Below are 57671 nucleotides of genomic sequence, written 5' to 3'. Positions count from 1 at the left end.
AACTAACATAATTGCCGGGCTTGCAACAGGGATGATCTCTACTTTTCTTTCCGTCTTGTTATTTGCTATTGCAATCTGGGCTTCTTATGCTTTTGCAGGATTTTACGGGGTGGCACTGGCAGCCTCAGCGATGATGGCCACTACGGCCATGCAGCTTGCTATTGATGCTTTTGGGCCTATTGCGGATAATGCAGGAGGAATTGCCGAGATGAGTGAACTTCCGCCCGAGGTGCGGGAACGTACTGATATCCTTGATTCTGTAGGAAATACCACGGCAGCTACGGGAAAAGGATTTGCAATTGCCTCGGCAGCACTTACCTCCCTGGCACTTTTTGCAGCCTATGTGACCTTTACCGGAATTGACGGAATCAATATTTTTAAAGCTCCAGTATTAGCCATGTTGTTTATCGGTGGAATGGTGCCCGTTGTATTCTCGGCTTTGGCGATGAAGTCCGTAGGGAAGGCTGCGATGAAAATGGTTCAGGAAGTTCGCCGACAGTTTAAAGAGATTCCTGGAATTATGGAAGGGACAGGAAAACCGGAGTATGATAAATGTGTAGCCATTTCGACTCAGGCTGCCTTAAAGGAAATGCTATTGCCTGGAGTGATTACTATTGGTTTCCCGATTGGCATTGTTCTTCTTCCAATGATCTTCGGATATGATAACCTTCTCATCGCTGAAATGCTGGGAGGATATATGGCCGGCGTTACGGTAAGCGGAGTACTTTGGGCGATTTTCCAGAACAACGCCGGAGGTGCCTGGGATAACGCGAAAAAATCATTTGAAGCTGGAGTGATGATTAACGGAGAAATGACTTATAAAGGCTCTGAAGCTCATAAAGCCGCTGTTACCGGTGATACAGTAGGAGACCCTTTTAAAGATACTTCCGGTCCTTCTATGAATATTCTCATTAAATTAACCTGTTTGATAGGATTGGTCATGGCACCCATTCTGGGAGGACACACCGAAGAAGATGTTCCAAACAATCCGGAAGAAACACCACAAGTGGGAGAAGTTACACAAAGCGAAGATATTTTTGAAGTTAGGATAAAATAATTTCAGGACAACCTAGCCTTTTTGCTTAAAAAAAAGCCCGTTTGAAGTCTATCTTTAAACGGGCTTTTTCGGCTAATTCAAACTTGTTTTTGGGCTTTTAATTATTCGGTCTATCCCCAAGTTTATGCTGACCTTAATCAGCTGTGCTTTCATCTTCTTTATTTATTATTTTCCTATCTGGTCCTTGCAGTAGCTGCCGAGCAAATCTTCAAGGCTTCCATAGGAGTAAAATAGAATAGTTAATCATGTTTTATTTAAAATTAAGGTCTAAGTATCTCGTTTTAAGTTAAATATGTGGTAAAGCTTTGTTGAAGTTCTATTAAAATTTTTAAAGATTTTGTTCTTGTGACTTTTAACATAGCTACAACTATGGTCCAGCGATAATTCCATTAATTTTAAGTTTATAAACATTTTTTTATGAGGTCTATTTGGAATGGTTCAATAAGTTTTGGTTTGGTGTCTATTCCGGTTAAACTCTATTCCGGTTCAGAGGATCGACGCTTAGAACTTGATATGCTCGATAGGCATGATCATGGGCGAATAAGGTATAAAAGAGTAAATGAAGAAACGGGAAAAGAAGTTCAATGGAAAGACATTGTAAAAGGCTTTAAGAAAGATGATGCCTATGTTATCTTAGAGAAAGAGGATTTTGAAAATGCGAATTTAAAAAAAAGTAAAACTATAGATATTGAGGAATTTGTGGGGGAGGATGAAGTGGCGGAAGTCCTTTACAAAAAACCTTATTTTCTGGAACCCCAGAAAGAAGGGGGTAAATCTTATAATTTATTGCGTGATGCACTTAAAAAAACAGAGAAACTGGGGGTAGCTACTTTTGTGATGAGACAGAAAGAACACCTGGCCTTAGTTGGCGTTTATAAAAAGGCGCTGGTTTTACACGTGATTAGATTTTCAGATGAGATCCGGGATACCGAAGATTTAAAATTGCCAAAAACCAAGGTAACTAAAAAGGAGGTGGATATGGCTATCTCCCTTATAGATCAGCATTCTACCAAATTTAAACTTGATAAGTTCAAGGATGTTTATAACGATCAGCTCATGAAAATCATCGATTCTAAAAGTACGGGTAAAAAGATTAAAACAGAAGATTTTAAAACAACACCCACTCCTGCAAAGGATCTTATGGCCCAATTAAAGGCCAGTCTTGAAAAGAAAAAGAAAAAAGCCTCTTAATATATGGGCCTAGAAGATTATAAGAACAAACGAAATTTTAAAGATACTCCGGAACCCGGTCCTGATTATAGTGATGAAAATCGAGGGAGGTTTGTTATCCAAAGACATCAGGCTTCCCGGCTGCATTATGATCTGAGGCTAGAAATGGAGGGGGTACTTAAAAGCTGGGCAGTTCCCAAGGGACCTTCAATGAATCCTGGAGATAAAAGGCTTGCGATTCAAACCGAGGATCATCCTGTTAAATACCTAGACTTTGAAGGTACTATTCCTAAAGGGAATTACGGGGCTGGGGTGATGAAAATTTGGGATAAGGGAACTTTTCGGGCTGCTGATGGCACAACAGATAATTTACTGGAACAACTGGATGAAGGTAATTTAAAAATCGAATTTAATGGACAAAAAATAAGAGGAGAGTTCGCGCTGGTTCATATCAATAGGGGGGATAAACAAAATCAATGGCTGCTTATCAAGAAGAAAGATAGGTTTTCTACCGATCTGGATTATGATGCTGAAATCTTCGCGGAAAAAGAATCACATGGAATTAAAAAGAACTCCGAAAGAAGAAAAAAACTTGATCCCGATGATTTTCTCAAACCTATGCTGGCCACAACAACTAAAAAGATTTTTAATAATCCCGATTGGATTTATGAGATCAAATGGGATGGATATAGAGTTCTAGCCAATATTACTGAGGGCACCGTAAACTTATATTCCCGTAATGGCATTTCGTTTAATAAAAAATTTTCAAAGCTAAGAAGAGAACTTGAGCAAATTCCTCACCAGACCATCCTGGATGGAGAAGTAGTCATCCTGGATGAGGATGGTGTACCCGATTTCCAGGCTTTACAAAACTTCGATAACAAAACGAAGGGGGAACTCAGGTATTATGTATTTGATATGTTATACCTCAATGGTCATTCCATGCTCGAATTGCCATTGCTCGAGCGAAAAAGCCTGCTTTCAGAAGTGCTTGAAGATTTGGATGCTGTTTTTTATTGCGACCATATCGAGGGAATGGGCACTGCATTTTATAAAAAGGCCATCGATGCAGGGCTGGAAGGAGTAATTGCCAAAAAAGCTCAGTCCACATATTCACCGGGTTATCGCAGTGAAAATTGGCTAAAGATAAAGGCAGTAAAAACCAGGGAAGCTATTATTTGTGGTTATACCGATTCGGAGCGTTCTGTTTTTGGCTCAATCATTCTTGGTACCTTTAAGAACGGAGCATTACGTTACATAGGAAATTGTGGCACGGGCTTCAGTGAGGAGGAACAGAAAAATCTTCTGAAAAAGTTTAAAAAACATCAAACAAAAGAAAGTCCCTTTCCCAAAAAGGTAAATCTCAAAGGCAGGAAACCTACCTGGATGCAGCCCAATCTAATTTGTGAAATTAAATTTTCAGAATATACCAAGAATGGTCTATTGCGACATCCTGTTTTTAAAGGACTAAGGCAGGATAAAGAACCGGAGGAAATCACTGAGGAAAAGCAAATTGAAGTACCCAGGAAGAAAGGGAAATCAGGTAGGTCAGGTGCTTCGTTGGATGTAGGTGGCATTTCGGTTGATTTCACTCATCTTGATAAAGTGTACTGGCCAGATTCCGGTTTAAAAAAGTACGATCTTATAGATTATTATATTCAGGTAGCCGATTATATGATGCCCTATTTAAAGGATCGACCTCAAAATCTTCATCGTCATCCCAATGGGATTACCAAAAAAGGGTTCTATCAAAAAGATACCCAGGGTCAGATGCCAGAATGGATAGAGCGTGTTAGCATATATTCGGAATCTGCCAATAAGGATATTGAATATATGCTTTGCCAAAACGAAGCTACCTTGCTCTATATGGCAAATCTGGGATGTATAGAGATAAATCCCTGGAACTCTCGCAAAGCTCATCTTGATCAGCCTGATTATACGGTTATTGATTTAGATCCTTCGGAGAAAAATACTTTTGAAGAGGTTGTCGAAGTTGCCCAAGCGGCGAAAGAGGTCATGGATTTTGCTAAAATTGACGGCTATTGTAAAACTTCTGGTTCGACAGGTTTACATATCTATATTCCCCTGGGAGCTAATTACAGCTATGATGAGGCCCGGGATTTCACAAAGTTACTCTGTTATTTTATCCAGGAGAAATTACCTGAGCTTACCAGTATGGAACGATCGGTGAAAAGTCGGAAAGGTAAGATTTACCTGGATTATCTTCAGAATAGGAGGGGACAAACGCTGGCCTCCCCCTATTGTGTAAGGCCAAAACCTGGAGCGCCGGTCTCGGCACCACTGGATTGGAAGGAAGTAAAAAAGGGTCTGAAGATTAAAGAGTTTAACATTCATACCATGCTCCATCGGATAAAGGAGAAAAAAGATCCTTTTAAAAAAGTATTAAGCAAGGGAATCTCCATAGAAAAAGCCATCAAACGTCTAGAGAACTCCTAAAATTTAATTAAAGTCTCTAAAGGCTATTTTTGAATTCCTATCTTGAAATTAAACCCATAGAATTAATGAAAAAACGAATAAGGAAACTTGCTGGGCGATATAAAATTTTAGACCAGATCCTTATTACGCTGTATCGCAGTTATGGTACTCATTCCCATTTGTATATCCTGGGGAGGGTTTTGGATAATGAGCCATTAAAAATTGCCAAAGATCCTTCCTTTTTTAAAACTATAAGAAACACCTGGAAACAATTTGATACCTTTGAGGTACCGGATGCTGAGGTAGAATTGGTTTTACCCGATAAAATTATCGCCACTACCAAATCGGGTCCTGAAGGCTATTTTTTGTTTGACGATGTTCTTGATCAAAATCTAGCTGAACATGCTGATAAGGAAGGTTGGGTAGATTTTGAGCTTTATTACCGCGGCCCGTTAGGAAAAAAAACCAGGGTGCTTGAGGAGCCTTTTACCGGAAGTTTTCTTATTCCCGATCCAGAAGCCGAATTTGGAGTGATTAGTGATATAGACGATACTATCCTTCATACCGGAGTTACTTCTTTTTTGAAGTGGCGGTTATTAAAAAATAGTTTGTTGACCAATGCTTACCAAAGAATCCCCTTAAAAGGCGCTCCGGATTTTTACAAGAAATTACACCTGGGAGTTTCAGGGAAGAATAACAATCCGATGTTTTATTTAAGTAACAGTCCCTGGAATCTTTATGAATACCTGAAACTCTTTTTAGATCATAACCAGTTTCCGAAGGGACCGATGTTGCTTCGAAATTTCAGAACCCCCTTTGATCGTAGTCTCAAACCAGAAAAACCCCATAAACAAAAAGAGATTGCAAATATCCTGAAAACCTACCCTAGTCTTAATTTTATTCTTATAGGAGATAGCGGGGAACATGATGCTTCAATTTATACTGAAATTGCTGCCCAGTACCCCAATAGGATATTGACGATTTACCTCAGGAGCGTAAAACATCGGAAACAAATGCAGAGGGTAAAGAGCATTATAGATAATTTTGAAACTACTCCGGTCTTAATGGTGGAATCCTCAGAACAGGCCGTTAGACACGCCCGGGAAAAAGGCTTTATTAAATAGAAATTCAGCAAAAAATACTTTATTAATCATCTATACTGGCGCCTACAGCTGTTCGTTGTGATTTCCCTGTTTTTCTTGGCATCGTTCCAAAGATATGATCCCACAATGGGGATGATACTCCAAAGGCTCTGTCGGGTTCGCGGTAATGGTGAATGCTATGATGATGCCATAAGGTTTTTAAAAAATTATTAGGAACCTTAAAGGCATGTACCGAATAATGCACAGCAAGATATCCGGCGTAACCAATTAAAAAACCTGCAAGAAAACCGAAGACATAATCACCCAGGACTGCCCGGTAAATAATAAAAAGGACCGTGGCAATAATAAGACTTAGAACCGGCGGCATAGCAAGGCGGGATTTATCTTTAGGATAGTCGTGATGTACTCCATGCATCGTATAGGAGATTTTTTGTTTCCGTGGGGTGGTTGCAGGAATATGGTAAAGATACCTGTGCATTAAATATTCCACCAGGGTAAAGAAAAATACCCCGGCTGCAAACAAAAGTATCATCATAGGAGCCTCAAAACCTTTTTCTACAATGCCGTAGTAGATTAAAACTGCTGCGATCACCCCGAAAATAATCAGAGGTAGAGAAATATGGGTGTGGGTTAATTTCTCTAAAATAGGATTCTTAAACAATTTGGGAGATCCCTTATGTTTTGGTCTTTTCAGTTTAGTGGATTCCATAATTTTTATTTTTTAAAATAAACCATGCAATTCTCCGTCAATACGGTTTATAATATTTCCTAAATCTTCCGGGTTATCTACAAAGTTAATATTATCTACATCGATAATAACCAGGTTCCCTTTATTATAATTGTGTACCCAGGCCTCGTAACGTTCATTAAGTCTGCTTAAATAATCAATTGAAATTGAATTCTCATAATCACGTCCGCGTTTGTGAATTTGATTAACCAGATTCGGAATGCTGCTTCGCAAATAAATCAGAAGATCCGGCCCTTGTACCACGCTTTCCATTAAATCAAACAAAGATCTGTAATTCTCGAAATCACGGTTAGTCATAAGCCCCATTGCATGCAGGTTGGGAGCAAAAATATGGGCATCTTCATAAATGGTTCGATCCTGGATGATTTTTTCTCCACTTTCTCTGATCTGAAGAATTTGCCTGAATCTGCTGTTTAAAAAGTAAATCTGCAGGTTAAAAGACCATCGTTCCATCTTATTGTAAAAATCCTCGAGGTAGGGGTTTTCCAGAACTTCCTCAAATTGAGCTTCCCAATTATAATGTTTCGCTAAAAGTTTTGTGAGGGTGGTTTTTCCGGCCCCAATGTTTCCTGCAATGGCTACATGCATAAATCAAAATTTTACTGGTGGGTTAGATTTGGTAATTGATGATGTAAAGATAAAAGATTTGAACAATACCCAATTTTTCCGTTTGTCAATTTATTTATAAAATTTAAATTCAAAGGTGTCTGACTTCCTTATTTGCCTGTAATTGATTAAATTAATAGATAATTTTTTCGAAATTTAAAAGATGAGGACTCTGGTGCTTTTTGTGATTTTTAACCTGATATTACTCGGAGCGGTACAAACTCAGGAGGAGAATGTAGTTATGCTAATGCGTGCCGAAAGTCACTTTGATTTTGATCAAACCTACTCTCGTCTTCAAGACCGATTAGCGGAGCGACCAGGAATAAAAATTTTTGCTGAAATTGATTATTCAGAAAATGGTCGGGAAAAAGGACTGCAATTAGCCCCGGCGCGTCTTCTTATTTTTGGAAATGCAAGAGCAGGTACTCCGTTAATGCAAAATAGACAGTTAACCGGTCTTGATCTGCCTTTGAAAATTCTAGTGGTTGAAGATGAAAATGGAAATGTATCACTGACCTATAGCGATGTGGGACAATTAAAAACTCGACATGGGCTTAAGTCAACCAAAACCTTAAGAAACATACAAAAGAGTCTGAAAGATATTGCCAGGGGAGCTTCCGGCCGGAATCCTAAAAAGACCGGTGAATATAAGCTCCGGTACATGGAGGGAATTGAAAGCTTTAAGAGTCAATATAGTTTCCAAGAAACACTGCGTCGTCTTAAAAATGAAGTGAAGGCTTTGGAGGGAGTGACCCTCTATGGGGAAATTGATCATACAAAAAACGCCGAAAAGCTGAATATGGGGTTAAGACCTGCCACCTTATTGATTTTTGGAAATCCTGAAGTAAGTACCCGGTTAATGCAGCAGAATTTGCTTTGGGGCCTGGTACTACCCATAAAAATGCTTGTGTGGAGAGATGAGACTGGTCTGGTGAAGATTTCGTATAACGCTCCGGATTTCTTATCCAGGCGCTACGGAATTCATTCAGAATTGGGAACCCAAATAGATCAGGTAAAACTGGCAAGTAAAGCCGCTGGGATCATCCTGGAGTAGCTCAGAAAAAAGATTTCCATTTATATATTTCAGAATCGAATAGACAACTTTCACATTTGGAGAACATCCAGAGACAGTCTATAAAATCAGTAATCATATGGAATAATAGGCCGATAAATATCAATCTGATGATCTTAGCTTTGACAAAAATTGAACCTGCAATATAACCTATAATAGGTATTGCTGAATGCAGAGGATGATATCCTATCCCGCAGCGCATAGGATCAAATAGGGGCTTTGCAAAGACGTGGTCGAGGTCGACAGCCATGGTAGATAGCAGAATCAGCCAGTTTTTTTTCCAGTTTTTCTTATCGTAAAACCAGGCAATAGCACCTATGGCTATAAAATGGAGAAAATAATGGGTGAGCGTTTGTACCAATAGAATTAAAGTTTCAACTTTCGAGAATTTTCTGACTGCTCGGTGTCCTCTTCATTGGGGACAAGAAGTTTATTTAATTTTCGATCCAAAACAACATATCTGGAAATGCCCACTAAAATAAAGAGCACACAGATAAAAAGCGCTGCATAACCAATCCAATGCAAATTAGGATATTCCTTAACCTGGAGTAGGGCAATGCCTCCGATTAATAAATAAAGGGAAGCTCTGATATAGGAAAGTAGCGTCCGCTCATTAGCCAGTTTGGTACGTTCCAGGGCGAGATGTTCCCTGACTAGTTTTTCATCTATTATTCGGGTTTTGAAAGGGTTACTAAGCTTTACTCTTCTCATAAAATCTCAATTTTAAGCATAAAAATCCGGGTAGCTAAATTATAATCAAAAGTTACCAAAAACAGCTGGTACTATGCCAATTAGAAACTTCATTTAACTATCCGGTCTTTCTTAAAGGCTTTTAATTGCTAAGTCTGTGGCAAGTACAGCCAGGAGCGCTAAAGCTCTGGGTTGCTTTGTGCCATGGGAAAGCTGCGTTATATTTATTGTTCTCCCAATAGAATTCACCCCGTTTCTCTGGATGATTTCCTATTTCATTCATGGTTTGTGCATCATAAAGCCTACCATTTATCATCGTATAAATAACGGTCTCAGAGTTACGGATATCCTCCAGGGGATTTTCATCTAAAACGATCAGATCGGCAAGCTTTCCTTTTTCCAGGGAACCTATTTCGCTTCCCATGCCTATATATTCAGCCCCGTTAATGGTGGCCGCCTGCAGGGCTTCCATATTGGTCATTCCGCCCATCTTGAGCAACCAAAGTTCCCAGTGAGCTCCAAGTCCCTGTAATTGTCCGTGGGCACCCAGGTTAACTTTAACCCCAATGTCGGTTAGCATTTTAGCAGTTTTTGAAACCAGTACGGGCCCGTTCTCATACTCTTCCTCCGGAAGTTTTGTGCGGTGACGGGAACGGGAATCGACAATATATCTTGGAGTAAAATTAAGTAACCGCTTGTTTTCCCACACGTTATCCTTTTGGTAAAAATAGTACTCTCCGTTGATTCCTCCGTAATTTACAATTAAAGTAGGAGTGTAGCCGGTGCTGCTGTTGCCCCAAAGTGTTTTGATGTCTTTATAAACAGGGGCCACAGGGATGTTATGCTCAATACCTGTATGCCCGTCAACGATCATATTCATATTGTGAAGAAAGGTACTTCCCCCTTCCGGCACCACATTCATGTTTAACTCCTTGGCAGCCTGCATAATTTGCTGGCGTTGTTCCCTGCGTGGCTGATTATAACTTTTTACTGAAGTCGCTCCAAAAGCCTTTGTTCTTCGCAAGGCAGACCGGGCATCCTCCAGGTTGTTGATGACCGCCTTAAAATCACCATCAGCACCATAAAGAATAACTCCGGTGGAATAAATCCTCGGACCTACCATCTGACCAGCTTTGACCATTTCAGCCATGCTGAAAATAGTTTCGCTCAAGGCTGAGGGATCGTGGACTGTAGTAACTCCAAATGCGAGATTGGCGTATAAGGGCCAGTGCTTTTGCGGGGTGAGTCCATACCGGAATGCACCTATATGAGCGTGCGCATCTACAATCCCAGGCATAACTGTTTTGTCGCTTAAATCATATACCTTTGCACTTTTTGGAATAACTACCTGAGAGGCTCTTCCAACGGCAATAATTTTATTGCCCTCAATTAAAATACTACCCTTTTCAATAACATTGTCACCCTCCATGGTGATGATACGTGCATTGGTCAATGCAATCTGCCCGGAAGGAACATCGGTTTTAAGCTTTAGTCCTATTTTTGTGCCTTTTTCCGTTATCGGGGCAATGGAATCAGGTGAATTCTTTAAAAAAGTAAATCTTTCTGAAACCTTGTTGGTGAAATATTGGTCTCCTAGGGTCCAGTGCAGATTTTTACTATCCTCAGACCAGTGAAGGTTAAGTCCGGCATCTTTTGCAATCTGGCTCACCGGTATTGCTTTAGTGTTGTTGTCCAGCTCTACCGGACGCCCGTTCATTGGAAGGGGGGCAACATAAGCCTTGTGCAAATGGGAAAAAACCACCCATTTATTGTCGGGACTTGGAACCAGGCGATTGGCGTACTTTGACTTGATATGCGTGCGCTCCTGGTAACCGTTAAGGTCAATACTCTTTAGGTTTTTCTCAATCCTTCCCATAAGCGCACCGCCGGTTTGAAAAAATACCCGTTTTCCATCAGCACTAAATTGAGGAAAATCTCCAGTGTCGTAAATCTTTTTCAAATTCTCTCCAGATACACCCACAGTGTATATTCCTGGCTCCTTGCTAAAGGTCTGTCCCTGGTCAGAGTTGCCTTTTTCTTTTACAAATACTATGGATTCTCCATTAGGAGAAAAAGATGGATTTCTATAAATTCCTTTCTCTGAAGTTAGCTTTTGTGGATTTCTTCCATTTAAACCAACTTTCATCAAAGCGCCCATTCCCTGGTCTGTCCAGGTTACATAGGCTATTTCTTTTCCATCAGGGGAAAAAGCAGGTTCAAATTCAAATGTTTCGCTTTTAGTGATTCGCTGTGGTTTGCCGTCGGGCAGCTCTTTTTTCCAAAGATGGCCAACGGCACTGAACACTAGCGTTTTTCCGTTAGGGGAAGTCACAGCATGACGAATAACCTTAGCTTCAAATTCTTTAGAAAAGACCTGGTGTTCACTGCGGTGGCTTTCCGCTATTTCAATGGTGTTTTCCACCTCAAAAGGAATGATCTGGCTCTCGAAAGTTTCAATATTTACGCGGTTGAGCTTACCCTGAGCCCAAAATATAATTTCCTTATTGTTGGGCATCCAGGAAAAACCGGGATAGACTCCAAAAATTGCCCAGGCCTCCTGCTGGTCCTTACTGAGCTTATCATAAACTGGCCATTCCTCCCCGGTTTCCAGGTCGTGAATGAATAATACGGATTTGGTCCTGACGCGTTTTACAAAAGCTAATTTTTTTCCGTCAGGTGATACCTGAGGTCTGGCTGCTCCTCCCGGACCTCCGGTAATGGTAGTATTTTCGCCGGTCTCAAAGTCATATCGTTTGATCACATATATTTGCTTGTTGGGATCTTTATTATACTGGAAAGCACCACCGGGATACATGTCTTCACTGTAATAAAGGTATCTGCCGTCGGAAGAAATGCTGGGTTCGTTCACATCCTGTTGGTCATTCTTTCGCTCGGTTAGCTGCAAGCCAGCGTTTCCACCGATATGGTATTGCCACATTTCACCGGCTCCCAGGGATCGTCCCGAGGTAAAATGTTTTCTTGCAATGATTGAATTCCCATCGGCACTCCATTCCCCATTATTCAAAAGCCTGAAATCCTCTTTTGTGAGTTGTTTAGGATTTTCTCCATTGCTACCCATGATCCAGATATTATCACCTCCGGCGGCATCGCTAGTGAACGATATTCTGGAACCATCCGGGCTAAATCTAGGTTGGACTTCATAGGCCATACCACTGCGAAGGATCTTCGCCTTTCCTCCAGAAACCGGCATTGAATAAATATCTCCCAATAGGTCAAACACTATGGTTTTCCCATCCGGGCTCACATCGAGATTCATCCAGGTGCCTTCATCAGTTTGAAGTTGCACTTTTTTGATATTCCAATCGTCTGAATAAGGGTCATTAACATCCCATTTGTCTTTTTCTTCCTGTGAAATCAGGTTCGAGGCGGCCATTAGTAGAAATATGGCCGGAAAGAATTTTTTAAGCATTTTATTTATTTTAGGGGCGCTAAAGATACAGCTTCTTTTTTTTGCTGAAAGAGGATTATGAATGAGCTTCTTAGAAAGGCAAATTACTTAAATCCACGTTTCCCCCTGAGATGATTATCCCTGTTTTCTTTCCCCTGAATTTTTCCTTTTCGCGAAGCAAGGCTGCGAAGGCCACCGCACTCGATGGTTCGACGATAATTTTCATCCGTTCCCATATCAGGCGCATTGCTGAAATAATTTCCTTTTCGTCCACTCTAATGATTTCTGAAACAAACTTTTGAATCAGCGGGAAATTTTTATCTCCTAGGTGGGTTTTCAAGCCATCGGCAATTGTGTTTATGGTCTGATTGGTCTCAATCTTTCCGCTTTTAAGAGATCGGAAAGCGTCATCGACTTCAAAGGGTTCTGTCCCTTTGGTTTTGCAGTTATTTCCGAAATAATTCACCGCAAGAGCAGTGCCGGCAAGTAATCCACCACCGCCCACGGGAGTAAGCATAATTTCAAGTTCGGGTTGTTCTTCCATGAATTCGATCGCTGCTGTACCCTGGCCGTATATTACATCGAGTTGATTGGAGGGATGCAAAAAATTAGCCCCGGTTTCATTCATAATTTTTTCTGCTGTTTGTTCACGGTCTTTCAGGGTAGGGGGGCACATTGTAATTTCTCCGCCATAACCTCTAACCGCAGCTTTTTTCACCTCAGGAGCTGAAGTGGGCATCACGATATAGGCGGGTATGCCCAGACTTTTTGCTGCCAAAGAAACCGCCTGGGCGAAATTTCCTGAAGAATGAGTGACAACCCCTTTTTTTCTGGCTTCTTCCCTTAGGTTTAATATAGCTGCCGTAGCACCGCGCATTTTAAAAGCGCCGCCGCGCTGAAAGTTTTCACATTTGAAAAAAACCTCCGTACCTGCTATTTCGTTTAGCAAATGGGAACTCAATACCGGGGTACGGTGAATAAAAGGCTTAATTTCTTTATGAAGTTTTTCAAATTCTCTTTTGCTGATCATTTTGTGAAATAAGCGATTTAACCCGAATAGGGGTTATTTTTTCATCCTTAAAGTTAAGGGTTCTAATCAAAAACAAAAACTCATCACCAGTGGGCATTATTTCTCTTCCTCAATTGGAATGGCCAAAAAGGGTACTTCAGCCTTCTTGAGTAATTCCAGGGAAACATTTTCCGAAAGAATATTAAAGAGAAAACCGTGTTTGTGGGTGCCAACGATCAATAGATCAGCATGGAGTTTTTTTACTTCTTCGATAATTGTTTGTACGGTGGGACCCTGAATGAGCAAGGCTTCCGATTCGATGTTTTGATCTAAAAAGAGCTTGCTTATAGCCTGGAGCTGTCGATGCTCTTCTCGGAATTCCTCAGCTTTAAGGTCCCTGATATACTGGGGTCCAACCTCGTAACCTGTAAAATCAGGACTAGGTTCAGCCACATGAACGACCCAAACCTTCGATCCAAATTTTTCAGCAATGCTTTCTGCATAACTCATTAAATCTCCTACGGTGTCATTGAAATCAACAGCAACCAAAATGTTTTTAAATGCTTCCATTATTTAATTGTTTAATAACCTTTTTCTTTTTCCACCACATTCTTCAGTGGTTCTTCTTCCATCATTCTTTCATAATTCTCTGCAATTTGGGGTACCACGTAATTGGGATGGGTGACGCTGGCGATATGGGGTGTGATAAATACTTTGGGGTGTTCCCAGAATGGATGATCCTCGGGCAGTGGCTCTTCCCAGAATACATCCAAAGCTGCACCTGAGAGGTGATCCTGATCCAGCATTTCTATAAGATCGAGTTCGACAAGATGCTCTCCCCTGGCAACATTAATCACATACGCTCCTTCAGGAAGTTTTTCAAATAAATCCTTATTTAAAATTTTTTCTGTTTCCTGAGTAAGCGGGAGAAGATTTACAAGTATTTCGGACTTTTTGAGAAAATCCTCCATTTCTTCTTCTCCAGAAAAACTTTCGATATTTTCAATGTCCTTTGGGGTTTTTGAAAATCCGTGGACCTTAAAACCATTTTTCACCAATGTCTTGGCCGTTGTCCGGCCAAGATGACCCAGGCCTAATATGCCCACGTTCATGTCTTTATTTCTCTTATAGGTTATTGGGTTCCAGGTTTTCTCTGCCTGCTGTTTCTGGTAGGATAAGAGGTCACGTTGGTAATTCAGAACAAGGCTTAAAACGAAATTACCCATATCCTCTTCCAACATGTTATCTACCACCTTTGTGATCTGAATATTCTCCGGAAGTTCCGGGTCGGAAGTAATATGATCAACTCCTGCGCCCATAGAAGCAATGACTTTTAGATTCGGATAATTTTTGAAAAGTCCACGCGGATGTTTCCATGAAAGTACAAAGGTTACTTCTTCTTTATCGTGTTCTTCCGGATAAACATAAATATTTAGGCCTGGATGTTGATTTTGAAGGGCTTTTACCCAATTTTCCGGGTCTTTCCCCGGGCTTACAATTAAAAATGACATTGATTCTCTTTTAAAAATGGTTAATATTTTAACTAACAAAGGCACTGTAACCAGTAATGGCACGGCCTACAATTAATGAATTAATTTCCTTGGTTCCTTCATAGCTGTAAATGGCCTCTGCATCGGCCACAAAACGGGCTACGTCATATTCTAATAGAATTCCGTTTCCTCCCATTACTTCCCTGGCCCTGCTGACTACATCCCGGGTTCTCATGCTGCAAAAGACTTTTGCTAATGAAGCGTGTTCATCTGAAAGTATTTCAGCATCTTGCATTTCCGAAAGTCGGAAAACCAGAGTTTGCATAGCGGTAAGGTTAGAAAGCATTTCTACCAGGTGATTTTGAATAAGCTGGTAGGAAGCAATTGGTCTTCCAAATTGTTCCCGTTTTCGGGTGTATTTCAGAGCGCTTTCGTAGGCACCCCGGGCACAGCCTACTGCCTGCCAGGCTACTCCTGCCCGTGTCATCCGAAGCACTTTGGCTGTATCTTTAAAACTGTTGGCATTTTGCAGCCTGTCGCTTTCTGGAATAATGCAATTTTCCAAGGTAATAAGGGCATTCTGCACAATTCGCAGAGCCATTTTATCTTTCATCTTTTCGGCCTTAAAACCAGGATTTTCTTTTCTTACAAGGAATCCTTTTACCTGGTTAGAGTCTTCATCTCGCGCCCAAATGATGATAATATCTGCAAAGGTTGCGTTACCAATCCATTTTTTTTGCCCGTTTAATATCCAGTTTTCACCATCAAATTTACAGGTGGTTTCTAATCCACCAGCCACTCCGGAACCTACATTGGGTTCGGTAAGACCAAATGCTCCGATTTTTTCCAGTTTTTGCATTTTGGGAAGCCATTCCTGCTTTTGTTCCTCACTTCCGCAAAGGTAGATGGATCCCATGGCAAGGCCGCTGTGAACCCCGAAAAACGTAGAGACAGATACATCTACCCGTGCTATTTCCTGAGCAATAATACCTTCCATGAGGAAGGGAAGGTCAGGACAACCGTAACCCTTATATGGGACACCGGTGATATTGAGCTTCTTGAATTTTTCAATGATCTCAAAAGGAAACTTGGCGCGGTTCCAATGATCGTTCACCAGTGGGCGGACCTCATCTTCCATAAAATTTCGGACCCTCATCTGCAACTCGCGTTGTTCCAGAGTTAGTTTAAGATCTAGGTTGTAGAAATCACCATCGATGGGTGGGAGATCACTCTGGCCTTTTTTCTGTTTGGTCTTTAACATTTTCATCAGGCCTTTAAGTTGGCGTTCATCTAGGGCCCCCAATGTTTTCATGGCATCTGAAAGGTCAATTTGTTGGTTGATTTTCGCAAGTTGATCCATGTCGACCGACCTCAGTAGCCTTATGGTGTTACGTACTTTTTTAAAAACGGACATCTAACATGGGATTGGTTGGAAATTAAAATTAGGAATAATTAATTCTGCCCGCTGTTAAAGCTTTCCGAAGAAAACCTAAAAAAGAAGGCCGCGGAAAACGCGGCCTATTGAAATTTATTTTTAGTAAAAAAATTTTAAAGTCCAAAAACTTCCTTGACCTTATCAACATAATCGAGTTTTTCCCATGTGAAAAGTTCAACTTCTTTGGTGATTCTACCATTATACGGGCTTTCAAATACCTTGGTTAGGATTTTCGGCTCTTTTCCCATATGCCCATAAGCCGCCGTTTCGCGGTAGATTGGGTTGCGTAACTTTAATCGTTCTTCGATTGCTGCCGGGCGCATATCGAAGATTTCAGCTACTTTTCTGGCGATTTCTCCATTTTTGAGGTCAACTTTGGATGTTCCGTAGGTATCAACAAAAATGGATGTTGGTTCTACAACCCCAATGGCATAAGAAACCTGGACAAGAATTTCATCAGCTACACCTGCAGCAACTAAATTTTTGGCAATATGCCTGGCAGCATAGGCAGCTGAGCGGTCTACCTTACTAGGGTCTTTGCCAGAGAAAGCCCCACCTCCGTGGGCTCCTTTGCCACCGTAAGTATCTACGATAATCTTTCGCCCCGTCAAGCCCGCATCTCCATGTGGACCACCAATAACAAATTTTCCGGTAGGATTAATATGATAGGTGATATCCTCATTGAACAATTGCTGTACATAATCAGGCAATTGTTCTTTTACTCGCGGAATAAGAATTTCTTTTATATCTTTTTCGATCTTTTTCTGCATCAGCTCATCCTCATCGAATTCATCGTGCTGGGTGGATACGACAATGGAAACTATTTTCTGTGGAATATTATCGTCATTATATTCAATGGTCACCTGGCTTTTGGAGTCGGGACGTAAGTAGGTTATTTCTTTTTCTTCCCGTCTGATTTTTGCTAGTTCAATAAGTATCTTGTGTGAAATATCCAAAGCCAGAGGCATAAAGTTATGGGTCTCATTGGTGGCATAACCAAACATCATCCCCTGGTCGCCGGCACCCTGTTCGTCCTTGTTTCCTCTGTCTACCCCCTGGTAAATCTCCTGGGATTGTTCGTGAATCAGGGAGATTACCCCACAGGAATCCCCGCTGAATTTATAAGCACCTTTAGTATACCCGATATCATTGATAACATCCCGGGCAATGGTTTGCACATCAAGGTAGGTATCGCTACGGACTTCTCCGGCAAGCACGACCTGACCTGTCGTCACCAAAGTTTCACATGCCACTTTGGAGTTTTCATCAAAAGCTAGAAAATTGTCAAGCAGGGTGTCGCTTATCTGGTCGGCGATCTTATCTGGATGTCCTTCAGAAACGCTTTCAGAGGTAAATAAATAAGCCATATTTCTTTAAATATTATAGAATTATGGGCGGAATTTGACTTGAGAAGCTAACAGGAGTAGTATTACTGCTTTAGCATTTTTTAATACACCTGGGTGTATTTAGGGTTGCAATCAGTCAAATCCTTCCCTTTTTGTTATTCAATTACAAATGTATAAAAATAAGTGGGATTCAATATTTATTTTTCAAAGTTTAATTATAAGACTTCTTCTTAGAAGAGCCATTTGATATATATGAAAGAATTTCAGGAAAGCTATGTTTATTTTTGGAATAAAATAATTTTATTTCCTTAAAATAAATTTTTGATAAAAATCAGGATTGGCCTTGGATATTAAAAAAATCTGCCCTTATCTTTGTACCAAGAAAACAACGAAATGTACAAGTTTATTTGCAATATGATGCGTATGATGATGTGGAAAAGCTCCGCAGCGCGCACTATTGCATGAAACTGAAAAGATAATTGCAAGAGCCGCTGCCAACGCAGCGGCTTTTTTTTGTTTAAAGACTAATTATTTCCATAAAACCGGAAATAGGAATTTTCACCTTTAGGATAAGGTTTGGAAAGCAAAAATTAAATCAAAGAATTAATCTCCCTGAGTGATCGGGAAAAAATAATTTAAAATGAGTAATAATCTGTCAATAGGAAAAAACATGATAATGCGTATGATGATGTATATGTGTATGCAGATGAATTGCTATTGCCAGAATCGAATGTAACTTAGTTTGTTTAGAGTTCAATTGAAGCCCCCCTGGTAATAGCAAAACCCGGGGGGCTTTTTTTATTACCATTAATTTTAACTTTAAAAAACTAACAACATGAGTACTCAAAATTTTTCTACCAACGCCCTTCATGCCGGACACGATGTTACTGCTAATGCTGGAACCAGAGCAGTTCCACTTTATCAGTCCACCTCTTACGTTTTTAAGGATTCCCAACACGCGGCCGATCTTTTTTCCCTGGCCGAACCAGGTTTTATTTACACCCGTATCAACAATCCCACTAACGATATTCTGGAACAGCGGCTGGCAGCACTGGAAGGTGGCATCGCGGCGGTAGTTACCGCCTCAGGAACCGCAGCTATCAATACGACTCTTTTAACCTTGTTGAAAGCCGGAGATCATATCGTGGCCTCAAACAGTTTATATGGAGGAACCTATAACCTGTTGAATGTGACCTTGCCGCGTCTGGGAATTACCACCACCTTTGTGGAACCAGGCAATCCGGAAAACTTCAGCAAAGCGGCCAAAGAGAATACCCGGGTTTTCTTTGTGGAATCCCTGGGTAATCCAAAACTGGATGTGCTCGACCTAAAAGCAATCTCAGCGAAAGCCAAAGAATTTAAAGTCCCCTTTATTGTTGATAACACCGTAGCTACTCCCTCATTACTGAAGCCCATAGAACATGGCGCAGATATCGTGATCGAATCCCTTACCAAATATATTAACGGAAATGGCACTGCCCTGGGAGGAGCAATTATCGATGCCGGTAACTTTGACTGGGCCAATGGTAAGTTTCCGGAATTCACTGAGCCTTCTCCAGGGTATCACGGCTTAGTCTACCATGAAGCTTTGAAGGAAGCTGCATTTATTGCTAAGGTACGAATTGAAGGGTTGAGAGATCACGGAGCCGCACTTAGTCCATTTAATGCCTTCCAGATCATTCAGGGACTGGAAACTTTGGAAATACGCATTAAGCAACATAGCGAAAGTGCACTGGAGCTTGCCAAATGGCTTCAGGAACAGCCTATAGTGAAATGGGTGAATTATCCTGGGTTGGAAAGCAGTAAATACTACGAGCTCGCAAAAGAATATCTTCCGAAAGGACAGAGCGGGGTGGTGACCTTTGGTGTTGACGGAGGCTACGAATCAGCAAAAGTGGTGGCCGATGAAACCAAACTATTTTCCCTTTTAGCCAATATTGGGGATACGAAATCTCTTATCATTCATCCTGCCAGTACCACTCACCAGCAACTTAGTGAAGAGCAGCAAGCCACTACAGGAGTAACCCAGGATCTTATACGCCTTTCCGTTGGACTTGAGGATGTGGAAGATTTAAAAAATGATCTAAAGGAAGCTTTTTCAAAAATAGGCAAAAAAGCATTGGTTTAATTATTTGTTGGTTGGAAGGCGATGGGAAAAGCATCCAGGTTAAGACTTTTCCCTCACCGCCTTTCGAAAAAAAAGAAAATATGCTTCAGGAGATCCTTATAGAAAATTTTGAAAATTCTGCCGGAGAGACTCAGAATATTCACCTTTGTTTCCAGCAATTTGGGCAGCCTTTAGAGCTTGCTCCAATAGTATTGGTAAATCACGCTTTAACTGGAAACTCCCAGGTTACCGGTGAAAACGGCTGGTGGAGTGGAATTGTAGGGTCAGGAAAAACCATAGATACCGATCATTATGCAGTGTTAGCTATTAATATTCCGGGTAATGGTTTCAGTGGAAAAAAAGAGGACCTAATAGACAATTATAAAGATTTCAGTTTGAAAGATATTGCCAGGCTACAGGCCTTAGCCCTGGCAGAGCTGGGAATCAATAAACTGTTTGCTATTATTGGGGGGTCTATTGGTGGTGCACTTGCCTGGGAGCTGGCAGCATTGCAACCCGACCTTGCAGAACATATTGTACCTATTGCAACTGATTTTAAAGCTACTGATTGGGTACTTGCAAATTGCAAAGTGCAGGCCCAGATTTTAAACAATTCGGTCTGCCCAGTCAAAGATGCACGGATGCACGCGATGACCTTTTACCGGACTCCACAATCCCTTGCTAAAAAATTTAACCGTTCAAGAGAAGAGGTGCAGGCATGTTACAAGGTGGAAGGCTGGTTGCAATATCACGGGAATAAACTGGAGGAACGTTTTCAGCTGGCTTCCTATAAATTGATGAATCACCTGCTCACTACCATCGATATCAGCAATGGAAAGGGGAATTACCTGGAGGTCGCAAAGAAAATAAAGGGCCACATCCATATAATTACCGTGAATTCAGATTGGTTCTTCCTTGCCGATGAAAACTGGGCAACCTATGTGGATCTTTCCCTGGCAAAACACAATGTGAGTATTCACGAAATAAAATCCATCCACGGGCATGACGCTTTTTTAATTGAAGCCTCTCAACTCAGCCGATTTTTAAAACCAGTATTTAAGACTAACAAAATAAAAAATGAAAACAGTGAACATCATCTTATTTGGAGTAGGTAATGTGGGGGGGACCCTTATAGACCAACTTTTAAAAATAAGAACGAAATGGGTCAAGGAATTTAAACTAAACCTTGAAATTCCAGTAATCGCTAATTCGGAAAAAGCGCTTCTAAGACCAGGAGGCATTAGTGAAACCTGGCAGGAAGACTTTAATCATAAAGCGGTATCCTATCAGTTGGAAAGTATTTTTGAATTCAGTAGAAAGCACCAGCTGGAAAACCCTATAATTATTGATGCTACTGCCAGTAAAGACTTTGTCCTGGAATATCCAAGGCTTGTCCAAAATGGGTTCCATTTAGTTGCCGCCAACAAGCTGGCCAATACCCTGTCCCAAGAATTTTATAATGGATTACGAAAAGAACTCGAAAAACACAACAAACTTTTTTATTATGAGACCAATGTGGGGGCAGGTCTGCCTATAGTGGATACCTTACAAGGGCTGTATCAGGCAGGGGAGAAAGTAACTCGCATTAGGGGTGTATTTTCCGGTTCTTTGAGCTTTATCTTTAATACCTATTCTGAAGGGAATGAAGAATTTTCGGAGGTCTTACAGTTAGCGGATAAACTAGGATATACTGAGCCCGATGCCCGCGAGGATCTCTCTGGTTATGATGTGGGACGAAAGCTCCTTATCCTGGCAAGAGAACTTCAATTGAAAAATGAATTTGAACAAATTAAGATCCAGAGCCTTATTCCAGAAAAGTTAAACGGCCAAAACTCTGCAAAAGATTTTAAGAAAAGAATTTCTGAATTGGATGAAATTTTTGCGACCCATAAGAAAGAACTGGAAGGTAATCATGTTTTACGCTATATAGGTGAAATCGATGTAGAAAATACCAAGTTGGAAGCCAGGTTGATCTCCGAGCCACGAACATCTGCTTTAGGACAGATCAAAGGCGCTGACAATATTTTCGAGATCTATACAGAGTCCTATGCTAGTCAACCCCTGGTGATTCAGGGAGCCGGTGCTGGGGCAGGGGTAACCGCACGCGGTTTGGTCTGGGATGTGCTGAAATTATCCCATAGGCTCAATTAATAATTAAAAATCCAACGAAATGCATTTTGAAACCGAAGCCATCAGAACCCAGACAGAAAGAACCCAATTTCTGGAACATTCCACGCCACTTTACCTTACCTCGAGTTATGTTTTTGAAGATGCCGAGGATATGCGGGCTTCTTTTGCCGAAGAAAAGTCGCGGAATATTTACAGTCGCTTTACCAATCCTAATACCTCTGAATTTGTTGATAAAATTTCAAAAATGGAAGGAGCAGAGGCCGGTTTTGCTTTCTCTACTGGAATGAGTGCAGTATTTTCTACACTGGCGGCTTTGCTCGATAGTGGAGATCATATTATTTCGGCAAGGGCGGTTTTTGGTTCCACACATAGTTTATTTACCAAGTTTTTTCCAAAATGGAATATTACACACAGTTATTTTAGTGTAGGTGAAATAGAAAATCTTGAAAGCCTTATAAGGCCTGAAACAAAGATAATTTTTGCGGAAAGTCCAACTAATCCCGGGGTGGATATCCTGGACCTGGAGTTATTAGGTGAAATAGCCAGAAAACATGATCTTATTTTGATAATTGATAATTGTTTTGCGACACCCTACCTACAAAATCCAATAGCATTTGGTGCTCACCTTGTGATTCATTCAGCCACCAAACTAATTGACGGCCAAGGTCGTGTTTTAGGAGGGGTAACCGTCGGTAATGCAGATTTGATCAGGGAGATCTATTTATTTTCTAGAAATACCGGGCCGGCCTTGTCTCCATTTAATGCCTGGGTCTTGTCTAAGAGTATGGAAACTTTGGCAGTAAGACTTGATCGGCATTGTGAAAACGCTTTAAAGGTTGCTAAATTTTTAGAGAGCCAGCCCAATGCGGCAAAGGTGAAATACCCTTTCCTGGAATCGCATCCTCAATATCATATTGCAAAGAAGCAGATGAAAGCCGGTGGGAATATTGTTTCCTTTGAAATTAAAGGAGGACTGGAAGCCGGTCGGAAGTTTATAAACGCTATCAAACTCTGTTCGAGATCGGCTAACCTAGGAGATACGCGAAGTATCGTTACTCATCCAGCCTCGACTACCCATAGTAAACTTAGTGAAGAAGACAGGTTACAAGCTGGAATCTCTCCTGGATTAGTCAGGATTTCCGTGGGACTTGAACATCCTGATGATGTGATTGCCGATTTGAACCAGGCTTTAAACAAGAAATGAATTGAAGAAAAAAATAAATTAGTAAAAGGTAAGAGGACGAAGTAAAAATTTTATTTAAGTATCTTCGTACTATGCTTTCAAAAAAGACAAAATACGGGATCAAGGCCCTGGCTTATATCGCCACACGTGAAGATCGGAAACCTGTACAAACATCAGAGATTGCCAAAAGTGAAAATATCTCATTGAAATTTCTGGAAAGCATACTTTTAAGTTTGCGAAAAACCGGTTTCTTGGGCTCTAAGAAAGGTAAGGGCGGGGGCTATTATCTCATTAAGGAGCCAGAAGAAATTAAGATGACCTCGGTGATCAGGGTTTTGGAAGGCCCAATAGCCATGGTGCCCTGTGTTAGTCTGAACTATTATGAAAAATGTGAGGATTGTCCCGATGAAGCCACCTGTTCGGTACATGCTCTGATGGTTCAGGTTAGGGATAGTACATTAAATGTTTTAGGTGAAAATACCCTGGCTGATTTGGCAAGGGTAAAGAAATAATGTTAAACGAGTTAATTTAAAGACAAATTAATTGGCATTCCCATTTGGGAAAAGTACTTTTGCTTAATAACCTAGTAAACCTATAGGGTAATAGACTTTATTAAAAGATGATTATGTTATTAAAAACCCGAAAGGCTACAAAGAGCTTTAAGGAGGACTCTTCCGGTGAAAAACCGGTACGCAGTGTTCTCAAAACCATAAGCTGGAGAACCATAGGCACCCTAGATACTATTGGTATCAGTTGGATGTTAACGGGAAAAGTGGAAACTGCCCTGGCCATTGGTTCGGTAGAACTAGTTACTAAAATGGTGCTATACTTTGGTCATGAAAGGCTATGGAATGCCATAAACTTTGGAAAGGAATAATATGAAAAAGCTTAGTGAAAACGAATTAAAAGAACTCAACGAGCAGTTCCGAAAAAGTAATCCCTCCGAAATCATTCGGTGGGCTGTTTCGAATGCAGGAAGGCCAGTAATTACTACTAATTTCCGTCCTTATGAAGCGGTTATTTTACACGCTGTTTCCAGGATAGAGCCAGCCATAAAAGTGATCTGGTGTGATACAGGTTATAATACCCCACAAACCTATAGACATGCCACCGAGGTCATTGAAGAATTAAAGCTAAATGTAAAGCTTTATACCCCCAAGGAAACTGCGGCTTACAGAGATGCTCTTTTTGGAGGTATTCCGGATGTGGATTCCACCCAACACGAAGAATTTACCAGGCAGGTAAAGCTAGAACCCTTTCAAAGGGCGATGGAACAACAAAAACCGGATATATGGTTCACTAATTTGAGGAAAGGCCAAACGGCTTTCCGAGATAGCATAGGAGTATTAAGCTATAGCAAAGATGGAATATTGAAAGTGAGTCCCTTTTATTACTGGAGTGACGAGGAATTGGATACTTACCTTGAGGAAAATGCCTTGCCTAATGAATTTAAATACTTTGATCCTACCAAGGTTTTGTCTAACCGTGAATGTGGATTGCACGCTTAAATTGGAAAAAAATGGAAAAAATTTTAAAACAAAACAGCCTGGAGAGTGAGGCGATCTATATTTTCAGGGAAGTTGTGGCACAGTTTGAAAATCCGGTGCTCTTATTTTCCGGTGGAAAAGATTCCATTACCCTGGTGCGCCTGGCACAAAAGGCTTTTTATCCGGCCAGGATACCTTTTCCCTTACTGCATATTGATACGGGCCATAATTTCCCGGAGACCATTGAATTCAGGGATCGGTTGGTAGATGAATTGGGATTGGAGTTGATTGTAAGAAATGTGCAGGATGATATTGATAATGGCAAAGCAGTCGAGGAGAAAGGAAAGTATTCCAGCCGAAATTCCCTGCAAACCAATACGCTCCTCGATGCCATTGAAGAATTTAAATTTGATGCCTGTATTGGTGGGGCTCGGCGTGATGAGGAAAAGGCGCGTGCCAAAGAAAGAATTTTTTCTGTGAGAAATGATTTTGGAGAATGGGATGAGAAAAATCAGCGGCCGGAAGTTTTCGATATGCTAAATGGGAGAATTGAAATTGGACAAAATGTAAGGGTATTTCCAATTTCTAACTGGACGGAGATTGATGTCTGGAGTTACATTGAATCAGAAGGCATTGAAATACCTTCACTTTATTATGCTCACCAGCGCGAGATCTTTGAACGCGATGGCTTGCTTTGGTCAGCTTCCGATTATGTCTATCGGGAGGAGGATGAAAAAACTGAAAATCGAATGGTCCGTTTCAGGACCGTAGGCGATATGACCTGCACGGCAGCGGTTGAGTCACAAGCCGATTCCATAGAAAAGATTGTTCAGGAAATCAGAGAGTCCAGTATCTCCGAACGTGGAGCCAGGATAGACGATAAGCGATCAGAAGCCGCGATGGAAACTCGTAAACAGCAGGGATATTTTTAATCCTGCGTCTTTGGGGTACCCGAGAGGGCCCAAAGGGGAGATTGAATTTTAAAGTTTAAAAAGAATATTGATGGAAGTTTTAAAAATAGCAACAGCCGGCAGCGTGGATGACGGCAAAAGTACCCTGATTGGAAGGTTATTATACGATACCAGGTCGCTTACCATAGATAAAATTGAAGCCATAGAAAAAGCCAGCAAGCGAAATGGATTGGATTACCTGGATTTTTCACTGGCCACCGATGGTTTAGTAGCTGAACGAGAGCAAGGAATTACCATAGATGTAGCGCATATTTATTTTTCGACAAAAAATAGGAGTTACATCATTGCTGATACTCCGGGACACGTAGAATATACCCGTAATATGGTAACCGGCGCCTCCACTTCTCAAGCTTCGATCATTTTAATTGATGCCCGAAAAGGAGTAATAGAACAAACCTACAGACATTTTTTTATCAATAATCTGCTTCGGGTGAAAGAGGTGATAGTAGCGGTCAATAAAATGGACCTAATCAATTATTCCGAAAAAGTTTTTAATGAGATCGTAGCCGACTTTAAGAACCTTCAGCAAAAAAGCAATTTCAAAGACCAAAAAATTAGCTTTATTCCTGTTTCTGCGCTCTGGGGTGAAAATATCGCTGAAAATTCTTCGGCGATGAGTTGGTACAAAGGAGACACTGTACTTGATCACCTGGAAAAAATTAAAGCTGATGATTTCAAAGCAGAGACGCCAGCTAGATTTGCAGTTCAGACCGTCATTCGGCCAAAGACAAAGGCATTTCATGATTTTCGCGGTTATGCGGGAAAGATTACCGGAAGCAGTCTTAAGGTGGGTGATAAGGTTACGGTACTCCCTTCGCTTACCTCTTCTACCATTAAAGACATTTATTTTTTCGAGGAAAAATTTGAAGAGGCCCCTGCAGGAAGTGCCGTTACTATTACTTTAACGGATGAGATCAATGTCGGGAGGGGGGATATGCTGGTCAAAACTAGTGAGCTACCCCAGCAGACACGGGAATTAAAGGCCACGGTTTGTTGGATGGACGGTACTTCTTTGATCCCTGGTACAAAATATATATTGCAGCATAACACCAATGATGTGCTTGCCAAGGTGGCTAAGATAGAAGGCCGCATTTCTACCAGTTATGAAGGTTTAACCGAGGTGGATTCCCTAAGCTTAAACGAAATCGGAGAGGTAGCCCTAAAACTAAGTAAACCTGTCTTCGCTGATAAATTCGAGGAACATCAGGAAAACGGAAGATTTATCCTAATAGATACCCAAACCAATACCACAGCAGGAGTTGGTTTTGTGAAGAATTAAAATTATGAAGAATTACAGACTACATTTTATGTGGATGATGTGTATGCGTAGGCCGCCTACCTAAAAGTATTTTTTATAAACGCAACTATAAAAAGTCCTTTTAGGTATACCCAAAAAGGGCTTTTTTATTTCCGGTCTTCCGGAAAAACCGATTAAAACCTAATTGCCACAAGGCACAAAAATTAAGATTATGCAAAGTTTTAGAACCGAAATTGAGAATCCAGTAGTCGAACAGGATATCCTGGATTTGGAGAAAAAAATACGTTTGTTTCGAGAGGGAAAAGCGGATGAAGAAAAATTCAGAAGTCTTCGATTGGCCCGTGGGGTTTACGGACAGCGACAGGCGGGAGTTCAAATGGTTCGCATAAAACTGCCTTTTGGAAAAGTAACTTCAGAACAGTTACATCGAATTGCGGAGGTCTCTGATGAATATTCAACGGGGAGGCTACATATTACCACCAGGCAGGATGTACAAATTCATCATGTAAGCCTGGATCGTACTCCTGAGCTTTGGGCCCAGTTAGAGAGAGATGATATTACCCTTAGAGAGGCCTGCGGAAATACGGTGCGAAATGTAACTGCGTCTCCCACGGCAGGGATTGATACCCAAGAACCCTTTGATGTGTCCCCCTATGCAGAAGCCACCTTTAATTTCTTTTTACGTAATCCAATTTGTCAGGAAATGGGGCGTAAATTTAAGATTTCCTTCTCATCTTCTGAAGAAGATACGGCGCTAAGTTACATTCACGATTTGGGCTTTATAGCAAAAATTAAAAACGGAAAACGGGGGTTTAAGGTAATGCTGGGTGGAGGTCTAGGCTCTCAACCCCGCCATGCCGATGAGCTGTATGATTTTATTGAAGCCGAAAAAATCATCGGATTAACCGAAGGGGTGTTGCGAGTTTTCGATCGGTATGGTGAAAGAAAAAAAAGGATGAAAGCCAGGATGAAATATTTAATCAAAGATATTGGGAAAGAGTCTTTTATGGAACTGGTGGAACAACAGCAAACGGCACTTTCCCAAGTTTCTCCGGCATTTGAGGTTGCTAAATTTGAAGTGGCACCTAGACTCCAGGAAGTTGACGTGCCAGCGGTAAAGATCGAAGATCAAAAAGCTTATGAAACCTGGAAAAGCACCAATGTTATTCCACAGAAACAAGAAGGACTTTATGCCATTGGTATTCGGGTGCCACTGGGTGATTTTTATACCGGTGCGGCCCGAAACCTTGCAGATCTTATAAAAACCTATGCAGGCAATGAGTTGAGGTTCACCTTGAGACAGGACATCTTAATTCGTCATGTCCGTGAGACTTTTTTACCGTTTTTCTATTTAGAATTAAAGAAAATTGGATTAGCTCAAACAGGTTATAATAAAACTTTGGATATCACCGCCTGTCCTGGAACTGATACCTGTAACCTGGGTATTGCCAGTAGCACGGGTATTGCAGATGTACTGGAAGATGTGTTAAAGGATGAGTATCCGCAGTTTACCAATGGAAAGGATATCACTATTAAGATCAGTGGTTGCATGAATGCCTGTGGACAGCATAATATGGCGGAAATCGGATTCCAGGGCATGTCGATAAGAATCGGGAAAAGCGTAGCTCCTGCACTTCAGGTTTTACTGGGAGGCGGTACACTGGGGAATGGAAAAGGACGTTTTGCGGACAAAGTAGTTAAAATACCCAGCAAACGAGGACCACAGGCTTTACGATTATTACTCGATGATTTTGAGACTCATTCATTTCCAGAGGAAAAATTTAGGGAGTATTATGACCGACAGGGTAAAACTTACTTTTATGACCTGTTGAAAGACCTAGCCGATACATCCAGTCTTACAGAGAATGAGTTTGTAGATTGGGGGCATGATAAGCCTTATATTAAGGCAGTCGGGGTAGGTGAGTGTGCTGGGGTAGTTATCGATTTGATCGCCACTCTATTATTTGAGAGTGAGGAAAAGATAGATAATGCTAAAAGCGCAATGGAAAGAAAGGCCTGGGCAGATAGTATTTATCATAGTTATACCTCGATTGTCAATTCGGCTAAGGCGATATTGCTTTCCGATCAGGTAAAGACCAATACTCAGGCCGGAATTATTTCCCAGTTTGATGAACTCTTTGTGGAAACCGGGAAAATCGAGCTACCATCTTCCTTTAAAGAATTTGCGTATCAATTGAACGAAAATAAACCCAGCGAGGCCTTTGCCCATAAATATTTGGAGGATGCCCAATTATTTTTGAGAAGGGTTGATGCCTATAGAACTAAGGAGGTACAAAATGTTTAGTAATCCAAAACTAAGTGTTGTGGGTGCCGGTCCCGGAGACCCCGAGCTCATTACAGTTAAAGCTTTAAATGCTTTAAAAGACGCTAAAGTAGTCTTATTTGATGCTTTGATAAATCGTGAATTATTAGGCTACGCGCCAGAGGCAGTTCATGTTTTTGTAGGAAAACGCAAGGATAAACACCGTTATTCCCAGGATGAGATCAATGAACTTATTGTCAAATTTGCCTTAGAATGCGGACATGTTGTACGTCTGAAAGGCGGTGATCCTTTTATTTTCGGAAGGGGATCAGAGGAGGTGAGATACGCTCATAGCAAAGGTATTGAAACTGCGGTAATACCTGGGATTTCATCTTCCATGGCTGTGCCAGCAAATGTGGGAATCCCTTTAACTCAACGAGGAACTTCAGAGAGTTTTTGGGTAATTACAGGTACCACCAGCCAGAAAGAATTATCCGAAGACGTACGTCTGGCAGCTCAGTCTACTGCTACGGTAGTAATCCTCATGGGCATGGGAAAACTAGCCGAGATCGTTAAAATATTCCGTGAAAACGGGAAGGCTCAGACTCCGGTAGCCATTATTCAGAACGGAACCACGGCCAATGAAAGATCGGGTATAGGTAGGATTCAGACCATTGAAAAAATAGTTAAAGAAAAATGCTTAACTGCTCCTTCCATTATTGTCATTGGAGAAGTGGTTAGAGAAAGCAGAAGCCTGCAAGCTGTTTATCAAGTTATTGAGGAAGATGCTCAAGGTGGTTCTACCTAAACGAATATAGCTATGGAAGAAAAAAACGAATTATATCCGGTTTTTTTAAAAGTAAATCATCTTAAGATTTTGGTAGTTGGAGGGGGAAATGTGGGATATGAGAAATTGCATTTCCTTTTTAAATCCAGCCCGCATGCCAATGTAGAAGTTGTGGCTAAATGGTTTTCACCGGAAACCAAGGCGCTGGCTGAACAACACGGAGCTAAACTTAAGAAGAAACGCTATAGAAAGACATACCTAAGAAAGAAACACATGGTAATTGCGGCAACCAATGACGAAAAATTGAATCAGCGAATTCACCGGGATGCCAAAAGCCGTTATTTACTGGCCAATATTGCCGACACCCCTAACCTCTGTGATTTTTATATGGGGGGTATCGTAACAAAGGGACAGGTTAAAATAGCCATTTCCACAAATGGGAAATCCCCAACCACCGCCAAACGACTGCGGGAGTTTTTTGAGGAGGTGATTCCGGAGAGCATTAATAAAATGGTGGAAAACCTTAATGAATACCGCAGCAGTATAAAGGGGGATTTTGAAACTAAAGTTGAACAAATGAATACAATAACCGAATCATTAAAAGTTAAAAACAAGAGTGATGATTAAAACAGATATCCTGATCATAGGAGCCGGTCCTACCGGTTTATTTACCGTTTTTGAAGCGGGATTATTAAAAATGAAAACGCATCTGATCGATGCCTTACCACAACCGGGCGGACAATGTTCTGAGATCTACCCCAAAAAACCCATTTACGACATCCCGGCCTTTCCTGAAATATTAGCTGGAGATCTGGTGAAGAATCTAATGGAACAGATCAAACCTTTTGAGCCGGGATTTACACTGGGCGAAAGGGCCGAAGGCATAGAGAAGCTGGAGGATGGAAGTTTTATTGTCACTACCAATAAGGGCACCAGACACCACGCACCAGTAGTGGCTATTGCCGGAGGTCTTGGTTCCTTTGAACCCCGGAAACCCCCCATAGCCAATATCGCAGCCTTTGAAGATAAGGGAGTATCGTACTTTATTAAGGACCCTGAAGTTTATCGCGACAAAAGAGTAGTCATTGCCGGTGGAGGCGACTCTGCTTTGGACTGGGCAATCTATCTTGCTGATGTGGCTTCTGAGGTTGCCCTGGTGCATCGCCGGGCAGAATTTCGGGGAGCTTTGGATTCAGTGGAAAGAGTCTCAGAATTGGCAAAACTCGGAAAGATTGAAATGATCACCAATGCAGAAGTGGTTGGTATAAAAGGCAAAGAGAAATTAGAGCAAGTTGTGATTCGACATAAGGATGAAGCCAGGGGAGAAGAATTCAGGGAAGTGGATGACTTCATTCCTCTTTTCGGCCTTTCTCCTAAACTCGGTCCGATTGGTAACTGGGGACTTGAAATTGAAAAAAATGCCATAAAAGTTGATAATTCCTATGATTATCAAACCAATATTCCTGGTATTTATGCCATCGGTGATGTCAATACCTATAAAGGAAAATTAAAACTCATACTTTCCGGCTTCCATGAAGCAGCGATTATGTGTCAAAGTGCATACCACCGAATTTATCCAGATAAAAAGTATGTGCTTAAATATACCACTGTCGGCGGGGTTACTGGTTTTGATGGGAGTAAAAAAGAGGCCAAAAAAGAAGTAGTGCAGAGTATTGAGGTATAAAAGAAATTCCACCTTTCCTTGACCAGGGAAAGGTGGCTTAATTGATTGAGTTCTTTTTATTTTACCAACTAAAATTCCATCAAAAGCTTTCAAAAGAAAAAGTTAGCGGCGCTTTATGATATATTTTTTCTGAAGATAACGGCTTTTTTCTAAATTTGCTCCAAAATTGGCTACCATGAAAATTCATTTAAAACGCATAAACAAGGAATACCGTTTTGAAACCACTAATGAACGGGGGGATGTCGTCTACCTGGATAATAAATCGGTAGAAAACCCACAAGGTGCCAGTCCGATGGATTTATTGTTGCGTGGTCTTGCAGGTTGCAGTAGTATAGACGTTGTGATGATCCTTAAGAAACAAAAAGTGGAGCTCGACGATCTTGAAGTGGAGGTCGAAGGTTTTAGGGAAGAAGGAGCTATTCCGAATGTCTTTAAAGGGATTCATTTGCATTTTATCCTACAAGGTGATGCTCCAGCTGCTAAAGTCATAAGAGCAGTAGAGCTTTCCATGGAAAAATATTGCTCAGTTTCAAAGATGTTGGAGAAGGCCGCCGAAATCACCTATTCTATTAGCTTAAACGGGGAAAAGATAAAATAGGCTTAAAAAGATTTCATTTCTTTGGAAATAGATTAGTTATAACCGATATTTGTCCGTTCAAGTTCATTAATTAATATCGTTATCAAGAAAGGTTGAGGGAATAGACCCGATGAAACCTTAGCAACCCTCCTGTAATGGGAGAAGGTGCTACATTCTACTTCGCCTAAGCGAAGATAGATAACAAGAGACTCTCTTCCTGCTTCTTTTTTTGATAGTGATTTATTACCATACCATGTCAAAATTAGAAGAACAAATCAAACATAAAATTTTAATCCTGGATGGTGCTATGGGCACAATGTTGCAGGAGTATAAATTCACCGAACAGGATTTTCGGGGCAGTCGTTTTGCCCACTGGGAGGTGCCTTTGCAGGGGAATAACGATCTTTTGTCTTTAACCCAGCCAGAAGCTATTGCGGAAATTCATCGAAAATATTTTGAAGCTGGTGCTGATATTGTGGAGACCAATACTTTTTCTGGTACTTCCATAGCAATGGCCGATTATAAGATGGAGGATCTGGTGTATGAGATGAATTTCCAATCAGCCCGTATTGCTAAAAAGGTAGCCGAAGAAATGACTGCTGAGCAACCGGATAAACCCCGCTTTGTGGCTGGTGCCATGGGACCAACCAATAAGACTGCTAGTATGTCTCCGGATGTTAACGATCCCGGATTCAGGGCAATTTCTTTTGAGGAACTAAGGGTGGCTTATAAGCAACAGGCCAGAGCTTTAATTGATGGAGGTGTTGATGTTCTACTTATAGAAACAGTTTTTGATACCCTTAATGCTAAAGCAGCACTTTTTGCCATAGATGAACTGAAGGAAGAACTCCCTTCGGACATTCCGGTGATGGTAAGTGGTACGATTACTGATGCCTCGGGGAGAACCCTTTCAGGTCAAACGGCTGAGGCTTTTTTGATTTCTGTTTCCCATATACCCCTTTTAAGTATCGGGTTTAACTGTGCTTTAGGGGCAAAACAACTCACTCCTCACCTCGAAGTTTTAAACCGATATACGGATTCAGGAGTATCAGCATACCCTAATGCAGGTTTGCCGAATGCCTTTGGGGAATATGATCAGGATGCGGAAGAAATGGCAAACCAAATCAGGGAATATTTAGAAAAGGGACTTGTCAATATTCTGGGAGGGTGCTGTGGTACTACGCCAGAACATATAAGGGCGATAGCCCAGGTGGCTAAGGGATACAAGCCCAGATCTATAGAGAGATCAAAAAATCCGATAAGCAATTAAATATGGTAGAAAAGAGAGCATTACGGTTATCGGGGTTGGAACCTTTAATTATCACTCCAGAAAGCAATTTTGTAAATGTTGGGGAACGCACCAATGTAGCAGGGTCCAAAAAATTCCTAAGGCTAATCAAGGAGGAGAAATTTGAAGAAGCCCTGGAAATCGCTCGAGAACAAGTAGAGAACGGAGCCCAGATTATCGATATCAATATGGATGATGGCCTTATTGAGGGTAAAGAGACTATGGTTAAATTTCTAAATTTAATTGTCGCTGAGCCTGATATAGCGCGGGTACCTATAATGATTGATAGCTCAAAATGGGAAATCATAGAGGCTGGTTTGCAGGTAGTACAGGGAAAATGTGTAGTTAATTCCATCAGCTTAAAAGAAGGAGAGGCGGAATTTCTAGAACATGCACAAAAAATAAAGCGTTATGGAGCAGCGGTAATTGTTATGGCTTTTGATGAAGTGGGGCAGGCAGATAATTATGAACGACGAATTGAAATTTCAAAACGTTCTTACGACATCCTGGTAAATAAAGTGAAATTCCCTCCTGAAGACATCATTTTCGATCTAAATATTTTTCCGGTAGGTACGGGAATGGATGAGCATAAAAGAAATGCGGTAGATTATATTGAGGCCACCCGGTGGGTAAAAGAGCATTTACCCCATGTTAGTTTGAGTGGGGGTGTAAGCAATGTTTCATTTTCCTTCCGTGGGAATAACCCGGTGCGGGAGGCGATGCACTCTGTATTTCTTTACCACGCCATCAAGGCCGGTATGAACATGGGAATTGTAAATCCTTCTTTATTGGAGGTATATGATGAAATTCCAAAAGATCTGCTCGAGCATGTGGAAGACGTGATCTTGGACCGTAGAGAGGATGCTACCGAACGTCTACTTAATTTTGCAGAAAATGTGGTGAGTTCTAAAAGAGAGAGTAAAATCGACCTTTCCTGGAGAGATAATCCACTTCAGGAGCGGATTACTCACGCCCTGGTAAAGGGAATTGACGGGTATATTCTTGATGATATTGAAGAGGCCAGACAACAAGCCAATCAGCCAATTGAAGTGATTGAAGGTCATTTGATGATTGGAATGAACGTGGTGGGCGATCTATTCGGAAGCGGCAAAATGTTTCTTCCTCAAGTGGTAAAGTCAGCCAGGGTGATGAAAAAAGCGGTAGCTTATCTTCTTCCCTATATTGAAGCTGATAAAACTTCCAAGCGCCAGTCTGCCGGGAAAATTCTTATGGCAACTGTCAAAGGAGATGTTCACGATATAGGAAAGAACATCGTTAGCGTGGTGTTAGGCTGTAATAATTATGAAATAATAGACCTTGGGGTGATGGTTCCTCCAGAGAAGATCATCGAAACCGCAAAAGCAGAAAATGTGGATGTGATAGGGCTTAGCGGCCTTATTACTCCGTCCCTTGATGAGATGGTATTCCTTGCAAAAGAAATGCAGCGTCAGGATTTTAAAGTGCCATTATTAATAGGTGGAGCAACTACCTCGAAGGCGCATACCGCTGTGAAAATCGACCCTCAATATGAAAATGCCGTGGCGCATGTCAATGATGCATCCCGTGCAGTTACTGTGGTAGGAGACTTGCTTAAGGAAAGTACTAAGCAAAAGTACATGCAGGAACTCAAATCCGAATATGATAAATTTAGAAAAAATTTCAAAAAACGGAGCAAGGTAAAATCCTTTCTCAAGCTTGAAGAGGCCAGGCAAAATAAATTCCAGGTTGACTGGGCATCAGTTCAGATCAAGGAGCCTGAAGAATTAGGGGTGAAGGTTATAGAGGATTTTAACCTTAGGAAACTGGAACCCTTTATTGACTGGAGTCCATTTTTCAGAAGCTGGGATCTTCACGGTAAATACCCCGGCATTTTGAATGATGCCAAGGTTGGGGAGCAAGCAAGGTCGCTTTTTTCTGATGCCAGAAAACTCCTGGATCGTATTCTGGATGAAAGATTGCTGACGGCCAAGGCGGTATTTGGGGTATTTTCTGCCAATTCTGTAAACGATGATGATATTGAAATCCGTTACAAAGAAGGCCAAGAGGAAAAAAATATGATTTTCAGGACGCTTCGTCAGCAATTGAAAAAACACGGTGAGCAGCCTAATTTTGCACTTGCCGATTTTATTGCCCCGAAGGAAACTGGCCTACAGGATTATATGGGCTGTTTTTGTGTTAGCACGGGTTTTGGAACCCAGGAGATGGCCGCAAAATTTGAAGAGGATCATGATGATTATAATTCGATCATGATTAAAGCGCTTGCCGATAGATTGGCCGAGGCATTTGCGGAATATTTACATCAAAAAGTGAGAACGGAATTTTGGGCTTACTCCCCGGAAGAAAACCTTAGCAATGAAGAACTGATAAAGGAAAACTACAAAGGTATCCGACCGGCACCGGGTTACCCTGCTTGTCCGGACCATCTGGAAAAACTGAGTATCTGGAAGGTTTTAAGGGTAGAAGAAAGGATTGGGGTTAAGCTCACTGAAAGTCTTGCCATGTGGCCAGCAGCCAGTGTTAGTGGGTACTATTTTGCTAATCCAGAAGCCCGGTATTTTGGCCTTGGAAAAATAAAGGAAGATCAAGTTAAGGATTACGCTGAACGCAAAAATATTACATTAAGAAAGGCAGAAAAATGGTTAAATCCGATTATTGCGGAATAAAATTATTTAGCCGTTTTACCCCGAAATCATTTTAAGTTATAAAAGTTTTTAGAGAGTATTTTATGAAAATTACCGAACATGTAGAAGCCGCAAAAGGAAGAACTTTATTTTCCTTTGAAATTTTACCACCATTGAAAGGTCAGAATATCCAGTCAATCTATAATGGAATTGATCCTTTGATGGAATTTAAACCACCATTTATAGACGTGACCTATCACCGGGAAGAATATGTCTTTAATGACCAGGGCAATGGGCTTTTACAAAAGAAGATAGTGCGAAAAAGACCGGGGACGGTAGGGATTTGCGCTGCTATTCAGAGCAAATACGCTGTTGATGCGGTGCCCCATATCCTTTGCGGTGGTTTTAACAAAGAAGATACCGAGAACTTTTTAATTGACCTTGATTTCCTTGGGATTCAAAATGTAATGGCCTTAAGAGGAGATGCAGTGAAGAGTGAAACCTATTTCACCCCAGAGAAAGAAGGGAACCATTTTGCCAGAGACCTGGTAGAGCAAATTGGAGATATGAATAAGGGGAAATACCTTGATAAGGTCATTGAGAAAGGTCATAATACCAATTTTTGTGTTGGGGTTGCTGGCTATCCTGAGAAACATATGGAGGCTCCAAGCCTGGATAAGGATATACAACGCCTCAAGGAAAAAGTGGAGGCAGGCGCAGAGTACGTGGTAACCCAGATGTTTTTTGACAACCAGAAATATTTCGAATTCGTGGAAAAATGTCGAATACACGGGATTACGATTCCCATTATTCCCGGTTTAAAACCTATTGCTACTAAGCGCCAACTCAGTGTTATCCCTCATCGGTTTCATGTAGATATGCCTGAGGACTTAATTCGTGAAGTTGAAAAGTGTAAGGACAATAAAGAAGTTAGAGAAGTTGGAGTTGAGTGGGGGATCTATCAGAGTAAGGAACTGATTGCAGCAGGGGTACCTGTTTTGCATTATTACTCGATGGGGAAAAGCACAAATATTCAGAAAATAGCCCAGGCAGTTTTTTAAAATATTGCCATACATTTGCGGGTAATGAAGAAATTGACTGCCCTTATCTTTTTTTTTACAGGTTTAAGTCTGGTAGCTCAGGAGACTAAGAGGAATTATTATTCTTTCGATGCCAGCTATTTTATCGGAACTATCCTCGAGCACAATACCGATATTGCGCATTTGATCACAGATCATCCTGAAGCCGTAATCCTGGGGTTTAATAAAAAGAGTTTTGGGTTTAAGGACTGGGAAAAAAGATATAATTATCCTGATGTTGGAGTTTCCTTTACTTACCAGGATATGAAGGAAACCGCATTGGGAGAAAATTATGGGTTATACGCTCATATGAACTTTTATCTGTTAAAAAGGAATTTGATGTTTAGGATTGGCCAGGGACTTGCTTATTCAGCCAATCCCTACCATGCTGATAAGAACTTTAGAAATAATGCTTATGGTTCGCGAATCCTCAGTACAACCTACCTCATGGCTAATTTAAAAAAAGAAAATATTGTTGAAGGATTAGGTTTTCAGGCAGGACTCGCTGTTATCCATTATTCCAATGCCGATTTTAAATCTCCCAATACCAGTACAAACACCATGGGACTCAATTTGGGATTAAATTATGTTTTTGACCATCAAAACCTACCCGATTATATACCAAAAAAATCATCAGAGAAATATACCGAACCCCTCCATTTTAATTTTGTACTTCGTGGTGGTGTCAATACGATGGGAGTAATTGGATCTAAGCAATACCCCTTCCTCACCTTCTCAACATATGCGGATAAGGTGCTCAATCCTAAAAGCACACTCCAGGCCGGGGCAGAATTGTTTCTCTCGAAAGCAATGGCTGAGCGAATAAGGTATCAATCAATCGCCTTTCCATCTGGAGATACAACAGGAGAGGAAGATTCCAAACGAGTGGGAGGTTTTGTAGGGCATCAATTGGTATTCGATAAATTGTCGGTAATTACACACTTAGGATATTACTTCTATTATCCTTATGAGCATTATGTAGGACGGCTTTATAACAGAATAGGACTTCAGCGGGTCCTCAATGAAAAGTTATGGGCTTCAGTAACCGTTCGTTCGCACTGGGCCAATGCAGAGGCAGTGGAACTTTCAATCGGATACAGGTTATGAAAAAACACTTCCTAGTTTGCTTGTTTTTCCTGGTCCTTTTCAGTTGTGATTCTGAAGATGCTCCAGATTGTATTCAGGCTACTGGGAAAATCATTTCCCATGAATTTGAAGTGGCGGATTTTGAAGAAATCAATGTCTTTGATGATGTTAGGCTTTTTATCAAGCAGGGAAGTGAACATAGGGTAATGGTGGAGACCGGAAACAATCTTTTCGGAGGTGTTACCACCGAGGTGAAAGATAACCGGCTTCTTATAAGAAATGAAAATCAATGTAATTTTATCAGGGATTACGGAACCGTTAGCGTTACTGTTACTACGCCCACCTTGACTTGGTTGCAAAACAGCAGTCATCAACCCATTGAAAGTATAGGAATCTTAAAATTTCAAAATATTTGGCTACGCTCGCTTAATCAGGAAAGAGATCCCGAAGTATATACAAATGGTGATTTTATTTTGGAGCTCGAGGTAAAGAGCCTTCGGATCACTAATGATAATGTATCAAATTATTTCCTCTCCGGAAGAGCAGATAATATGGACCTGTTTTTTGCTGCAGGTGACGGTAGGTTAGAGGCAGAAAACCTGGTAACCGGGCATATAGATCTGATGCACCGAGGTACCAATAAACTTATAGTAAACCCCATGGAATCGATAAAGGGAGATATTTTTGGATTTGGGGACGTGATTGCTAAAAACAAGCCGCCAGAGGTACAGGTAAAAGAACATTATACCGGAAGACTTATTTTTGAGTGAGTTCAGCAAATAAACTTTCTAAATTCTTTGTCTTTTGGTTAAGTTGAAGGGTTTTTAGACCATTATCATGAGCGAAATCAAAGACAGTGGGTCGCATATCTTTTTGGGTATCGAAGCTAAGCTCCCAAGCAAATCCACCGATGTTTTTGGAAGAGACCAAATATGGGATTTTCTGGATGGCTATGGGTTCAACCAAATAATCAAATTCGACATGTATTACTTGCTCCTTCTCTTCACGCATTTCGTTAAGCTTTTTATCGGCAACGATTTTTCCTTTATTAATAATAATTACCCTGTCGCATACTGCTTCAACTTCCTGCATAATATGGGTGGAAAGAAAAACCGTTTTGTTCCTCCCGATATTTTGAATAAGACTGCGAATTTCTACCAACTGGTTCGGATCCAGACCGGTGGTGGGTTCGTCAAGGATTAAAACATCTGGCTCGTGAAGTAGCGCAGTTGCAAGCCCTACCCGCTGTCTGTAACCTTTCGAAAGTTGTTCTATTTTTTTATTTGCCTCCTGTTTGAGGCCTGTGAGTTCTATTACTTCTTCAATACGTTTTTTATCGATGTGATAAACCTTTGCATTGAATTTTAAATATTCTCGAACGTACATTTCTGTATAAAGAGGATTATCCTCAGGTAGATAGCCAATGTTTTGCTGGATTCGGGACAGGTTTTCCTCTAATGAAATTCCTTTGATTGAAGCTTTTCCTTCAGAGGCGGGAAGATATCCAGTGAGGATTTTCATAAGCGTGGACTTCCCGGCTCCATTTGGTCCCAAAAAACCAACGATCTCACCTTCTTTTACCGAAAATGAAACGCAGTCAAGAGCTTTATGTTTCCCATAATATTTGGAAATCCCTTCTACCGAAATAGACATAGTAAATCTTTTTTCAAAAATAAGTAATTATAATCGAAATCCTTCTCAATTAAAGGGGAGGAGTGAATTGCATTATTCGGAATTTCAAAGTACGGGAATCAACCTATTTTTATAAATTCAAAATAAACCAAATAAAAATTCTGCAACCCCATAAAAATCATAAGAATTTTGATAAAAATGTTTTGCATTTTGAATTTATATTCTACTTTAGCCCCATAAGAAAGAAACAATGATCAACTTAATGCGCTGGAACACATTCTTTTATTTTTATTTCTATTTCAGAAATGAGAACGGGAATGGTATGTAATTAAGTCACGAAATTATATAGAAAAGTCCCGATAGAAATCGGGACTTTTTTTTATGCAAAATTTGAATGGAAGAAAAAATAGCAATTCAGGGGATTCAGGGATCATTCCATCATTTGGTGGCCCAACAATATTACAGAGAAGATGTGCCGGTGCTGGAATGTATGTCTTTTGCTGAACTTACAAAAAGTCTGGTTCTCGGTGAGGCATCAGAAGGAGTGATGGCTATAGAGAATAGCATTGCTGGATCTATACTGCCTAATTATGCCCTTATTGATGAGAATAGATTACAAGTGGTAGGGGAACATTATATCCCCATTGATATGAATTTAATGGTACTTCCTGGCCAAAAACTGGAGGATATTAAAAAGGTGTATTCCCATCCTATGGCACTTTTGCAGTGTAAGGAATTCTTTAAGCAATACCCGCATATAAAATTGATTGAGGATGCCGATACAGCAGAAGTAGCAAAGAGAATTTCAGAAAAGGGATCCCATAAGGTTGCCGCTGTAGCTAGCAAAGCAGCGGCAAAATTATTTGGCTTGGAAATTCTTGCCGAAAGCATACATACAAAGAAAAGCAATGCCACCCGATTTTTAATTCTTAGTACAAAAACCAAAGAGCCCAATGGTGAAAAGATAGATAAGGCTTCACTGAAATTTGAATTAGAAAGTAAACGAGGGAGCCTGGTATCTGTATTGAATATTCTGAGAGATTTCAACCTTGATATGACAAAAATACAAAGCATGCCAATTATCGAAAGTCCCTGGAAGTATTCTTTTTTTATCGATGTTACTTTTGAAAATTATAACGAATTTCTAAAAGCCGTAACCATTCTGGAAGTGATGACTGAACAATTAACATTATTAGGAACCTATAAAAATACCTTGATATGATAGCGCAGGCTAACCGATTGAATCACGTAAAAGAGTACTACTTCTCTTCCAAATTAAAAGAGGTACGTGCCATGCAGGAATCGGGACGAGATATTATAAATCTTGGAATTGGTAGTCCTGACCTACCTCCACCTCATGAGGTGATCACTGCTCTTAATGGTGCAATGGTAAATGCGGCGGCACACCAATATCAACCCTATAAAGGCACGGCAGATTTCAGAAAGGCTATTGCAGAATTCTATGCGAATAAATATAAAGTGGTACTTGATCAGGAAACCGAGATTCTTCCTTTAATGGGAAGTAAAGAGGGTATAACCCATATTTCCATGGCATTTTTGAATGAAGGAGATCAGGTACTTATCCCGGATCCGGGATATCCAACCTATACTTCAGTGACCAAATTAGTGGGAGCAAAAGCCGTTTATTATCGGCTTAGCGAAGAAAAGCAATGGCTTCCGGATCTTAAGGAGTTGGCCAGAAAAGATCTTAGTAAGGTAAAACTAATGTGGGTTAATTATCCTCACATGCCTACCGGGGCCTCTGCTACCGATGAAGTATTTAAGGATCTTGTGGATTTCGGTAAAAAGCATGATATCTTAATTGTAAATGATAACCCATATAGTTTTATACTGAACAAGGAACCCAAAAGTATACTGCAAACTGAAAGTGCAAAAGAAGTTGTTCTGGAACTTAATTCCCTGAGCAAATCTTTTAATATGGCGGGATGGCGAATTGGGATGCTTTGCGGAAGTGAACAGCACCTCAATACAGTGTTAAAAGTAAAAACCAATATGGATAGTGGAATGTTTTATCCTCTACAGGCCGGTGCGGCTGCTGCCTTACGCCTCAACGGGAATTGGTTTGGTGAGCAGAATGAAATTTATCAAAGTCGAAAAGAAAAAGTCCTGAAACTTGCAGAAATTTTGAAATGCGAACCATCAAAGGATCAAAAAGGGATGTTTATTTGGGCCAGGATCCCCCAGGGAACAACATCTGAGGCTTTTGTTGAGCTTCTGTTAGAGAAGTACAATATTTTTATTGCACCAGGATTTATTTTCGGAGCAAGGGGGGAAGGTTATGTGAGGTTCTCCTTATGTGCTTCTGGTGATAAAATTGAAAGTGCTATTAAACGGGTCAAGCAATGAAAGTACAAATTATTGGAGTAGGACTCATAGGTGGTTCGTTTGCCCTGGATATTAAATCTACTTTTTCTGAGACTGAAATATATGGCTGTGATTCCAGTAAGGAACATTTGACAAGGGCGAAGACTCTTGGGTTCATAGATCATAAGGTCGGACTGGAACATGTAAAACAGGTAGATGTCGTCATTTTAGCGGTTCCTGTAGATGTGGCCCCTGGGGTACTAAAACAGGTTCTTGACCTTGTAAATGAAGATACCCTGGTATTTGATGCAGGTTCTACAAAAGAAGGGATTTGTGACTCAGTGACAAATCATCCTCGGAGAAGAAATTTTTTGGCCTCTCATCCTATAGCAGGCACCGAATTTTCTGGTCCTTCAGCGGCAATTTCTGGTTTGTACAGAGATAAAACCAATATTATATGTGAGGTGGAAAAAACAGCTTTCAAATTGCAGGAAAGGGCTTTGGAAATCTTTCAAAGGTTAGGGATGCGCATCCGGTATATGGATCCTAAATCCCATGATAAACATATAGCTTATGTTTCACATCTTTCACACATTAGTTCGTTTATGTTAGGAAAAACGGTTCTGGAAAAAGAAAAGAACGAACGCGATATTTTTGATCTTGCTGGAAGTGGTTTTGCTTCCACTGTAAGGCTGGCTAAAAGTTCACCTGAAATGTGGACACCTATTTTCCAACAAAACAAGGTTAATGTGTTGGAGACTTTAAAGGAATATATCACTAACCTAAATCACTTCAAGGACCTTATAGAAAAGGACGATTTTAAAGGAGTGTACCAGGAGATGCAACGTACAAATCATATAAAATCAATTTTAAACGGAATAAACTAATACTCAAAGATTAGAAATTATGGAAAACAAAAAAGAAATGAGAAAGTGGCTGGAAGATTTTGGTTTAGATCATCCGCTGGTGATTGCCGGGCCTTGTAGTGCCGAAACCGAAGAACAGGTACTGAAAATAGCACATCAGTTAAAGGATACTGATGCTACAGTACTACGTGCTGGAATATGGAAACCGCGAACCAGACCAGGAAATTTTGAAGGTGTTGGTTCTCTTGGCCTAAAATGGTTGAAGAAAGCCAAAGAAGAAACAGGGATGTTAACCACTACCGAAGTTGCTAATCCTGCCCACGTTGATCTGGCCTTGGAGTATGATGTGGATATTCTTTGGATCGGCGCCCGAACCACAGTATCACCCTTTATTGTACAGGAAATTGCTGAAGCCTTAAAGGGTACCGATAAAACAGTTTTGGTAAAAAATCCCGTGAATCCCGATCTTTCTCTTTGGTTAGGGGCGGTGGAAAGATTTTATACTGCTGACATTAAAAACCTTGGGGTTATTCATCGCGGCTTTTCAGCCTACGAAAAAACAAAATACAGAAACAACCCGGAATGGCAAATCGCCATCGAACTTCAGAATAAATTTCCAGATTTACCATTAATTTTAGATCCCTCACATATCGCAGGAAGAAGGGATATTATTTTTGATCTTTGTCAAACTGCTCTGGATCTAAATTATGATGGCCTTATGGTGGAAACGCATCATACCCCGGACGATGCCTGGAGTGATGCTGCACAACAAATTACTCCTGCAAATTTAGTACAGATTATGAAAGATTTGAAGATCAGGAAAGAGATATCCGAAAGTGAGGAGTTTCAGAACAAACTCAATAATCTTAGAGCTCAAATTGATGTTGCAGATAACCAACTGATTGAACTGCTTTCAAGAAGAATGAAAATCTCAGATGAAATCGGAAAGGTAAAAAAGGCCCAGAATGTATCCGTTTTGCAAACAAAAAGGTGGAACGAGATTCTAGGAAATATGGTATTAGAAGGTGAACAGCACGGCTTAAGCGAGGAATTTATTCTTAGGTTATTCAAGGCAGTACATCAGGAATCTATCAATCATCAGGAGAAGATTATGAAAGCCTAGATATCTTTTTTGTTTTCCTAAAAAGACTTTTACAGGATTCATCAAAGTCTGAATCCTGTAAAAGTTTCATTTTTATTTGGTATAAGCCAGACGTCTTGAGGCTTTTCTCATCAATTTATTTATCAAAGCATCGGTAGTACTTCCGAGACTACCGGCAACCCGCTTATTGTAGTTCCAAAGCAGCTCGCCATCCACGGAGTTATTTACACTCATATTAACGGTAGCCGAGTTGGTGGATCCCCAGAAGCCTACCAGTAGGCCGAGGGCGATTGAGGCGCCTTCAGACATCGGTTTATCCGTTTCAAAGGTTCCTGAAATTACGGCATCGACACCTAGAATTTCGGCGAGTTCTTCCGGAGTGTGACGAGATGGATTTGTAATATTGTTATCCTGAAGAATTACCCTGGTGCGTTTGGGATCTTGAACATTAAGACTAAGTTTACCGCGTTTTTGACGGGTTAAAAACCAGGTGTACATTGAGTTTTGAATTGCCAGACCTTCATCTTCTGCCATTTCCTGAAGTTGTTCAGCCGTGATCTCTTTCATTTGTTTTGGCCTTAATTTTACACTAGCCTCAAAGGGAAGAATTGCCAGAATTTTATGATTCTTGGCAATCTCCTCAAACTGGGGATGTTCATATAACCGGGTTTGGGCGTTGGCAGAAAAAGCAAAAAAGCATAATATGCCTAAAATAAATAATTTAAAAGTAAATTTGTTCATAATTAAATAGTATTGATTTCTGAGAGTCAAATATATGTTAAAATTTAACATAACTTTTAAAAAATTTTAAAAACTGATTGATACATCCATGAAAGGAATCGTATATAAATCTACCGGGAGCTGGTATTTGGTTAAAGGAGAGGACGGCAAATATTATAACTGTCGAATTAAGGGTAAATTCAGAATAAAAGGAATTAAAAGCACTAATCCTGTTGCGGTAGGGGACATAGTAATTTTTAACATTGAAGAAAAGGCAGAAGAGGTAATCGGAGTAATAGAGAAGATTGAAACTCGTGAAAATTATATTATCAGAAAGTCTGTTAACCTCTCTAAACAAACCCATATTATTGCTGCTAACATAGATCAGGTATTCTTGTTGGTCACTTTGAACAACCCTCCTACCTTAACCACTTTTATAGATCGTTTTTTGGTTACTGCTGAAGCCTATAGAATAAAAGCAGTCTTGCTTTTTAATAAAATAGACACCTACACTGAAGATGAATTATTAGAAATTAAATACCTGGCAGCCCTCTATCGCAAAGTAGGTTATGAATGTATTGGGATTTCAGCAAAAACTGGGAAAAGTGTAGATAAAGTAAAAGAATTGATGTTGGAGAAGACCAGTATGTTCTCAGGCCATAGTGGAACCGGTAAATCTACCCTAATAAATGCTTTGGAGCCTGGGCTTAATTTAAAGACCTCTGAAATCTCCGGACAACATAGGCAAGGCCAACATACCACAACTTTTGCAGAAATGTTTGATTTAAGTTTTGGAGCAAGAATAATTGATACCCCTGGGATTAAAGGTTTTGGTGTAGTCGATATTGAGCGGGAAGAACTTGGAAATTATTTCCCGGAGTTTTTTAGAATTAAGCATAATTGTAAGTTTCATAATTGTATGCATCTCGAGGAACCGCAATGTGCTGTTAAGGAAGCCCTGGAGAATGGGGAGATAGCCTGGAGCCGATATAAAAGTTATTTGCAAATTCTCAAAGGAGAGGAAGATAATTATCGAACTGATATTTATAAAAAAGAATGAGAGTAGTACTTCAGAGAGTATCCAAGGCCTCGGTAAGAATAAATCACGAAATTAATGCAGTCATTAATAACGGATTATTAATCCTACTTGGAATTGAGAATACCGATACCGGTGAAGATATTAAATGGCTTTGTAATAAGATCGTGAAAATGCGCATATTCAATGATAATGAGGGGGTTATGAATGATTCGCTAATTGATGTTGGTGGAGACGCAATTGTGGTAAGTCAATTTACTCTTCATGCAAGTACAAAGAAAGGAAACAGGCCAAGTTATCTACAGGCCGCCAAACCAGAGGTAGCTATTCCACTTTATGAAAAATTTGTTGAGACCCTGGAAGAAAAATTAGGAAAGCCAGTTGGCACAGGAGAATTTGGTGCTGATATGAAAGTGGAGCTCATTAATGATGGTCCTGTTACTATTTTGATGGATTCTAAAAACAAAAGTTAAAATATGTTAAAATTTTTATTATCTTGCACAGGATAAGCAATATCCCTTTCTGAAATGTGCAAGATATTTATAGCCTTGCAGCTATTTTTATATGGTTTTTTAGTTCCCCTTCAGGCTCAAAATTTCTCAGCCAATACTTTTAAAATTGATCTTCTCGAAGATGCCAATGCTATCTTAAGGGAAGAAGTCATCGAAATCAATATTCTTTCGGTGGATCAAATGAGGGTAAAGACCCGCCGAAAGGTTACCGTACTGAATGAAAATGGGAACCATCATGTTAAGGCTTACACTTTTTACAAGGAAAATATTAAGATCATTGAGCAGCAAGCCCGTATCTACAACTCATCTGGTGAGGAGATCAAGGTATTTAAAAAACGACATTTTGACGATCGAAGCTACCTTAGCAGTAGTGAAATGTATGGGGATTCTCGTATAAGTTACATGAACTATACGCCTACTGCATACCCATATACCGTAATTTTCGAAGAGGAATACGAGACTAACTCTACGGTTTTCCGTACCTCCTGGATCCCATTGGATGCTTATCATTTAAGTGTAGAGAAAGCTAGATATATCTTGAATAATCCTAAGGGCATTCCCTTTAGATTCGAAGAAAGGAATATGGAAGAGCTTGAGGTTGAAAGGGTGGCTACCACTACCGGGTTGGAATATAGCATCAGTAATGTTCCTGCATTTACAATAGAAAGTCAAAGTCCTCATTTAAGCGAGATTCAGCCGCGTTTAATGGTGGCCCTTGATAAGTTCTCTCTTGTAGGAGTTCCTGGTTCTGGTAGTACCTGGAAAGATTTCGGTAAATGGCAATATGAAAAATTACTGGAACACGATGCTCAAATCCCGAAGACGACATTAGAAACGATTAAAAAGCTAACTGCCAAGGCGAAAAATGACCGAGAAAAGGCAAAAATTATATATCAGTATGTGCAGGACAATACACGCTACATAAGTGTGCAATTGGGGATTGGAGGATGGATCCCTATGTCTGCCGCAAGTGTTGATGAGCTAGGTTATGGCGATTGTAAGGCACTTACCAATTATACTAAGGTTCTATTAGAAACCCAGAATATACCTTCCTATTATACGGTGATATATGGCGGGGATCGAAAAAATATGGATCCGGAATTTCCATCTATGCAGGGGAATCACGTGATTTTAAACATTCCTCAAGAAGACCAAGATATCTGGTTGGAATGCACAAGTCAGAGTATTCCCTTTGATTTTCTGGGTAGATTTACAGACGATCGTTACGCACTAAAACTAACACCGGAAGGCGGGGAGTTAGTTAAAACCCCGGCCTACGAGACCCATAAAAACCTTACTCTGACCGAGGCGGAGATTCGCCTGGACGAGGAGGTTTTTACCGCTGAAATCATTCGTGAAAAAAGCGGAATTGCCTATGATAAAATTTACGAAATCCAAAATGTTAAAGAAAAGAATCAAAAGAAATATTATAAGTCTCAATGGGGGTATTTGGGAGATTTTGAAATTCAGAATCTTTCTTTTCGTAATGATCGGGATTCAATTAAATTTCAGGAAAGATTAAAAATCGAAGGAAAGAATTTTTCTGGAAAGGCAGGGAACCGGTTGCTATTACCAGTCAATTTTTTACGCCCCGCACTAATTAACCTTCCCCGGGATGAGGCCAGGAAGACACCTATTGAAATTGTCCGCGGGAAAAGTTATGTTGATAGGTATAGATATTTTTTTCCTAAGACCTTTAAAATTGAATCTATTCCTGATAAGATCGAACTTGAGAATGAATTTGGAAGTTTATTGATTCACACCAATTTGAGAGAAGATGAAGAAGGTCCTGTCCTGGAAGTAGAAAGAAGGCTGATTATAAACAAGGGGCTTTGGAAAGCAGAAGATTATGAAGCCTATTATAAATTCTTGAACAAGATTAAATCTTATAATAACCAAAAAGCCGTGATAATCACCCCGGGCTAAAATCCTATCTATGAAAAATTCAGTTCTTATTACTTTACTCCTTTTGCTTAGCATTTCGGTAAAAGCTCAAAATTATAAATTTGGAAAGGTCCTCAAAGAAGAGGTAGCTCAAAGCGAGCACCCTGAATATAAAGAAGCTAATGCAGCGGTGCTTTTCAAGAAGCAGGAAGTGTATTATGAATTAAATAAACAAACCGGACTAACCCTTATAACCCGTATACATGAACGTATCAAAATTTATAATAAAGAGGGTTTCGATTGGGCAAATAAGGAAATAGAAGTCTATAAAAATTCCTCTACAGCAGAGAAGGTGACCTCTGTAAAAGCTTCCACCTATAATCTTGTGAATGGGAAAATTCAGGAAGAGAAGTTAAGGAGGAAAGATATTTTTGAAGAGGAAACTTCCAAATATCGTCTCACTACTAAATTCACTATGCCAGCAGTAACTGAAGGAAGTGTTCTAGAATGGGAGTATACAATTCGCTCGCCCTTTGTTACCTCTATAGATGAAGTGCCGCTTCAGGAGGTGATACCTATCGATAAGTTAGAAGTCAGTTTGAAGATTCCTGAATTCTTTGGTTTTAAGGTTCATTACAATCCCAGGTCCGCTCTAATTTTTCCAATAGACCAAAGTCAGGAGATTTTCAATTATAACTATACTCAATCAAGTCGGCGTTTAGAAGGAATGGGAAAAACTTCAACTAAATTTGAAAGAAAAAGAGTAGAGTATTTACTGAATCACTATAGCCTCGACCAAAATGGAATACCTCCTTTAAAAAACGAAAATTATATAGATTACCTTAAAAATTATGCTGCATATTTAAGGTTAGAGTTGCAATATACCAAGTATCCGGATTCTCCAATAGAAAATTATTCCCAATCCTGGGATGGAGTGGCAAAGAGTATTTTCAATGATTCCGGTCTTGAAAAGGAAATAGGAATCCACAACTATTATAAAGAGGCTCTTGATAAGCTTCTTAATGGGAAAAAACAGGAGGATAAAATAAACCTTATTTACAATTTTGTACGTGATAAGGTAAAGTGGAATAATTACGTTGGATTTCGTGCTGAAAATGGAACGCGTAAAGCCTACAAGGAAGGGCTGGGGAATACAGGCGATATTAATCTTTTATTGATTAGTATGCTTAGGTATGCTGGGTTTAAAGTCAATCCGGTATTGGTCAGTACCCGCTCCCATGGTATTCCTTTATACCCTACTCGGGAAGGCTTTAATTATGTAGTTGCGGGGCTGGAATTGCCCAATGGGGTAGTTTTAATGGATGCTACCGATCCCAATGCCGGGATAGGGGAGCTGCCCAAAAGAGCAAGGAATTGGCAAGGTAGGCTAATAAGAGAAGACGGTAGCTCTGGTTGGTTAGCTCTTTTACCCCAGATCAAAGCTGTTAATATGACGCGTTTAGACATACAGGTGCGGGAAGATTTCAGTATTTATGGACGTGTTTTGGATTCTTATTACGGTTTACACGCAAAGGCTTTCCGAGACAAACATGGTAAGAGCAATCCTGATAATTATATAGAAATATTAGAAAAAGATAAAGGTAATATTGTAATTTCGAATCTAAAGATTCATAATAGGGAAGGTAAAGGTGAAAAACTACAGCAATCTTATGAATTTAACCTGGAGAACGGTTTAGAAGTTATTAATGATAATATATATTTAAAACCATTGATCTTTGCTGGAATGACTGAGAACCCTTTTAAGGAAGATGAAAGGGCCTACCCGGTAATCTTCGATTTTCCCAGTTTGAAGAAGAATACCGTTACCCTTATGATTCCCGATGGTTATGAAATAAGCTCAATTCCAGAAGATTTTAAAAGTACTTTAGGTGAAGGTGCAGGACAATTTATTTTTAAAACTACCATTGATGGTGGTTTTTTAAGGATAGAAACTATAATGGATTTGAATAATATTGTGTATACTTCTGACGATTATGAAATCTTGAAAGAATTTTTCGCACAGATGGTAGAAAAACAGACTGAAGCTATAGTGCTAACAAAAGTATAGGAAATGAATTTAGAAAATGCTCAAGAGGCGGTAGATCAATGGATTAAGGAACATGGGGTTCGTTATTTTGATGAGCTTACCAATATGGCTCAACTCACCGAAGAGGTGGGGGAAGTGGCCCGAATAATAGCCCGGCGGTATGGAGAGCAAAGTGAAAAGGAAAGCGATAAAACCAAAGACCTGGGAGAAGAACTTGCCGACGTGATGTTCGTGGTGTTGTGTCTTGCTAATCAAACAGGGGTTAATTTACAAGAGGCCTTTGATAAAAAGCTGGATTTTAAAACAAAAAGAGATAAAGACCGGCATAAGAATAATAAAAAACTTCAATAATGTCCTTTAAAAAAATTGTGTCTCAGAAAAGCTTCTGGAAATCCGTAGTATTGCTGGGAATTTCCTTTCTTATAATTTATAATTTTGTAAGTATGTTATTTGAATATGGTGGTTTTGATATATCTACCTTTTTCAAGGAGCGAACTGAAGACGGAAAATTATTAAGATTTATTTTAGGACAAGCCGTAGCCGCCCTGGCCTATGGTTTTATTGTTGCTTTCGGTCAATATAAAATGAAAGAAAAAGAAAATGCCAGGAATTTATAATTTTAGCAGGAGATGAAAATTAAATTGTATAACGACAAAAGGCAGCTTTCAGGAGATCTTAAAATCACGGGTTCAAAGAGCGAATCGAACCGACTTCTTATCCTCCAGGCACTATATCCTACCCTAAAGGTGGAGAATTTATCCAATAGTGATGATACCCAATATCTAAAAAAAGCCTTAGGCTCTGAGGAAAAAGTTGTCGATATTCATCATGCCGGAACTGCTATGCGTTTTCTTACAGCTTATTTTGCCACCAGGCAGGATAGGGAAGTGGTTTTGACCGGAAGCAAGCGCATGCAGGAGCGTCCAGTGAAATTATTAGTAGATGCACTGAAAATGTTGGGTGCCGATATCACATATGAAAAAAATCAGGGATTTCCACCTTTACGGATAAAAGGAAAGCACCTTACCGAGAATCAAGTGAAATTACAGGCAAATATAAGTAGCCAATACATTTCAGCGTTGATGTTAATCGCACCTTCATTGCCAAATGGATTACAAATAGATCTTGTGGGTCAGGTAACTTCGCAGCCCTATATCAGTATGACTCTAGAAATGATGAGGAATGCTGGAATAACAGGAGAATTTAATCGAAATAAGATAGTTATAGAACCTGCTGATAAACTTGAGAGGAAAATAATTTCGGTGGAATCAGATTGGAGTTCTGCTTCTTATTTTTACAGTTTGGCGGCTATAAGTGATACTGCTCATATAAGGTTGGGAATCTATCGTGAAAAAAGTTTGCAGGGTGATTGTTGCATTTCTGAAGTTTATCGACAATTTGGGGTAGAAACCCATTATGAGGATGACACGATAGTTCTGGAAAAAACCTCCCAAAAGAAACCCAGGCATCTTTCAGAAAACCTGATTGATTCGCCGGATATAGCACAGACTATTGCGGTTACTTGTCTTGCTCTTGGAGTACCCTGTACTCTAAAAGGCTTGCATACTCTTAAAATAAAGGAAACCGATCGCCTCGCTGCTTTAAAAGCGGAAATTGAAAAATTTGGAAGTGTTGTTAATATTTCCAAAGACAGCCTGGAGTTAATTCCCAATAAAGGTTTTAACAAAAATGTCTCTGTAGCTACCTATAATGATCATCGGATGGCAATGGCCTTCGCTCCATTGGGGCTGAAAGTGCCATTAGAAATTGAGGATGCAATGGTGGTATCTAAGTCATATCCTGATTTCTGGAAGGATCTTGAAATGCTGGGTTTTAGCATAGACAAGGCCTAATCAAGGTTAAGGGTAAATAAACTCTCATTTACTTGACAACGCCTGTTTTGAGATTGTATATTTGCAGCTTTTAAAAGCACACTTATGGGAATGAAACTTTCACACTTCAATTTTGATCTTCCACCAGAACTATTGGCTGAGTACCCCGCTGAAAACAGGGATGAGGCAAGACTTATGGTTCTAAATAGGAAAGAACAAACTATTGAGCATAAACAATTTAAGGATATCTTGGATTATTTTGATCCGGAAGACGTTATGGTCCTCAATAACACCAAGGTTTTTCCAGCCCGTCTCTATGGGAATAAAGAAAAAACTGGTGCAAGAATTGAAGTCTTTTTACTTCGGGAATTAAATCCTGAAACCAAACTTTGGGATGTCTTGGTAGATCCTGCGAGAAAAATTAGAATCGGAAATAAACTTTATTTCGGGGAAGATGAGAGTTTGGTAGCTGAGGTTATCGATAATACTACTTCACGAGGAAGAACTCTTAGGTTTCTCTATGATGGTTCTTACGAGGATTTTAGAAAAAAACTTCAGGAACTTGGAGAAACTCCACTCCCAAAATATATTAAAAGAGAAGTTCAGCCTGAAGATCAGGAGCGTTACCAGACTATTTATGCTAAAGAAGAAGGCGCTGTTGCTGCTCCTACAGCAGGATTGCATTTTTCGAAACATTTATTGAAAAGGTTGGAAATAAAGGGGATAGACTTTGCCGAAGTTACTCTTCATGTAGGTTTAGGTACCTTCAGCCCTGTTGAGGTGGAAGACCTTAGTAAACATAAAATGGATAGCGAAGAAGCTTTTATAACCAGGAAAGCCACCGAGACCATCAATAAGGCTAAAGTGGAAAACCGAAAAGTCTGCGCGGTAGGTACTACTGTCATGCGTGTTCTTGAGAGTGCAGTTTCGTCAAATCAGACGCTAAATGAATTCGGGGGTTGGACCAATAAATTTATTTTTCCTCCTTATGATTTTAGTATTGCCAACTGCATGGTAACTAATTTTCATACACCAAAATCAACTTTACTTATGATGGTTTCTGCATTTGCCGGGCACGATTTTATGAAAAAAGCCTATGAAGAAGCCGTTAAGGAGAAATACCGTTTTTATACATACGGCGATGCTATGTTGATACTATAATAAACATACAGCTTACACAATACCCATTTAAGCCACAAATCTCTCATTTGTGGCTTTTTATATAAAAGTTGGCTAAACACTTAAGTTTCAATTAGTCATAAAATCCTTTAATTCTTCATACTTTTGCAGCGTGAAAAATAAGAAACGAGATATAAGGGCCCTTACAAAAAAACAATTACAGGAATTTTTTGTAGCTGAAGGCTATAAATCCTTTCGGGGGACCCAAGTGTATGAATGGCTTTGGATTAAGGGAGCCCATAGTTTTGAGGCGATGACCAATATCTCAAAGGATACCCGTGAAATGCTTAACGAAAACTTTGTGATTAATCATATTCGGGTAGATCGAATGCAGCGTAGCAGCGATGGGACAATCAAGAACGCTGTAAAGCTTCATGATCATTTAACTGTGGAATCCGTGTTGATTCCCACTCCTACAAGGACTACAGCCTGTGTTTCTTCCCAGGTGGGGTGTAGCCTGGATTGCCAGTTTTGTGCTACTGCGAAATTGAAAAGAATGCGCAATTTAAATCCGGACGAGATCTATGATCAGGTTGTCGCTATAGATAACGAAAGTAGACTGTATTTTGACCGACCCCTGAGTAATATTGTTTTTATGGGAATGGGAGAACCGCTTATGAATTATAATAATGTTATGAAGGCGGTCGATAAAATAACCTCCTCGGAAGGGTTGGGCATGTCGCCAAAACGCATCACCATTTCTACTTCAGGTGTACCAAAGATGATCAAAAAATTGGCTGATGATGAAACTAAGATTAAACTTGCGGTTTCTCTACATTCAGCCGTGGATGAAGTTCGCACTAGAATAATGCCCTTTAATGAGACTTTTCCACTACATGATTTAAGAGAAGCTCTGGAATATTGGTATTCGAAAACCAGAAGCCGGATAACCTATGAGTATATTGTGTGGAAGGGAATTAACGATACCCGAAAGGATGCAGAAGCACTGGTTAAATTCTGTAAATATGTTCCCTGTAAAGTTAATCTTATCGAATACAATCCTATTGATGATGGGAACTTTCAACAAGCTTCTTCCCAGGCTACCGATATGTACCAAGAAATCCTTGAAAGAAATCATATTACGGTCACGGTCCGTCGTTCTAGGGGAAAAGACATTGATGCTGCATGTGGTCAGCTTGCAAATAAATCTGCTTAATTTGAAAGGGAAGTCACCACTTAAAATTCTCTTGAAATATTTATCTTTGGTGGCTTAATGAAAGTAATTTCCCAAATAAAACTCCCGGTAGAAAAGGAAATGGAACTTTTTGAAAAAAAGTTCTTCGAGTCCATGTCGTCCCAGGTAGCCTTGCTTAATCGTATTACCCACTATATTGTTAATCGAAAGGGTAAACAAATGCGGCCAATGTTTGTGTTTTTGGTGGCTAAAATGGTATCCGATGGTAGTGTGAATGAGCGGACTTACAGGGGTGCTTCAGTTATAGAATTAATCCACACCGCAACCCTTGTACACGATGATGTGGTAGATGATTCTAACCGCCGTCGTGGATTCTTCAGCATAAATGCCCTTTGGAAGAATAAGATTGCTGTGTTGGTTGGTGATTATCTTCTTTCAAAAGGCTTACTTCTCTCTATTGATAATAATGATTTCGATCTTCTAAAGATAATTTCTGTGGCCGTTAGGGAGATGAGTGAAGGCGAACTGCTTCAGATTGAAAAAGCACGTCGTCTTGATATCACTGAAGCCGTTTATTATGATATTATTCGGCAGAAAACAGCAACTCTTATCGCTGCATGTTGTAGCTTGGGTGCTGCCTCGGTTAAACCCGAGTCCAACGAAATTGCTAAAATGAGGCGCTTTGGAGAACTTATTGGAATGGCCTTTCAAATTAAAGATGACCTTTTCGACTATGGAGATGATAAAATTGGAAAACCTACCGGCATAGATATAAAGGAACAAAAAATGACACTTCCCTTAATCTATGCACTTAATAATTCAACCAAGAAAGAAAAATCCTGGCTGATCAATTCGGTTAAGAATCATAATAAGGATAAAAAAAGGGTCAAGGAGGTCATTGAATTTGTGAAAATTAAAGGTGGGCTGGATTATGCTGAAAACAAAATGATGGAGTTTCAGCGTGAAGCTTTGGGAATTCTCGAAGATTATCCCGAATCCGCTTATAAAGATTCCCTGGAGTTAATGGTTAATTATGTGATCGAGCGAAAAAAATAGACCAAAAAAGCCCAAATTTAAATTCAGGCTTTTTGATCTATAATCCAATTAGGTTAGAATTCGTCATTGGTCTCCTCATCATTCATATCATCGGTTTCGTGAATTTCTTCATCGATCTCTTCTTTTACCTTATCCGCACCTTCTTCGATTTTTCTACCGGCCTTTTCAGTATTTTCCTCGATATCCTCACCTATAGCTTCAATTGCTTCTTCAGTCTTTTCCTGGGTTGTTTCTCTACAAGCATTCAGAGATAGTGCCAGGATTACTGCCAAAAATAATATCAACTTCTTCATATTTTTAATTTAAGGGTTAATAAAAAAAAGCCACTTTCAGTGAAGAAAGCAGCTTTTAAATCAAATCACCTACGATATTACATATCGTCTTCGTGGATCTCTTCGTCAATTTCCTGCTCAGCTTCTTCAGCAGCCTGCTCGGTCTCAGAAGCAGCTTCTTCAGCAGCGTTTTCTACATCCTCACCTGCAGACTCTAAAGCGTCTTCGGTTTTTTCTTCAGTAGTCTCCCTGCATGAGTAAATCGAGAGAGACATAGTTGCAACAGCAAATAATAAGAATAATTTTTTCATTTTTAGATAATGTTTAATTAGTTGAAGACACAAATTTAAACTAATTTTTAATTTATCAATGGATTCTTTGCTTGCAAATATTGCTTATATCGTTCCCAGTCTTACATTAGTTGGAGGTTTTTGCCTATAATATCACCTCCAATTGCCCCACAATAAATCAATAAGCGTTTCTTGATTTTTATAAAATTCTTTCCGAGTGGGGTACCTTTATTCTTTGATTGACTGTGATTTTATCTCTGGGTAAGTTTCAGGATCTTCACCTGCTAATTTAGCAAAGTTTCTATAGGCCTGTTCAACTATTGTCTTTGGAGTTTTTTCGAATTCCGCTTCTGTTACCTTATACTTTTTTTGGAGACTATCCAGTTTTGAATGCATTTTTTGCTGAATATCGGCATAATCTGGATGGTTGTATATATTATTTTCTTCCTCCGGATCTTTCTTTAAATCATACATCTCCCAGAAATCTATATCGTCGTAAAAGTGCATGAGTTTATAGCGCTGAGTTCGTACTCCATAATGTCTTTTTACCATATGGAAGGCAGGGAAATCGTAGTAATGGTAATAAATGGCATTGCGGAAATCTTTTTCCCCGGAGGTTTGGTTTACTAGCTGCCTAAGGGATCTTCCTTGCATGGCTGAGGGAATTTCAGCCCCGGCAAAGTCAAGAAAAGTGGGGGCAAAGTCGAGATTTTGAGTGAGTGAATTGATTTCAGTGCCAGCTTTAATCTCTTTAGGATATTGCATAAGCATTGGCATTGCAAGAGATTCTTCATACATAAATCTTTTGTCAAAAAATCCTTTTTCTCCTAAATAAAATCCCTGATCCGTAGTGTAAACTATAATCGTATTTTGGTCAAGTCCGGTCTCCTCGAGATAATCCAGGATTTTTCCTACCCCCTCGTCTACGGATGCCACAGTAGCTAGGTAATCCCGCAAATAACGCTGACCTTTCCACTCAGCCAAGGCCTTTCCACTTAAATCCGCTTTATGAAAAGCATCATTTTTCGGCCGGTAGGCATCATTCCACGTATTTCGTTGCTGGGTAGTCATCCTTTCAAAATCAGTAGTCCATGGATTGTGTGCCAGAGAGTCACTACCTTGGGCTACACTTAATTTAAGATCATGACCGGCATACATATCTTCATAAATCGTTTGGAGTTGCTCCTGAGCAGCTAACTGATCCTTATGCTCAGAAAAATAAGTGTCGGGTAGCGGAAACTCTGTACTGTCGTATAAATTGAGATGTCTTGGTGCCGGCATCCAGTTTCGATGTGGAGCTTTATGTTGTACCATAAGCATAAAAGGTTTCCCGGAATCAGCATTTTGTTTTAACCAGTCTAAACCCATATCGGTGATGATATCGGTCGCATAACCTTCAATTCTTGTTGTATCTTTTCCTTGTATAAAATCTGGATTGTAATAATTCCCCTGATCGACCAAAATGTTCCAATAATCAAAACCTTCAGGCTTACCATGAAGGTGCCACTTTCCTACCAAGGCGGTTTCATAACCAACTTCTTTGAGATATTTTGGGAGCGTTGGCTGAGATCCGTCAAATACTTCACCGTTCATTCTAAAGCCATTGATGTGACTATGCTTTCCGGTAAGGATTACTGCCCTACTGGGGCCACAAATTGAATTAGTGCAGAAATTGTTATTGAATTTAACAC

The 57671-nt window shown here is 40.1% G+C and carries 53 protein-coding genes and 1 riboswitch (2 of these 54 only partly in view); of the genes, 38 read left to right on the top strand and 15 right to left on the bottom strand.

From position 1 onward, the window contains the following. The 4 genes from ACW6NC_RS06175 to ACW6NC_RS06160 form a co-directional block, all read left to right on the top strand. Window positions 1-1057, top strand: partial view of a sodium-translocating pyrophosphatase gene (locus ACW6NC_RS06175; protein ID WP_457864422.1) — the final stretch only. Its footprint begins 1226 nt before the window's first position; 1057 of the gene's 2283 nt are visible here — the last part of the coding sequence; the start codon falls outside the window, past its left edge; it ends in the stop codon at window positions 1055-1057. 417 nt (window positions 1058-1474) lie between these two features. Then, window positions 1475-2248, top strand: a complete 774-nt coding sequence (gene ku, locus ACW6NC_RS06170) for a non-homologous end joining protein Ku (protein WP_457864420.1) — start codon at window positions 1475-1477, stop codon at window positions 2246-2248. Between the two features lie 3 nt (window positions 2249-2251). Next, a complete protein-coding gene (gene ligD / locus ACW6NC_RS06165; RefSeq protein WP_457864419.1) occupies window positions 2252-4684 on the top strand; it encodes a DNA ligase D in 2433 nt (810 codons plus the stop codon). 65 nt (window positions 4685-4749) lie between these two features. Next, window positions 4750-5787, top strand: a complete 1038-nt coding sequence (locus tag ACW6NC_RS06160) for an App1 family protein (protein ID WP_457864418.1) — start codon at window positions 4750-4752, stop codon at window positions 5785-5787. Window positions 5788-5809: 22 nt separating this feature from the next. Here the strand turns inward: ACW6NC_RS06160 and ACW6NC_RS06155 are convergent, their stop codons facing one another. Together ACW6NC_RS06155 and ACW6NC_RS06150 are read right to left on the bottom strand one after the other, a co-directional pair. After that, entirely contained in the window at window positions 5810-6475 is a 666-nt protein-coding gene (locus tag ACW6NC_RS06155; protein ID WP_457864416.1) for a sterol desaturase family protein, read from the bottom strand. Between the two features lie 12 nt (window positions 6476-6487). Continuing rightward, complete coding sequence (locus ACW6NC_RS06150; protein ID WP_457864414.1) at window positions 6488-7102, bottom strand: deoxynucleoside kinase; 615 nt, start codon at window positions 7100-7102, stop codon at window positions 6488-6490. A gap of 181 nt (window positions 7103-7283) precedes the next feature. Between ACW6NC_RS06150 and ACW6NC_RS06145 the strand changes: the two genes are divergently transcribed. Beyond that, a complete protein-coding gene (locus tag ACW6NC_RS06145; RefSeq protein WP_457864412.1) occupies window positions 7284-8174 on the top strand; it encodes a DUF302 domain-containing protein in 891 nt (296 codons plus the stop codon). A 1-nt stretch (window position 8175) separates the two neighbouring features. Here the strand turns inward: ACW6NC_RS06145 and ACW6NC_RS06140 are convergent, their stop codons facing one another. The 8 genes from ACW6NC_RS06140 to metK all read right to left on the bottom strand — a co-directional run bounded on the left by ACW6NC_RS06140 (window position 8176) and on the right by metK (window position 17592). After that, window positions 8176-8553, bottom strand: coding sequence for a DUF6122 family protein (locus ACW6NC_RS06140; protein WP_457864411.1), 378 nt, complete (start codon window positions 8551-8553; stop codon window positions 8176-8178). A 5-nt stretch (window positions 8554-8558) separates the two neighbouring features. Then, window positions 8559-8903, bottom strand: a complete 345-nt coding sequence (locus tag ACW6NC_RS06135) for a DUF202 domain-containing protein (protein WP_457864409.1) — start codon at window positions 8901-8903, stop codon at window positions 8559-8561. 121 nt (window positions 8904-9024) lie between these two features. Further along, the gene (locus ACW6NC_RS06130) at window positions 9025-12312 is read right to left on the bottom strand and encodes an amidohydrolase family protein (RefSeq protein ID WP_457864407.1); all 3288 of its coding nucleotides are present in this window, start codon (window positions 12310-12312) and stop codon (window positions 9025-9027) included. 70 nt (window positions 12313-12382) lie between these two features. After that, window positions 12383-13321: a pyridoxal-phosphate dependent enzyme gene (locus ACW6NC_RS06125; RefSeq protein WP_457864405.1), complete on the bottom strand. Its 939-nt coding sequence runs from the start codon at window positions 13319-13321 to the stop codon at window positions 12383-12385. A gap of 96 nt (window positions 13322-13417) precedes the next feature. Further along, window positions 13418-13870, bottom strand: coding sequence for a universal stress protein (locus tag ACW6NC_RS06120; RefSeq protein WP_457864403.1), 453 nt, complete (start codon window positions 13868-13870; stop codon window positions 13418-13420). A gap of 11 nt (window positions 13871-13881) precedes the next feature. Further along, window positions 13882-14811, bottom strand: a complete 930-nt coding sequence (locus ACW6NC_RS06115; RefSeq protein WP_457864401.1) for a 2-hydroxyacid dehydrogenase — start codon at window positions 14809-14811, stop codon at window positions 13882-13884. A 28-nt stretch (window positions 14812-14839) separates the two neighbouring features. Next, window positions 14840-16204, bottom strand: coding sequence for an acyl-CoA dehydrogenase family protein (locus tag ACW6NC_RS06110; RefSeq protein WP_457864399.1), 1365 nt, complete (start codon window positions 16202-16204; stop codon window positions 14840-14842). A gap of 134 nt (window positions 16205-16338) precedes the next feature. Further along, window positions 16339-17592 (bottom strand): methionine adenosyltransferase, encoded by a 1254-nt coding sequence (gene metK / locus ACW6NC_RS06105; RefSeq protein WP_457864397.1) that lies wholly within the window; start codon window positions 17590-17592, stop codon window positions 16339-16341. A gap of 814 nt (window positions 17593-18406) precedes the next feature. Between metK and ACW6NC_RS06100 the strand changes: the two genes are divergently transcribed. The 19 genes from ACW6NC_RS06100 (at window position 18407) to ACW6NC_RS06010 (ending at window position 38862) form a co-directional block, all read left to right on the top strand. Then, entirely contained in the window at window positions 18407-19699 is a 1293-nt protein-coding gene (locus ACW6NC_RS06100; protein WP_457864395.1) for an O-acetylhomoserine aminocarboxypropyltransferase/cysteine synthase family protein, read from the top strand. Between the two features lie 80 nt (window positions 19700-19779). Next, entirely contained in the window at window positions 19780-20793 is a 1014-nt protein-coding gene (locus tag ACW6NC_RS06095) for an alpha/beta fold hydrolase (protein ID WP_457864394.1), read from the top strand. Then, the gene (locus ACW6NC_RS06090; protein WP_457864392.1) at window positions 20756-21829 is read left to right on the top strand and encodes an aspartate kinase; all 1074 of its coding nucleotides are present in this window, start codon (window positions 20756-20758) and stop codon (window positions 21827-21829) included. Before ACW6NC_RS06095 ends, ACW6NC_RS06090 begins: the two co-directional genes overlap by 38 nt. A 19-nt stretch (window positions 21830-21848) precedes the next feature. Next, window positions 21849-23012: a trans-sulfuration enzyme family protein gene (locus ACW6NC_RS06085; RefSeq protein ID WP_457864391.1), complete on the top strand. Its 1164-nt coding sequence runs from the start codon at window positions 21849-21851 to the stop codon at window positions 23010-23012. Between the two features lie 71 nt (window positions 23013-23083). Continuing rightward, a complete protein-coding gene (locus ACW6NC_RS06080; RefSeq protein WP_457864389.1) occupies window positions 23084-23503 on the top strand; it encodes an RrF2 family transcriptional regulator in 420 nt (139 codons plus the stop codon). Window positions 23504-23610: 107 nt separating this feature from the next. Continuing rightward, window positions 23611-23868, top strand: coding sequence for a DUF2061 domain-containing protein (locus ACW6NC_RS06075; RefSeq protein ID WP_457864388.1), 258 nt, complete (start codon window positions 23611-23613; stop codon window positions 23866-23868). Window position 23869: 1 nt separating this feature from the next. Next, complete coding sequence (locus ACW6NC_RS06070) at window positions 23870-24499, top strand: phosphoadenosine phosphosulfate reductase domain-containing protein (RefSeq protein ID WP_457864386.1); 630 nt, start codon at window positions 23870-23872, stop codon at window positions 24497-24499. A gap of 11 nt (window positions 24500-24510) precedes the next feature. After that, complete coding sequence (gene cysD, locus ACW6NC_RS06065) at window positions 24511-25410, top strand: sulfate adenylyltransferase subunit CysD (RefSeq protein WP_457864384.1); 900 nt, start codon at window positions 24511-24513, stop codon at window positions 25408-25410. 70 nt (window positions 25411-25480) lie between these two features. Next, window positions 25481-26728 carry a sulfate adenylyltransferase subunit 1 gene (locus ACW6NC_RS06060; protein ID WP_457864382.1) on the top strand — a complete coding sequence of 416 codons (1248 nt, stop codon included), beginning with the start codon at window positions 25481-25483 and terminating at the stop codon, window positions 26726-26728. Between the two features lie 190 nt (window positions 26729-26918). Next, window positions 26919-29012 carry a HEPN domain-containing protein gene (locus tag ACW6NC_RS06055; RefSeq protein ID WP_457864380.1) on the top strand — a complete coding sequence of 698 codons (2094 nt, stop codon included), beginning with the start codon at window positions 26919-26921 and terminating at the stop codon, window positions 29010-29012. Then, the gene (gene cobA / locus ACW6NC_RS06050; RefSeq protein WP_457864379.1) at window positions 29005-29778 is read left to right on the top strand and encodes a uroporphyrinogen-III C-methyltransferase; all 774 of its coding nucleotides are present in this window, start codon (window positions 29005-29007) and stop codon (window positions 29776-29778) included. Before ACW6NC_RS06055 ends, cobA begins: the two co-directional genes overlap by 8 nt. Window positions 29779-29790: 12 nt before the next feature. Further along, window positions 29791-30384, top strand: coding sequence for a precorrin-2 dehydrogenase/sirohydrochlorin ferrochelatase family protein (locus ACW6NC_RS06045; protein ID WP_457864378.1), 594 nt, complete (start codon window positions 29791-29793; stop codon window positions 30382-30384). Continuing rightward, complete coding sequence (locus tag ACW6NC_RS06040; RefSeq protein WP_457864376.1) at window positions 30377-31441, top strand: NAD(P)/FAD-dependent oxidoreductase; 1065 nt, start codon at window positions 30377-30379, stop codon at window positions 31439-31441. The genes ACW6NC_RS06045 and ACW6NC_RS06040 overlap by 8 nt, the downstream gene beginning before the upstream one ends. 175 nt (window positions 31442-31616) lie before the next feature. Then, window positions 31617-32039 (top strand): OsmC family protein, encoded by a 423-nt coding sequence (locus ACW6NC_RS06035; protein WP_457864374.1) that lies wholly within the window; start codon window positions 31617-31619, stop codon window positions 32037-32039. A gap of 76 nt (window positions 32040-32115) precedes the next feature. Beyond that, window positions 32116-32223: riboswitch (SAM riboswitch) on the top strand. Between the two features lie 48 nt (window positions 32224-32271). Continuing rightward, entirely contained in the window at window positions 32272-33288 is a 1017-nt protein-coding gene (locus ACW6NC_RS06030; RefSeq protein ID WP_457864372.1) for a homocysteine S-methyltransferase family protein, read from the top strand. Between the two features lie 2 nt (window positions 33289-33290). Beyond that, window positions 33291-35969 carry a methionine synthase gene (gene metH / locus ACW6NC_RS06025; RefSeq protein ID WP_457864370.1) on the top strand — a complete coding sequence of 893 codons (2679 nt, stop codon included), beginning with the start codon at window positions 33291-33293 and terminating at the stop codon, window positions 35967-35969. Window positions 35970-36031: 62 nt separating this feature from the next. Beyond that, window positions 36032-36988, top strand: a complete 957-nt coding sequence (gene metF / locus ACW6NC_RS06020) for a methylenetetrahydrofolate reductase [NAD(P)H] (RefSeq protein ID WP_457864368.1) — start codon at window positions 36032-36034, stop codon at window positions 36986-36988. Between the two features lie 24 nt (window positions 36989-37012). Continuing rightward, window positions 37013-38113 carry an acyloxyacyl hydrolase gene (locus tag ACW6NC_RS06015; RefSeq protein WP_457864367.1) on the top strand — a complete coding sequence of 367 codons (1101 nt, stop codon included), beginning with the start codon at window positions 37013-37015 and terminating at the stop codon, window positions 38111-38113. Next, window positions 38110-38862 carry a head GIN domain-containing protein gene (locus tag ACW6NC_RS06010; RefSeq protein WP_457864366.1) on the top strand — a complete coding sequence of 251 codons (753 nt, stop codon included), beginning with the start codon at window positions 38110-38112 and terminating at the stop codon, window positions 38860-38862. Before ACW6NC_RS06015 ends, ACW6NC_RS06010 begins: the two co-directional genes overlap by 4 nt. On the opposite strand, the gene gldA is transcribed toward ACW6NC_RS06010, so the two are convergent. Beyond that, window positions 38849-39745, bottom strand: coding sequence for a gliding motility-associated ABC transporter ATP-binding subunit GldA (gene gldA / locus ACW6NC_RS06005; RefSeq protein WP_457864365.1), 897 nt, complete (start codon window positions 39743-39745; stop codon window positions 38849-38851). The genes ACW6NC_RS06010 and gldA overlap by 14 nt on opposite strands. Before the next feature lie 373 nt (window positions 39746-40118). Here gldA and ACW6NC_RS06000 point away from each other — a divergent pair, with 373 nt between their 5' ends. Genes ACW6NC_RS06000 through ACW6NC_RS05985 form a run of 4 tightly spaced genes read left to right on the top strand, consistent with a single transcriptional unit; the run spans window position 40119 to window position 44038 of the window. Further along, the gene (locus ACW6NC_RS06000; RefSeq protein ID WP_457864364.1) at window positions 40119-40946 is read left to right on the top strand and encodes a prephenate dehydratase; all 828 of its coding nucleotides are present in this window, start codon (window positions 40119-40121) and stop codon (window positions 40944-40946) included. Beyond that, entirely contained in the window at window positions 40943-42091 is a 1149-nt protein-coding gene (locus ACW6NC_RS05995) for a pyridoxal phosphate-dependent aminotransferase (protein WP_457864362.1), read from the top strand. The genes ACW6NC_RS06000 and ACW6NC_RS05995 overlap by 4 nt, the downstream gene beginning before the upstream one ends. Continuing rightward, complete coding sequence (locus ACW6NC_RS05990) at window positions 42088-42936, top strand: prephenate dehydrogenase (RefSeq protein WP_457864361.1); 849 nt, start codon at window positions 42088-42090, stop codon at window positions 42934-42936. The genes ACW6NC_RS05995 and ACW6NC_RS05990 overlap by 4 nt, the downstream gene beginning before the upstream one ends. Before the next feature lie 19 nt (window positions 42937-42955). After that, window positions 42956-44038 (top strand): chorismate mutase, encoded by a 1083-nt coding sequence (locus ACW6NC_RS05985; RefSeq protein WP_457864360.1) that lies wholly within the window; start codon window positions 42956-42958, stop codon window positions 44036-44038. 72 nt (window positions 44039-44110) lie between these two features. Here the strand turns inward: ACW6NC_RS05985 and ACW6NC_RS05980 are convergent, their stop codons facing one another. Next, on the bottom strand, window positions 44111-44758 hold the full coding sequence (locus ACW6NC_RS05980) for a hypothetical protein (RefSeq protein WP_457864358.1): 648 nt from the start codon (window positions 44756-44758) through the stop codon (window positions 44111-44113). Window positions 44759-44846: 88 nt separating this feature from the next. Between ACW6NC_RS05980 and rsgA the strand changes: the two genes are divergently transcribed. The 10 genes from rsgA to ACW6NC_RS05930 all read left to right on the top strand — a co-directional run bounded on the left by rsgA (window position 44847) and on the right by ACW6NC_RS05930 (window position 55418). Continuing rightward, window positions 44847-45797: a ribosome small subunit-dependent GTPase A gene (gene rsgA / locus ACW6NC_RS05975; protein WP_457864357.1), complete on the top strand. Its 951-nt coding sequence runs from the start codon at window positions 44847-44849 to the stop codon at window positions 45795-45797. Next, on the top strand, window positions 45794-46246 hold the full coding sequence (dtd, locus tag ACW6NC_RS05970; RefSeq protein WP_457864356.1) for a D-aminoacyl-tRNA deacylase: 453 nt from the start codon (window positions 45794-45796) through the stop codon (window positions 46244-46246). Before rsgA ends, dtd begins: the two co-directional genes overlap by 4 nt. 54 nt (window positions 46247-46300) lie before the next feature. Continuing rightward, a complete protein-coding gene (locus ACW6NC_RS05965) occupies window positions 46301-48211 on the top strand; it encodes a DUF3857 domain-containing protein (protein ID WP_457864354.1) in 1911 nt (636 codons plus the stop codon). A 10-nt stretch (window positions 48212-48221) separates the two neighbouring features. Continuing rightward, window positions 48222-50237: a DUF3857 domain-containing protein gene (locus tag ACW6NC_RS05960; RefSeq protein WP_457864353.1), complete on the top strand. Its 2016-nt coding sequence runs from the start codon at window positions 48222-48224 to the stop codon at window positions 50235-50237. Window positions 50238-50240: 3 nt separating this feature from the next. Continuing rightward, on the top strand, window positions 50241-50567 hold the full coding sequence (locus ACW6NC_RS05955; RefSeq protein WP_457864351.1) for a nucleotide pyrophosphohydrolase: 327 nt from the start codon (window positions 50241-50243) through the stop codon (window positions 50565-50567). Continuing rightward, window positions 50567-50833 (top strand): hypothetical protein, encoded by a 267-nt coding sequence (locus ACW6NC_RS05950; protein WP_457864349.1) that lies wholly within the window; start codon window positions 50567-50569, stop codon window positions 50831-50833. The genes ACW6NC_RS05955 and ACW6NC_RS05950 overlap by 1 nt, the downstream gene beginning before the upstream one ends. 12 nt (window positions 50834-50845) lie before the next feature. Further along, window positions 50846-52069: a 3-phosphoshikimate 1-carboxyvinyltransferase gene (gene aroA / locus ACW6NC_RS05945; RefSeq protein ID WP_457864348.1), complete on the top strand. Its 1224-nt coding sequence runs from the start codon at window positions 50846-50848 to the stop codon at window positions 52067-52069. A 90-nt stretch (window positions 52070-52159) separates the two neighbouring features. Beyond that, window positions 52160-53209, top strand: coding sequence for a tRNA preQ1(34) S-adenosylmethionine ribosyltransferase-isomerase QueA (queA, locus tag ACW6NC_RS05940; protein ID WP_457864617.1), 1050 nt, complete (start codon window positions 52160-52162; stop codon window positions 53207-53209). Window positions 53210-53339: 130 nt separating this feature from the next. Further along, window positions 53340-54383: a 23S rRNA (adenine(2503)-C(2))-methyltransferase RlmN gene (gene rlmN, locus ACW6NC_RS05935; RefSeq protein ID WP_457864346.1), complete on the top strand. Its 1044-nt coding sequence runs from the start codon at window positions 53340-53342 to the stop codon at window positions 54381-54383. Window positions 54384-54440: 57 nt separating this feature from the next. Beyond that, window positions 54441-55418, top strand: coding sequence for a polyprenyl synthetase family protein (locus tag ACW6NC_RS05930; protein ID WP_457864344.1), 978 nt, complete (start codon window positions 54441-54443; stop codon window positions 55416-55418). A gap of 53 nt (window positions 55419-55471) precedes the next feature. On the opposite strand, the gene ACW6NC_RS05925 is transcribed toward ACW6NC_RS05930, so the two are convergent. From ACW6NC_RS05925 to ACW6NC_RS05915, 3 genes are all read right to left on the bottom strand, one after another. Then, window positions 55472-55711, bottom strand: a complete 240-nt coding sequence (locus ACW6NC_RS05925; protein WP_457864343.1) for a hypothetical protein — start codon at window positions 55709-55711, stop codon at window positions 55472-55474. A gap of 77 nt (window positions 55712-55788) precedes the next feature. Next, window positions 55789-55965, bottom strand: coding sequence for a hypothetical protein (locus ACW6NC_RS05920; protein ID WP_457864341.1), 177 nt, complete (start codon window positions 55963-55965; stop codon window positions 55789-55791). Window positions 55966-56208: 243 nt separating this feature from the next. Further along, window positions 56209-57671, bottom strand: partial view of a sulfatase family protein gene (locus ACW6NC_RS05915; RefSeq protein WP_457864339.1) — the 3' portion only. 226 nt of this gene lie beyond the right edge of the window; the window shows 1463 of its 1689 coding nt (coding positions 227-1689); its start codon lies beyond the right edge, outside the window — the gene reads right to left on this strand; the stop codon is at window positions 56209-56211.

This window comes from Salegentibacter profundi, from assembly GCF_054121475.1.
Note: the sequence above shows the minus strand (reverse complement) of the source record. Positions and strands in the feature narration are given on the sequence as shown.

Excerpts from the sequence above, each read along its gene's own strand:
- ku (WP_457864420.1), top strand. The coding sequence starts at position 1,475 with ATGAGGTCTATTTGGAATGGTTCAATAAGTTTTGGTTTGGTGTCTATT.
- ligD (WP_457864419.1), top strand. The coding sequence starts at position 2,252 with ATGGGCCTAGAAGATTATAAGAACAAACGAAATTTTAAAGATACTCCG.
- ACW6NC_RS06160 (WP_457864418.1), top strand. The coding sequence starts at position 4,750 with ATGAAAAAACGAATAAGGAAACTTGCTGGGCGATATAAAATTTTAGAC.
- ACW6NC_RS06155 (WP_457864416.1), bottom strand. The coding sequence starts at position 6,475 with ATGGAATCCACTAAACTGAAAAGACCAAAACATAAGGGATCTCCCAAA.
- ACW6NC_RS06150 (WP_457864414.1), bottom strand. The coding sequence starts at position 7,102 with ATGCATGTAGCCATTGCAGGAAACATTGGGGCCGGAAAAACCACCCTC.
- ACW6NC_RS06145 (WP_457864412.1), top strand. The coding sequence starts at position 7,284 with ATGAGGACTCTGGTGCTTTTTGTGATTTTTAACCTGATATTACTCGGA.
- ACW6NC_RS06135 (WP_457864409.1), bottom strand. The coding sequence starts at position 8,903 with ATGAGAAGAGTAAAGCTTAGTAACCCTTTCAAAACCCGAATAATAGAT.
- ACW6NC_RS06130 (WP_457864407.1), bottom strand. The coding sequence starts at position 12,312 with ATGCTTAAAAAATTCTTTCCGGCCATATTTCTACTAATGGCCGCCTCG.
- ACW6NC_RS06125 (WP_457864405.1), bottom strand. The coding sequence starts at position 13,321 with ATGATCAGCAAAAGAGAATTTGAAAAACTTCATAAAGAAATTAAGCCT.
- ACW6NC_RS06120 (WP_457864403.1), bottom strand. The coding sequence starts at position 13,870 with ATGGAAGCATTTAAAAACATTTTGGTTGCTGTTGATTTCAATGACACC.
- ACW6NC_RS06115 (WP_457864401.1), bottom strand. The coding sequence starts at position 14,811 with ATGTCATTTTTAATTGTAAGCCCGGGGAAAGACCCGGAAAATTGGGTA.
- ACW6NC_RS06110 (WP_457864399.1), bottom strand. The coding sequence starts at position 16,204 with ATGTCCGTTTTTAAAAAAGTACGTAACACCATAAGGCTACTGAGGTCG.
- metK (WP_457864397.1), bottom strand. The coding sequence starts at position 17,592 with ATGGCTTATTTATTTACCTCTGAAAGCGTTTCTGAAGGACATCCAGAT.
- ACW6NC_RS06100 (WP_457864395.1), top strand. The coding sequence starts at position 18,407 with ATGAGTACTCAAAATTTTTCTACCAACGCCCTTCATGCCGGACACGAT.
- ACW6NC_RS06095 (WP_457864394.1), top strand. The coding sequence starts at position 19,780 with ATGCTTCAGGAGATCCTTATAGAAAATTTTGAAAATTCTGCCGGAGAG.
- ACW6NC_RS06090 (WP_457864392.1), top strand. The coding sequence starts at position 20,756 with ATGAAAACAGTGAACATCATCTTATTTGGAGTAGGTAATGTGGGGGGG.
- ACW6NC_RS06085 (WP_457864391.1), top strand. The coding sequence starts at position 21,849 with ATGCATTTTGAAACCGAAGCCATCAGAACCCAGACAGAAAGAACCCAA.
- ACW6NC_RS06080 (WP_457864389.1), top strand. The coding sequence starts at position 23,084 with ATGCTTTCAAAAAAGACAAAATACGGGATCAAGGCCCTGGCTTATATC.
- ACW6NC_RS06075 (WP_457864388.1), top strand. The coding sequence starts at position 23,611 with ATGATTATGTTATTAAAAACCCGAAAGGCTACAAAGAGCTTTAAGGAG.
- ACW6NC_RS06070 (WP_457864386.1), top strand. The coding sequence starts at position 23,870 with ATGAAAAAGCTTAGTGAAAACGAATTAAAAGAACTCAACGAGCAGTTC.
- cysD (WP_457864384.1), top strand. The coding sequence starts at position 24,511 with ATGGAAAAAATTTTAAAACAAAACAGCCTGGAGAGTGAGGCGATCTAT.
- ACW6NC_RS06060 (WP_457864382.1), top strand. The coding sequence starts at position 25,481 with ATGGAAGTTTTAAAAATAGCAACAGCCGGCAGCGTGGATGACGGCAAA.
- ACW6NC_RS06055 (WP_457864380.1), top strand. The coding sequence starts at position 26,919 with ATGCAAAGTTTTAGAACCGAAATTGAGAATCCAGTAGTCGAACAGGAT.
- cobA (WP_457864379.1), top strand. The coding sequence starts at position 29,005 with ATGTTTAGTAATCCAAAACTAAGTGTTGTGGGTGCCGGTCCCGGAGAC.
- ACW6NC_RS06045 (WP_457864378.1), top strand. The coding sequence starts at position 29,791 with ATGGAAGAAAAAAACGAATTATATCCGGTTTTTTTAAAAGTAAATCAT.
- ACW6NC_RS06040 (WP_457864376.1), top strand. The coding sequence starts at position 30,377 with ATGATTAAAACAGATATCCTGATCATAGGAGCCGGTCCTACCGGTTTA.
- ACW6NC_RS06035 (WP_457864374.1), top strand. The coding sequence starts at position 31,617 with ATGAAAATTCATTTAAAACGCATAAACAAGGAATACCGTTTTGAAACC.
- ACW6NC_RS06030 (WP_457864372.1), top strand. The coding sequence starts at position 32,272 with ATGTCAAAATTAGAAGAACAAATCAAACATAAAATTTTAATCCTGGAT.
- metH (WP_457864370.1), top strand. The coding sequence starts at position 33,291 with ATGGTAGAAAAGAGAGCATTACGGTTATCGGGGTTGGAACCTTTAATT.
- metF (WP_457864368.1), top strand. The coding sequence starts at position 36,032 with ATGAAAATTACCGAACATGTAGAAGCCGCAAAAGGAAGAACTTTATTT.
- ACW6NC_RS06015 (WP_457864367.1), top strand. The coding sequence starts at position 37,013 with ATGAAGAAATTGACTGCCCTTATCTTTTTTTTTACAGGTTTAAGTCTG.
- ACW6NC_RS06010 (WP_457864366.1), top strand. The coding sequence starts at position 38,110 with ATGAAAAAACACTTCCTAGTTTGCTTGTTTTTCCTGGTCCTTTTCAGT.
- gldA (WP_457864365.1), bottom strand. The coding sequence starts at position 39,745 with ATGTCTATTTCGGTAGAAGGGATTTCCAAATATTATGGGAAACATAAA.
- ACW6NC_RS06000 (WP_457864364.1), top strand. The coding sequence starts at position 40,119 with ATGGAAGAAAAAATAGCAATTCAGGGGATTCAGGGATCATTCCATCAT.
- ACW6NC_RS05995 (WP_457864362.1), top strand. The coding sequence starts at position 40,943 with ATGATAGCGCAGGCTAACCGATTGAATCACGTAAAAGAGTACTACTTC.
- ACW6NC_RS05990 (WP_457864361.1), top strand. The coding sequence starts at position 42,088 with ATGAAAGTACAAATTATTGGAGTAGGACTCATAGGTGGTTCGTTTGCC.
- ACW6NC_RS05985 (WP_457864360.1), top strand. The coding sequence starts at position 42,956 with ATGGAAAACAAAAAAGAAATGAGAAAGTGGCTGGAAGATTTTGGTTTA.
- ACW6NC_RS05980 (WP_457864358.1), bottom strand. The coding sequence starts at position 44,758 with ATGAACAAATTTACTTTTAAATTATTTATTTTAGGCATATTATGCTTT.
- rsgA (WP_457864357.1), top strand. The coding sequence starts at position 44,847 with ATGAAAGGAATCGTATATAAATCTACCGGGAGCTGGTATTTGGTTAAA.
- dtd (WP_457864356.1), top strand. The coding sequence starts at position 45,794 with ATGAGAGTAGTACTTCAGAGAGTATCCAAGGCCTCGGTAAGAATAAAT.
- ACW6NC_RS05965 (WP_457864354.1), top strand. The coding sequence starts at position 46,301 with ATGTGCAAGATATTTATAGCCTTGCAGCTATTTTTATATGGTTTTTTA.
- ACW6NC_RS05960 (WP_457864353.1), top strand. The coding sequence starts at position 48,222 with ATGAAAAATTCAGTTCTTATTACTTTACTCCTTTTGCTTAGCATTTCG.
- ACW6NC_RS05955 (WP_457864351.1), top strand. The coding sequence starts at position 50,241 with ATGAATTTAGAAAATGCTCAAGAGGCGGTAGATCAATGGATTAAGGAA.
- ACW6NC_RS05950 (WP_457864349.1), top strand. The coding sequence starts at position 50,567 with ATGTCCTTTAAAAAAATTGTGTCTCAGAAAAGCTTCTGGAAATCCGTA.
- aroA (WP_457864348.1), top strand. The coding sequence starts at position 50,846 with ATGAAAATTAAATTGTATAACGACAAAAGGCAGCTTTCAGGAGATCTT.
- queA (WP_457864617.1), top strand. The coding sequence starts at position 52,160 with ATGAAACTTTCACACTTCAATTTTGATCTTCCACCAGAACTATTGGCT.
- ACW6NC_RS05930 (WP_457864344.1), top strand. The coding sequence starts at position 54,441 with ATGAAAGTAATTTCCCAAATAAAACTCCCGGTAGAAAAGGAAATGGAA.
- ACW6NC_RS05925 (WP_457864343.1), bottom strand. The coding sequence starts at position 55,711 with ATGAAGAAGTTGATATTATTTTTGGCAGTAATCCTGGCACTATCTCTG.
- ACW6NC_RS05920 (WP_457864341.1), bottom strand. The coding sequence starts at position 55,965 with ATGTCTCTCTCGATTTACTCATGCAGGGAGACTACTGAAGAAAAAACC.